Source organism: Oryzomicrobium sp., from assembly GCF_021287045.1.
Lineage (GTDB): Bacteria > Pseudomonadota > Gammaproteobacteria > Burkholderiales > Rhodocyclaceae > Oryzomicrobium.
On record NZ_JAJTBG010000019.1, the window covers coordinates 1 to 53625 of the forward strand.

The following is a 53625-nucleotide window of genomic DNA, read 5'->3' on the forward strand; positions in this document are numbered from 1 at the left end:
GCGAAGGCGGCCGCACCGTCGGCGCCGGCGTCGTCTCCAAGATCATCGAGTAATCTCGGCTTGATCTGACTGAGCCGGCGTACTCCGCCGGCTCAGTTCTTTCCCTGCTCTTTGATTCGCTCTTTAGGAACAATCATGCAAAACCAGAAAATCCGTATCCGCCTCAAGGCTTTCGACTACCGCCTGATCGACCAGTCCGCTCAGGAAATCGTCGAGACCGCCAAGCGGACCGGCGCCGTGGTGCGTGGCCCTGTGCCCCTGCCTACCCGCAAGCAGCGTTTTGACATCCTGCGTTCCCCGCACGTCAACAAGACGTCCCGCGACCAGTTCGAAATCCGGACCCATCAACGCCTGATGGACATCATCGACCCGACCGACAAGACGGTCGATGCGCTGATGAAGCTGGATCTGCCGGCTGGCGTCGACGTGGAAATCAAGCTGCAGTAACAAGAGTTTGCGCTGGCGGATTAATTGCAGTTATAATCCGCAGCTTTTCGGCGGGCGTTTCCTTCGGGATTCGCCCGGTTTGACTTGAATGCTCGCCGGCCAACCGTAGCCGGCGTCAGGAGAAAAACCATGAGTCTAGGCCTTGTCGGGCGCAAGGTCGGCATGACTCGCATCTTTGCCGATGATGGTGCAACCATCCCGGTGACGGTGCTTGATGTGTCGAACAATCGCGTCTCCCAGATCAAGACCCCTGAAACCGACGGCTATGCCGCGGTCCAGGTGACTTTCGGCCAGCGCCGCGCTTCGCGCGTGGTCAAGCCCCTTGCCGGCCACCTGGCCAAGGCTGGGGTTGAGGCTGGTCACGTCCTCAAGGAGTTCGCTGTAACTCCCGCGGACCTCGCCAATCTGAAGCCCGGCGACCAAATCGCCGTGACCCTCTTTGCCGCTGGGCAGCTGGTCGATGTGACCGGTACCACCCAGGGTAAGGGTTTTCAAGGCGCGATCAAGCGTCACAACTTCAGCTCCAACCGCGCATCCCACGGTAACTCCGTGACCACCCGTGCCCCCGGCTCCATCGGTATGGCCCAGGACCCCGGTCGCGTATTCCCGGGCAAGCGGATGGCCGGCCATCTGGGCGCCGTTCAGCGCACCATGCAGAACCTCGAAGTGGTTCGCGTGGATGCCGAGCGCCAGCTGCTGCTGGTCAAGGGCGCTGTGCCGGGCTCCAAGGGTTCGGACGTGATCGTTCGGCCTGCGGTCAAGGCTGGCTCCTAAGCGAGGGCGACAATGGAACTGAAAGTCATCAACGATAAGGGTCAAGAGGCAAGCCGTCTGCAGGCCTCCGACATCCTGTTCGGTCGCGAATACAACGAAGCGCTGATTCACCAGCTGGTCGTGGCCTACCAGGCCAACGCCCGCTCCGGCAATCGCGCCCAGAAGGATCGCGCCAACGTCAAGCACACCACCCGCAAGCCCTGGAAGCAGAAGGGTACCGGTCGCGCTCGCGCCGGTATGTCCTCCAGCCCGCTGTGGCGCGGGGGCGGTAAGATTTTCCCGAACTCCCCGGAAGAAAACTTCAGCCAGAAGGTCAACAAGAAGATGTTCCGCGCCGGTATGGCCGCGATCTTCTCCCAGTTGGCCCGCGAAGATCGTCTGGCCGTGGTGGACGACATTGCTGTCGACGCCCCCAAGACCAAGCTCTTCGTCGAAAAGCTGAAGAACCTCGGTCTGGAGTCCGTGCTGGTGATCACCGATAACCTGGATGAGAATCTCTTCCTGGCTTCGCGCAACCTGTTCAACGTGCTCGTGCTCGAGCCGCAGGAAGCCGATCCGGTGTCCCTGGTGCGTTTCCCCAAGGTCCTGCTCACCAAGAGCGCCGTGGCCAAGTTTGAGGAGATGTGGGGATGAATCAGGAACGTCTGATGCAAGTGCTGCTGGCGCCCCAGATCTCTGAGAAGGCGACCTATGTGGCCGACAAGAACGAGCAGGTGATCTTCCGCGTGGCTTCTGACGCCACCAAGCCGGAGATCAAAGCTGCCGTCGAACTGCTCTTCAAGGTGCAGGTCGAGTCCGTGCAAGTTGCGAACGTCAAAGGCAAGCTCAAGCGCACCCGCCACGGGCTGGGTCGTCGCAAGGGCTGGAAGAAAGCCTTCGTTTGCCTGAAGCCGGGCCAGGAAATCAATTTCGTGGCCGGGGAGTAAGTCATGGCACTGATGAAAGTCAAACCCACGTCCGCCGGTCGCCGCGCGGTCGTCAAGGTGGTGAGCCCCGAGCTGTACAAGGGCCGCCCCGTTGCCTCTCTGCTCGAAAAGCAGGTTCGCGGTTCGGGTCGTAACAACAACGGTCACGTCACCGTTCGCCATAAAGGTGGCGGTCACAAGCAGCAGTACCGCGTGATCGACTTCAAGCGCAACAAGGACGGTATTCCCGCCAAGGTTGAGCGTCTGGAGTACGACCCCAACCGTTCCGCCCACATCGCGCTGCTGTGCTACGCCGACGGCGAGCGCCGCTACATCGTGGCCCCCAAGGGTCTGGTGGTCGGCCAGCAGCTGCTGAGCGGTTCCGAGGCTCCGATCAAGGTTGGTAACACCCTGCCCATCCGCAACATCCCCGTGGGTTCCACCATTCACTGCGTAGAAATGCTGCCCGGCAAGGGTGCCCAGCTGGCTCGCGCCGCCGGTACCTCCGTGCAACTGCTTGCCCGTGAAGGCTCCTACGCCCAGCTGCGCCTGCGCTCCGGTGAAATCCGCCGCGTGCACATCGAGTGCCGCGCCACCATCGGCGAAGTGGGCAACGAGGAAAACAACCTGCGCAAGCTGGGTAAAGCTGGTGCCACCCGCTGGCGTGGTGTCCGTCCGACGGTTCGCGGCGTTGCCATGAACCCGGTGGACCACCCGCACGGTGGCGGCGAAGGCCGCACCGGCGAGGGTCGTGTTCCCGTCAGCCCCTGGGGTACCCCGGCCAAGGGTTACCGCACCCGCAGCAACAAGCGCACGACTTCCATGATCGTGCAGCGTCGTCACAAACGCTAAGAGGTAAAGAATGGCACGTTCTCTCAAGAAAGGCCCGTTCGTCGACGCGCACCTCTGGAAGAAGGTAGAGTCGGCTCGCACGGGTAACGACAAGCGGCCGATCAAGACCTGGTCCCGCCGCTCGACCATCCTGCCCGACTTCATCGGCCTGACCATTGCCGTCCACAACGGCCGGCAACACATCCCGGTGTTCGTCACCGAGAACATGGTTGGTCACAAGCTGGGCGAGTTCGCGCTGACCCGTACCTTCAAGGGTCACACCGCGGGCAAGAAAGCCAAGCGTTAAGGAGTGGATATGGAAACTCGTGCTGTATTGCGCGGCGTCCGCCTCTCGGCCCAGAAGGGTCGCCTCGTGGCTGACCTGATCCGCGGCAAGCGGGTCGACCAGGCGCTCAACGTCCTGGCTTTCTGCCCGAAGAAGGGCGCGGAAATCATGAAGAAGGTCCTCGAATCGGCCATTGCCAATGCTGAGCACAATGATGGTGCCGACATTGACGAGCTGAAGGTGAAGACCGTGTACGTCGAGCAGGCTGCAACGCTCAAGCGCTGGACGGCTCGTGCGAAGGGTCGTGGCAACCGGATTCTCAAGCCGACTTGCCACATTTTCCTGACCGTCGGCAACTGAGGATAGGCTATGGGACAGAAGATTCATCCGACCGGCTTCCGCCTCGCGGTGACCCGCGACTGGTCCTCCCGCTGGTACGCGAATAACCAGAATTTCGCGTCCATGCTGAACGAGGATGCGGAAGTCCGTGAGTATCTGAAAAAGAAGCTTGCCCACGCGTCCGTTGGCCGCGTTGTGATCGAGCGCCCCGCCAAGAACGCCCGTGTGACCGTTTATTCCGCCCGTCCGGGCGTGGTCATCGGCAAGAAGGGCGAGGAGATCGATCAGCTCCGTTCGGGCCTGCAGGGCATTCTCGGTGTGCCGGTGCACGTTTCCATCGAAGAAATCCGCAAGCCGGAAATCGATGCGAAGCTGATCGCCGACTCCATCGCTCAGCAGTTGGAAAAGCGCATCATGTTCCGCCGCGCCATGAAGCGCGCGATGCAGAACGCCATGCGCCTGGGCGCCCAGGGCATCAAGATCATGAGCTCCGGCCGCCTCAACGGTGCTGAAATCGCTCGTACCGAGTGGTATCGCGAAGGTCGTGTGCCCCTGCACACCCTGCGCGCCGACATCGACTACGGTACTTCCGAAGCCCACACCACCTACGGCGTGATCGGTATCAAGGTTTGGGTGTACAAGGGTGAAAACATGGGCCGCAACGAGCAGCCCGCCGCTTCCCCCGAAGGCGAAGAGAAGCGCCCTGCCCGGCGCGGTCGCCCCGGTGACGGCGAAGGCAAGCCCCGTTCCCGTCCGGCCAAGGCCGAGGGTGAGGGTGACGCCAAGGCTCCGGCCAAGCGTGTCAGAAAGGCAGGTGCGTAAATGCTGCAACCCGCACGTCGCAAGTACCGCAAGGAACACAAGGGCCGCAATACCGGCCTGGCGACTCGTGGCGCCAAGGTGTCCTTCGGTGAATTCGGCCTGAAGGCCATCGGTCGCGGTCGTCTGACCGCCCGTCAGATCGAAGCTGCTCGTCGTGCCATGACCCGGCACATCAAGCGCGGCGGCCGCATCTGGATCCGCGTGTTCCCGGACAAGCCCATCTCCAAGAAGCCTGCCGAAGTCCGTATGGGTAACGGTAAGGGTAACCCGGAGTACTGGGTGGCCGAGATCCAGCCGGGCAAGGTCCTCTATGAAATGGATGGCGTCAGCGTCGAGCTGGCCCGCGAAGCCTTCAAGCTCGCCGCGGCCAAGCTCCCCATCGCGACGACCTTCGTGACCCGTCAGTTGGGATAATCATGAAAGCCAATGAACTCAAAGCGAAAAGCGTTGAGGAACTGAACAAGGAGCTCGTCGAGCTCCTCAAGGCTCAGTTCTCCCTTCGTATGCAGAAGGCGACGCAGCAGCTGGCGAACACCAGTCAGATCGGCAAGGTTCGTCGCGACATCGCCCGTGTCCGTACCATTCTTCGTGAAAAGGCGGTGCAGCAATGACCGAGACCACCAGCAGCATTAAGCGGACGCTGATCGGCCGCGTGGTGAGCGACAAGATGGACAAGACGGTCACCGTCCTGGTCGAGCGTCGTGTGAACCACCCGAAGTACGGCAAGGTGATCCAGCTGTCCAAGAAGTACCACGCGCACAACGAGAACAACGAGGCGCAAGCCGGCGATCTGGTCCAGATCGAGGAGTGCCGTCCGCTGTCCCGTACCAAAGCCTGGCGTGTGACCAAGCTGCTTGAAAAGGCAGTTGTGGCCTAACGCTTGCGCGTATCTAGAAGTCCTGCTATATTCGACTTCTTTTCTGCGGTGCCCGGTCTTCCGGGCACCGTTGCATTTGCCTCGACCCCGAGGGGATCGCAAGTCTGGGTGTCTATCTGGCGCCTGCCCCGAAGGGATCTTCCCCATATACGGGATCCAAGACTGACCGCGGTCTTCGCGGGATAAGTTGGAGTTAATCAATGATTCAGATGCAGACGATTCTGGATGTCGCCGACAACACCGGTGCGCGTTCGGTCATGTGTATCAAGGTGTTGGGTGGATCCAAGCGCCGGTATGCCGGCATTGGTGACATCATCAAGGTCAGCATCAAGGATGCTGCTCCCCGTGGTCGTGTGAAAAAGGGTGACGTCTATAACGCCGTCGTCGTTCGCACTGCCAAGGGCGTGCGTCGTCCGGACGGCTCCCTTGTCAAGTTCGACGGCAATGCCGCCGTGCTCCTCAATAACAAGCTGGAGCCCATCGGCACCCGCATCTTCGGACCGGTCACTCGCGAACTGCGTAGCGAGCGGTTCATGAAGATCGTGTCCCTGGCGCCCGAAGTGCTCTAAGGAGGCGCCATGGAAAAGATTCGCAAGGGTGACGAAGTCATCGTTCTGACCGGCAAGGACAAGGGCAAGCGTGGCGCCGTTCTGCGTCGCCTCGACGCCGACCACGTGGTGGTTGAGGGCGTGAATCGTGCCAAGAAGCACGTTCGTCCGAACCCGATCCGCGGCGAAGTCGGTGGCATTGTCGAAAAGGACATGCCCATCCACATTTCCAACGTCGCGCTCTTCAACCCGAAGACCAGCAAGGGTGGCCGTGTCGGCATCAAGAAGCTGGAAGACGGCCGCATGGTGCGCGTGTTCAAGGCGACCGGCGAGGTCGTGGACGCTTAAGGAACAGACATGGCGCGTTTGGCTGATTTTTACAAGACGACCGTCGTTTCCGAGCTGACCAAGCAGTTCGGTTACAAGTCCGTCATGGAAGTGCCCCGCATCACCAAGATCACCCTGAACATGGGTGTGGGTGAGGCTGTGGCCGATAAGAAGGTTCTGGACAACGCCGTTGGCGACATGGTCAAGATCGCCGGTCAGAAGCCGGTGGTGACCAAGGCCCGCACGTCCATCGCTGGCTTCAAGATTCGCGACGGCTACCCCCTGGGTTGCATGGTGACCCTGCGCGGTCCCCGCATGTTCGAGTTCCTGGATCGTCTGGTGACCGTGGCTCTGCCCCGCGTCCGCGACTTCCGTGGTATCTCCGGCAAGGGCTTCGACGGCCGTGGCAACTACAACATGGGTGTGAAAGAGCAGATCATTTTCCCCGAGATCGAGTACGACAAGATCGACGCGCTCCGCGGGATGAACATCAGCATCACCACCACGGCGAAGACCGATGAGGAAGCCCGCGCGCTCCTCGCGGCCTTCAAGTTCCCGTTCAAGAATTGAGGCGATTATGGCGAAGAAAGCCCTGATCAACCGCGAAGACAAGCGTCGCACCCTCGTTGCCAAGTTCGCCAAGAAGCGTGAAGCGCTCCAGGCGATCATCGACAACGCGACCCTGAGCGATGCCGAGCGTTTCGAAGCCCGACTGAAGCTTCAGGCGCTGCCCCGCAACACGAGCCCGGTGCGTCTGGTGAATCGTTGCCAGATGACTGGTCGTCCCCGTGGCGTGTTCCGCAAGTTCGGTCTGTGCCGCAACAAGATCCGTGAGATTGCCTTCAAGGGGGAAATCCCGGGCATGACCAAGGCCAGCTGGTAAGCAGGAGGATTTGTAAATGGCAATGAGCGATCCGATCGCGGACATGCTGACCCGCATCCGCAACGCCCAGATGGCAGAGAAGGCCGAAGTTGAAATGCCTTCCTCCAAGCTGAAAGTGGCGATTGCACAAGTGCTGAAGGACGAAGGCTATATCGACAATTTCGCCGTGCGCGGCGAAGCCGAGAAGCCCGTGCTGCAGATTGGCCTGAAGTACTACGCCGGCCGCCCGGTGATTGAGCGCATCGAGCGCGTCTCCCGCCCCGGTCTGCGCGTCTACAAGGGCTCCCAGGACATTCCCCGCGTCCTGAGCGGCCTGGGCGTGGCCATCGTGTCCACCCCCAAGGGTGTCATGACCGACCGCAAGGCGCGGGCTGCCAAGGTTGGCGGCGAAGTGCTATGCGTCGTGGCGTAAGGAGTCAACATGTCCCGCGTTGGTAAGAATCCGATTACGCTGCCCCAAGGTGTTGAAGTCACCCTGGCCGGCCAGGACGTGACCGTGAAGGGGCCCCTGGGCTCCCTGAAGATTGCGGTCAACCCCGCCGTGCGTGTTGAACAAGAAGGCGGCCAGCTGCTGGTGAAGCCGAACGAAGGCGCCATCAATGCCGGCGCCCTCTCCGGCACCACCCGCGCCCTGGTGAACAACATGGTGACCGGCGTCTCCAAGGGGTTTGAGCGCAAGCTGACCCTGGTGGGCGTGGGCTACCGTGCCCAGGCTCAGGGCGAGACCCTGAACCTCTCCCTGGGGTTCTCTCACCCGGTGGCGCACAAGATGCCGGCTGGCATCAAGGTCGAAACCCCGTCCCAGACGGAAATCGTGATCAAGGGCATCGACAAGCAGGTCGTCGGCCAGGTGGCGGCTGAAGTCCGCGCCTACCGCTCCCCCGAACCCTACAAGGGCAAGGGCGTGCGCTACGCCGACGAAGTGGTCGTGCTCAAGGAAACGAAGAAGAAGTAAGGGCTAATCATGATCGACAAGAAGCAGGCGCGACTGCGCAGGGCCCGCAAAACCCGGGCCAAGATTGCCGAGCTCAAAGCCGTGCGTCTGTCGGTGCATCGCACCAACAGTCACATCTACGCCCAGGTGATCTCCCCTTGCGGTTCCAAGGTTCTGGCCGCGGCTTCGAGCCTCGAGCCCGAAGTCCGCAAGGACCTCTCCCACGGCGGCAGCGTTCAGGCTGCCACCCTGATTGGCAAGCTGATCGCCGAGCGCGCGAAGAAGGCCGGTGTCGAAACCGTTTCCTTCGACCGTTCCGGCTTCAAGTACCACGGCCGCGTCAAGGCCCTGGCCGATGCTGCCCGTGAAAACGGCCTGCAGTTCTAAGGCCCGGTACGAGTAGAGGTTAAAAATGGCTAAACCGCAAAGCAAACGAGTTCAGCAGGCTGACGAGCGTGACGACGGTCTTCGCGAGAAGATGGTCTCCATCAATCGCGTCACCAAGGTCGTCAAGGGCGGTCGGATCATGGGCTTCGCTGCCCTGACCGTGGTCGGCGACGGCGATGGTGGTATCGGCATGGGCAAGGGCAAGTCCCGCGAAGTGCCCGTCGCCGTGCAGAAGGCGATGGAAGAAGCCCGCCGCAAGATGGCCAAGGTGTCTCTGAAGAGCGGCACCCTGCACCACCCGGTCGTCGGCGAGCACGGCGCCTCCAAGGTGCTGATGATGCCCGCTCCCGAAGGTACCGGCATCATCGCCGGCGGCGCCATGCGTGCCGTCTTCGAAGTGATGGGCGTGACCAACATCGTGGCCAAGGCCCACGGCTCCACCAACCCTTACAACATTGTCCGCGCGACGATCAACGGCCTGCTCTCCATGAGCACCCCGTCCGAGATCGCCGCCAAGCGTGGCAAATCCGTTGAAGAGATTCTGGGGTAAGTCATGGCTGACAACAAAATCAAGGTCACGCTCATCAAGAGCCTGATCGGCACCAAGCAGTCGCACCGCGCCACCGTGCGCGGCCTCGGCCTGCGTCGCATCAACCACACGGTTGAAGTGATCGATACCCCGGCCAACCGCGGCATGATCAACAAGGTCGCGTACCTGCTGAAGTACGAGGGTTGATATGGAACTGAATACCATCAAGCCCGCCGTCGGCGCCAAGCATGCTCCCAAGCGTGTCGGCCGCGGTATCGGCTCCGGCCTGGGCAAGACCGCGACTCGCGGTCACAAGGGTCAGAAGTCCCGTGCCGGTGGCTTCCACAAGGTTGGCTTCGAAGGCGGTCAGATGCCGCTGCAGCGTCGCCTGCCCAAGCGTGGCTTCAAGTCCCTGACCAACGCACGCAACGTGGAAATCCGCTTGTCCGACCTTCAGGCTCTGCCGGTTGACGAAATCGACCTGCTGACCTTGAAGCAGTCCGGCCTCGTGGACATCCACGCCCTGTCCGTCAAGGTGATTCTCTCCGGCGCGCTGTCCCGCAAGGTCGTGCTGAAGGGTATCGGCGCCACCAAGGGTGCCAAGGCGGCCATCGAAGCTGCCGGCGGCAGCATTGCCGAGTAACTCGTTACTCGTTTTTATAGGAAAGTCGGACGGTGGCTTCGAACAATCCGCTCATCAAGCAAGGTGGTAAGTTTGCCGATTTGAAGCGGCGGCTGTGGTTCTTGCTCGGCGCGCTGGTGGTCTACCGGATCGGGGCGCACATCCCCGTTCCGGGCATCGACCCCAACGCGCTGTCCGATCTTTTCCGCTCGCAGCAGGGCGGCATCCTGGGCATGTTCAACATGTTCTCCGGGGGCGCCCTGTCGCGCTTTACGATTTTTGCACTGGGGATCATGCCGTACATCTCGGCATCGATCATCATGCAACTGATGAGCGTCGCCAGCCCGCAGCTCGAAGCCCTAAAGAAGGAAGGCGAGGCCGGTCGGCGTAAGATCACCCAGTACACCCGCTACGGCACCGTGCTGCTTGCCCTGTTCCAGGGCCTGGGCATTGCCGTGGCCCTTGAGGCGCAGCCCGGTCTGGTCATCGACCCAGGCTTCATGTTCCGCCTCACTGCCGTGACCACCCTGGTCACCGGTACCATGTTCCTGATGTGGCTCGGCGAGCAGATTACCGAGCGCGGTCTGGGTAACGGCATCTCGATCATCATTTTTGCCGGTATCGCCGCCGGCCTGCCGAATTCGATCGGCGGCCTGCTCGAACTGGTGCGCACCGGTGCCATGCATCCGATCACCGCGATCTTCATCGTGCTGCTGGTCGGTGCCGTGACCGCCTTCGTGGTGTTCGTCGAACGCGGCCAGCGCAAGATCCTGGTGAATTACGCCAAGCGCCAAGTTGGCAACAAGATCTACGGTGGCCAGAGCTCCCACCTGCCGCTCAAGCTCAACATGGCTGGTGTGATTCCGCCGATCTTCGCCTCGTCGATCATCCTCTTCCCGGCCACCGTGGCTGGCTGGTTCGGTTCCGGTGACAAGGCGCGCTGGCTCAAGGATGTGGCCGCTACCCTGAGCCCTGGCCAGCCGCTGTACGTCATGTTGTATGCGGCCGCCATCGTGTTCTTCTGTTTCTTCTACACGGCCCTGGTCTTCAACTCCAAGGAGACCGCCGACAACCTGAAGAAGAGCGGCGCCTTCGTCCCCGGCATTCGCCCCGGTGACCATACCGCCCGCTACATCGACAAGATCCTGATGCGGTTGACCCTGATTGGGGCTGCTTACATCACCCTGGTGTGCCTGCTGCCCGAGTTCCTGATCCTGAAGTGGAACGTGCCGTTCTACTTCGGCGGCACCTCGCTGCTGATCATCGTGGTGGTGACCATGGACTTTATGTCCCAGGTTCAGGCCTTCATCATGTCTCATCAGTATGAGAGTCTGCTCAAGAAGGCTAACTTCAAAGGCGGTCTGGCTGCGAAATAACTGAACAAAAATGGCCAAGGAAGACGTTATCGAAATGCAGGGCGAGGTAGTTGAGAACCTCCCCAACGCAACATTTCGGGTGAAGCTGGAAAACGGGCACATGGTACTCGGTTTCATTTCGGGAAAGATGCGTATGCACTACATCCGCATCCTTCCCGGCGACAAGGTGACGGTTCAGCTCACACCGTACGACTTGTCCAAGGCTCGGATCGTCTTCCGGACCAAATGAGTTGGGAGCGCAAGCTCCCATTGGTAAAGAATCTCTACGCGGTAACTTAGGTGGCAAGCGACTGGCTGCGTCGCAAGTCATCGACGATTAGGAGTTGATCATGAAAGTGCTGGCTTCGGTTAAGCGTATCTGCCGTAACTGCAAAATCATCCGTCGCCACGGCGTGGTTCGGGTGATCTGCAGCGATCCTCGGCATAAGCAGCGCCAGGGCTGATCGCATTTGCGTTGATACGCAAGGCGATTGTGAAATATAATCAGTAGTTTCGCTTTCTAGGGTGAATCCATGGCCCGTATTGCAGGGGTTAACATTCCGGCCCATAAGCATGCTGAGATCGCGCTGACCGCGATTTTTGGCATTGGCCGTACCCGCGCGCAGCAAATCTGCGACGCGGCTGGCGTCAACCGTTCTTCCAAGGTTAAGGATCTGTCCGAGGCCGAGATGGAGCGGCTGCGTGACGAGGTGGGCAAGTTCTCGGTTGAGGGTGATCTCCGCCGTGAAGTGACCATGAGCATCAAGCGCCTGATGGACTTGGGCTGCTACCGTGGCGTGCGCCACCGCCGTGGCCTGCCGTGCCGCGGTCAGCGGACCCGTACCAACGCTCGGACCCGCAAGGGCCCGCGTAAGCCCATCGCTGGCAAGAAATAAGTAGGGACGAATCATGGCCAAAACTGCCGCCAAAGTTCGCAAAAAAGTCAAAAAGAACGTTGCTGAGGGCATCGCCCACATCCACGCCTCTTTCAACAACACCATCATCACCATCACCGACCGCCAGGGCAACGCTCTGTCCTGGGCGACCGCTGGTGGTGCCGGCTTCAAGGGCTCCCGTAAGAGCACCCCGTTCGCTGCCCAGGTCGCTGCCGATGCGGCTGGCCGCGTCGCGGTCGAGTGCGGCGTGAAGAACCTGGAAGTGCGCATCAAGGGCCCCGGCCCTGGCCGCGAATCTTCTGTCCGTGCGCTCAACGCGCTGGGCATGAAGATCACCGCGATCACCGATGTGACTCCGGTTCCGCATAACGGCTGCCGTCCGCCGAAAAAGCGCCGCATCTAACAGGAGTTTGCCGTGGCAAGAAATCTTGATCCGAAGTGCCGTCAGTGCCGCCGCGAAGGTGAAAAGCTTTTCCTCAAGGGCGAAAAGTGCTTCACCGACAAGTGCGCCATCGAGCGTCGTTCCTACGCGCCCGGTCAGCACGGCCAGAAGTCTGGTGCCCGTCTGTCCGACTACGGCGTGCACCTGCGTGAAAAGCAGAAGATCCGCCGCATCTACGGCGTCCTGGAAGGCCAGTTCCGCCGCACCTTCGCGAGCGCCGCTGCTAAAAAGGGCCAGACCGGCGAAAACCTGCTGCAACTGCTCGAATCCCGTCTCGACAACGTGGCCTACCGCATGGGCTTCGGTGCTTCCCGCTCCGAGTCTCGCCAGGTGGTGCGTCACAACGGCGTGCTGGTGAACGGCAAGCGCGTGAACATTCCCTCCTTCATCGTTCGTCCGGGCGACGTCGTGGAACTGGCTGAAAAGACCAAGGGCCACCTGCGCGTCAAGGCTGCGATGGCGGCTGCCGAATCCCGCGGCTTCCCCGAGTGGCTCGAAGTGGACGTCAAGGCTGGCAAGGGCACCTTCAAGGCTCGCCCGCAGCGCAGCGAACTGCCCTCCACCATCAACGAGAGCCTCGTCATCGAACTCTACTCGAAGTAATCCGAGTAGGTTCGACGAGCAGCCAAAGGACAGCCAATGCAAAGCAGTGGACTTCTGAAACCGCGCATCATCGATGTGCAGAACCTCTCGCCGGTCCAGGCGCGGGTGGTCATGGAGCCGTTTGAACGCGGCTACGGCCACACCCTTGGTAACGCGCTGCGCCGCATCCTGCTGTCGTCCATGCCCGGCTATGCTCCCACCGAGGTGAGCATCGACGGCGTGCTGCACGAGTACTCCACCATTGACGGTGTGCAGGAGGATGTCGTGGACATCCTCCTCAACCTCAAGGGTGTGGTGTTCAAGCTGCACCGTGGCGAAGAGGCGGTCCTCACCCTGAAGAAAGAGGGTGAGGGTGTGGTGCGCGCCCGTGATATCGAGATTTCCCACGATGTGGAAATCATCAACCCGGATCACGTGGTCGCCCATATCTCCGCCGGCGGCAAGCTCAACCTGCAGATGAAGGTGCAAAAGGGCCGCGGCTATGTCCCCGGTACCATGCGCCAGTCCCCGGACGGTTCGAAGAGCATCGGCAACCTGGTGCTCGACGCTTCCTTCAGCCCGGTGCGCCGCGTCGCCTACAGCGTCGAGAGCGCCCGTGTGGAACAGCGTACCGACCTGGACAAGCTGGTGATCGACATCGAGACCAACGGTGCCATCGATCCGGAAGAAGCGATCCGCAACGCGGCCCGCATTCTGGTCGAGCAACTGTCGGTGTTCGCTGATCTGGAAGGCACCCCCGCCCCGGTGGAAGCCGCCAAGCCGATGCAGGTGGACCCCATCCTGCTGCGCCCGGTGGACGACCTGGAGCTGACCGTCCGGTCCGCCAACTGCCTCAAGGCCGAGAACATCTACTACATCGGTGATCTCATCCAGCGTACCGAGAACGAGCTGCTCAAGACCCCGAATCTGGGTCGCAAGTCGCTCAACGAGATCAAAGAAGTGCTGGCCGCCCGCGGCCTCACCCTGGGCATGAAGCTCGAGAACTGGCCTCCGGCCGGCCTCGAGAAGGTCTGACCCAGCGCATCGATAAAGGAACTCAACCATGCGTCACCGTAACGGTCTTCGCAAACTGAACCGTACCAGCGCGCACCGCCAGGCGCTGCTGCGCAACCTGACCAACGCCCTGCTGCGTCACGAAGCCATCCGCACCACCCTGCCGAAGGCCAAGGAACTGCGCCGGGTGGTCGAGCCGATCATCACCCTGGGCAAGACCCCGAGCCTGTCCAATCGCCGCCTGGCCTTCAACCGCCTGCGCGACCGCGAGATGGTGGTGAAGGTCTTCGACGAACTGGGCCCCCGCTTCCAGACCCGCCCCGGCGGCTACCTGCGCATCCTGAAGTGCGGCTTCCGCCCCGGCGACAATGCGCCGATGGCCTACGTCGAACTGCTGGACCGCCCCGAAGGCGGCGAAGCCGTGGAAGGCGAAGTGGTCGAGCAGGCCTAAGCCTTCTCTGCCCACAAGCATCAAGAAAAAAGCCAGGCGTTCTGCCTGGCTTTTTTCTTTGCCATTCTGCCTGTTGCACGGCCGCTGCTTACCGCATCGGCGCTCGCAAGCCGCCACGGCGGGTTTCCCCGCCATGGCGGCCCGGCCGTGCCTCAATGCTGAAGGATCTTTGAGAGGAACTGCTGGGCCCGCTCCGAGCGCGGTGTGCCGAAGAACTCCTCCTTGCCGGCATCTTCGACGATCCGTCCCTGGTCCATGAAGATCACCCGGTTTGCCACTTTGCGAGCAAAGCCCATCTCGTGGGTCACGCACATCATGGTCATCCCTTCCTGGGCCAGCTCGACCATGACGTCGAGCACCTCGTTGATCATCTCCGGGTCGAGGGCCGAGGTCGGTTCGTCGAACAACATGCAGATCGGGTCCATGGCCAGGGCCCGGGCGATGGCCACGCGCTGCTGCTGACCGCCGGAGAGCTGGCCGGGATTCTTTTCGGCATGGGCCTTGAGGCCGACCCGTTCGAGAAACTTGAGGCCCTTGGCGCGGGCCTCGTCCTTGGAGCGGCCCAGGACCTTGACCTGGGCGATGGTCAGGTTCTCGGTGATGGTCATGTGCGGGAACAGTTCGAAGTGCTGGAAGACCATCCCCACGTGGGCGCGCAGCTTGGGCAGGTTGGTCTTGGGATCGGCGATGGAGGTGCCGTTGACCACGATGTCGCCCTGCTGGAACGGCTCCAGCCCATTGACGCACTTGATCAGGGTGGACTTGCCCGAGCCGGAGGGGCCGCACACCACCACCACCTCGCCCTTGCGGATCTCGGTCGAACAATCGGTCAGCACCTGGAACTGGCCGTACCACTTGGAAACGTTGCGGATGGAGATCATTGACCGATCCTCTTGTGGAAGCGTTTGACGAATTGGGAAAGGCTGAAGCAGAGCACGAAGTAGACGGCCCCGGCGAACAGCAGCAGCTCGACGATGCGCCCGTCCCGGTCGCCGATCTTCTGGGCGGTGCCGAAGAAGTCGGCCAGACCGATGACGTACACCAGGGAGGTGTCCTGGAACAGGATGATCGCCTGGGTGAGCAGCAGGGGCACCATGTTGCGGAAAGCCTGGGGCAGCACGATCAGCCGCATCGTCTGGCCCGGGGTTAAGCCCAGGGCCAGGCCGGCATTGACCTGCCCCTTGGACACGCTCTGGATGCCGGCGCGGATGATCTCCGAATAGTAGGCTGCCTCGAACAGGGTGAAGGCCACCAGGGCCGAGACGAAGCGGATGTCGGACAGCCCCTCGCCGAAAATGCTCTTCAGCAGCTGCGGCACGATCAGGTAGAACCACAGGATCACCATCACCAGGGGCACCGAGCGGAACAGGTTTACGTAGCCGGCGGCGAGAAAGGCCACCGTCCGGTTGGACGACAGCCGCGCCACGGCCAGTACCGTGCCCCAGAGGATGCCGATGACGATGGCGGTGAGGGTGATCTCCAGGGTCACCGCCATGCCTTTGGCGAGCAGGGGCAGGGCACCGGGGATCGAACTCCAGTCGAAGTCGTAGTTCATTTGCCACCTCCGATGAAGCCCGGCACTTGGACGTTCTTTTCCAGGCGGCGCATCAGGAACATCACCGTGACGTTGATCAGCATGTACAGCAGGGTGACGGCGATGAACGCCTCATAGGGCTGGGCCGTGTAGTCCACCAGCTGCTGGGCCTGGCGCGACAGTTCGATCAGGCCGATGGTGGTGGCCACCGCCGAGTTCTTGAAGATGTTGAGGAACTCGGAGGTGAGGGGCGGGATGACGATGCGGAAGGCCATCGGCAGGATCACGTAGCGGTAGGTCTGGGGCAGGGTGAAGCCCAGGGCCAGGCCGGCGTTCTGCTGCCCCCTGGGCAGGGAGAGGATGCCGGCGCGCACCTGCTCGGCCACCCGGGCCGAGGTGAACAGCCCCAGGCACAGCACCGCCGCCAGGAACTGCTGGGACAGCGGATTCATCTGCTTGAAGGCGTCGCCCCAGCCGAAGGGCAGCAATTCGGGCGCGACGAAGTACCAGACGAACAATTGCACCAGCAGGGGCACGTTGCGGAACAGTTCAACGTGGCAGGTGGCGAGGAAGGACAGGGGCTTGCTCGGCACGGTGCGCAGCACGCCGATCAGCCCGCCGACCAGGAGGGCGATGACCCAGGCCGAGAGGGAGAGGGTGACGGTCCATTGCAGGCCCACCCCCAGCCAGCCCAGGTAGGTGGTCTCGCCGGACGGCACCGTCTGCAGGAAGACCGGCCAGTTCCAGTTGTAACTCATGGGAATCGACTTTCAGGGGATTGAAAGAAAAACGGAAGGGCGCAGGCCCTTCCGTCTCCATGCGCCGTGGTGACGCGCCTCGCGCTTATTCGAAGGGCTTGTCGTTGGGCGCCTTGTAGAGCGCCTTCATGGCGTCGGACAGGGGGAAATTCAGGTTCAGCCCCTTGGGCGGGATCGGGTTGAGGAACCACTTGGCGTAGATCTTCTCCGCCTCGCCCGAGGTCATGGCCTTGGTCAGGGCTGCGTCCACCAGCTTCTTGAACTGAGGGTCGTCCTTGCGCAGCATGCAGCCGTAGGCTTCAAAAGACTGGGGCGTACCCACCACCACCCAGTCGGCCGGGCGCTTGGCCTTGGCCATTTCGCCGTAGAGCAGGGCGTCGTCCATCATGAAGCCGACGGCGCGGCCGGTTTCCAGGGTGAGGAAGGCCTCGCCGTGGTCCTTGGCGCTGATGATGTTCATCTTCATCTGCTTCTCTTCGTTCATCTTGCGCAGCAGACGCTCGGAGGTGGTGCCGGCGGTGGTCACCACGTTCTTGCCGGCCAGGTCGGGGAAGTCCTTGATGCCCGAAGTGTTCTTGGTCATCAGCCGGGTGCCGATGATGAAGATGGTGGTCGAGAAGGACACCTGCTTGGCCCGCTCGCTGTTGTTGGTGGTGGAGCCGCATTCGATGTCCACCGTGCCGTTCTGCACCAGGGTGATGCGGTTGGCCGAGGTCACCGGCATCATCTTGACCTGCAGGTTGGGGGCCTTCAGCTCGGCCTTGACCGCGTCCACCGCCTTCAGCATCAGTTCCTGGGAGTAGCCGATCACCTGCTGCTTGTCGTCGTAGTAGGAGAAGGGGATGGACGATTCCCGGTGCCCCAGGGTGATGGCGTTGGTTTCCTTGATCTTCTTCAGGGTCGGGCCCAGGTCCTGGGGGGCCGCCACGGCCGTGGCCGAAACCGCCAGGGCGGACAGGCCGAATGCGAGGGCGAGGGACGTTGCGATCTTGTTCATCTGGGTTTCCTCTCGTTATTGAATGTTCTTCGACAAATGAGCGGGCAAGGGGCAAAAAGTTGCAGAACCTTCTGCCCTCTCGCCCCGAAACGCGGGCCGGTGCTGCCTGCCATTCTTCCATGATGGCCCAAGGATGCGGCGATTCCAGGAATTCCGGCGATTCTAACCAGTTACGGCGCGCCCGTCGTACCGCGCCGCACCAAACGACGGGCGCTCAGGCGAGGGCCATGGCGCCGTCGGCCTGGCTGCCTTCCTCACGCTGCTGCAAGGCCCACAGCTGGGCGTAGGCCCCGTCGGCGGCGAGCAACTGGGCGTGACTGCCCCGCTCGACGATACGTCCCCCGTCGAGCACCAGGATTTCGTCGGCGTCCATCACGGTGGACAGGCGGTGGGCGATCACCAGGGTGGTGTGGCCCCGGGCCGCGGCGCGCAGGCTTTCGCCGATGGCCTGCTCGGTCTTGCTGTCCAGGGCCGAGGTGGCCTCGTCGAAAATCAGGATGCGCGGCTGCTTCAGCAGCGCTCGGGCAATGGCCACCCGCTGCTTTTCGCCGCCGGAAAGCTTGAGGCCCCGCTCCCCCACCCGGGTTTCGTACTTGTCCGGCAGGCTCTCGATGAACTCATGCAGCTGGGCGGTGCGCGCTGCGGCGACGATCTCCTCCCGGCTGGCCTCGGGCCGGCCGTAGCGCAGGTTGTAGAGCAGGGTGTCGTTGAACAGCACCGTGTCCTGGGGGACGATGCCGATGGCGCCGCGCAGGCTTTCCTGGCGGAAGTCGCGAATGTCCAGGCCGTTGACCCGTACGGCGCCGCCGGTCACATCGTAGAAGCGGAACAGCAGGCGCGACAGGGTGCTCTTGCCGGCGCCGGAATGGCCCACCACCGCTACCTTGTGGCCGGCCGGCACGGTGAACGACACCCCGTGCAGGATCGGCCGCTTGGCGTCGTAGTGGAAGTGCACGTTCTCGAAGCGCACCTCCAGGGGGCCGCTGGGCAGCTCCCGGGCGTCGGGGCGGTCGGCGATCTCCCGGTTCTCGCCGAGCAGCTTGAACATGCGCTCGATGTCGGTCAGGGCGGTGCGGATCTCCCGGTAAACGATGCCGAGGAAGTTGAGCGGCATGTACAGCTGGATCAGGAAGGCATTAACCAGCACTAGGTCGCCCACGGTCATGCGCCCCTCGGCCACGCCGTTGGCGGCGCGCCACATCATGGCGGTCACCCCCAGGGCGATGATCGCCTGCTGGCCCAGGTTGAGGGCCGACAGGGATAGCTGGCTCTTCACCGCAGCGCCCTCCCACTTTTGCAGGGCGCTGTCGTAACGGCTGGCCTCGTACTGCTCGTTGTTGAAGTACTTCACCGTCTCGAAGTTGAGCAGGCTGTCGATGGCCTTGCTGTTGGCGGCCGAGTCCGACTCGTTCACCGCCCGGCGGATGGCGATGCGCCGGTTGGACACCACCACGGTGAACACGATGTAGGCGGCCAGCGACACCAGGGTGATGAGCACGAACCCCACGTCGTATTTGACGAACAGGATGCTCATCACCAGGGCTAGCTCCACCAGGGTGGGCAGGATGCTGTAGAGCAGGTAGCTGATCAGGCTGCCGATGGAGCGGGTGCCCCGCTCGATGTCCCGGGACACGCCGCCGGTCTCCCGCTCCAGGTGGAAGCGCAGCGACAGGGAGTGCAGGTGGCTGAACACCTGCAAGGCGATGGAACGCACCATGCGCTGAGTCACCCGGGTGAACAGCATCTCGCGCAGTTCGGTGAACAGGGCGGTGGAAAAGCGCAGCAGGCCGTACAGCAGCAACAGCAGCACCGGCAGGGCCAGGGCCTGCTGGGGGCCGGACAGGTCGTCGATCATGTGCTTGAAGATGATCGGCGTGCCGACGTTGGCGAACTTGGCGGCGATCAGGCAGGCCATGGCCAGGGCCACCCGGCCCCGGTACTGCCAGACGTAGGGCAGCAGGGTGCGCAGGGTGGCGAGCACGTGCAATTCGGGGGCGGGGCCGGCGGGAGCCGGGTGGGCGGAATGGGAGCGGCGCATGGGGCGATAGGGCTGGAACGGCGGAAAGGGCGGCCGGCACGGGCAAGCTTAAGCAGGCGGCGGACGGCGCAGACGGGCGGTGCCCGGGGAGGGGCGTCAAGCGCAGTATGCCCCGCCCGCCCCGCTTTCGTCTCGCTGCGGCAAGGGCGGCCAACCGAGGGCGGGATGAGGGCAGGGCGGGGGGGCGCGGAGGCACCACACAAGTCCGCGCCAGTTCTCGCTCTTGGCGATGCCCTGCTGAAACTCCGCGCCTGGCGCGGGGTTTGGCGAGGCGGCCGGAAGCATCATCGGCACGGGGCATGACACGGAACGGGCCAGGCAAGGTGAGCCGACGGTGAAAGGACGAGATGGAAGGAATGGGTCCGAGGGGTGGAGTAAAATCGCCCCCATGACCGACCCGCGCTTCATCCACCTCCGTCTCCACAGCGAGTATTCCATCACCGACGGCATCGTCCGCCTCGACGACGCCGTAGCCAAGGCCGCCGGCGACGGTATGCCGGCCCTGGCGCTCACCGACCTGGCCAACGGCTTCGGGCTGGTCAAGTTCTATCTGGCGGCGCGGGGCAAGGGGGTCAAGCCGATCGCCGGCGCGGACGTGTGGATCGCCAACCCCCAGGAGCCGGACCGGCCCAGCCGGCTGCTGCTGCTGGTGCGCAGCCACGCCGGCTACCTGCAACTGTGCGAACTGCTTTCCCGGGCCTACCTGGAGCCGAGCCGGCGCGACCGGGCCGAAGTCCAGCGCGAGTGGTTCGCCGAAATCGGCTGCGACGGGCTGATCGCCCTGTCGTCGGCCCACCTGGGCGACGTGGGCGAATCCCTGTTGGCGGGCAACAGGGACGAAGCGAAGAGGCGTGCCGAGCGCTGGGCCGCGTTGTTCCCGGACGCCTTCTACCTGGAAGTGCAGCGCTACGGCCAGCCCCAGCAGGAGTTGCTGGTTTCGGCTACCGCCGATCTGGCGGCGGAAACCGGACTGCCCCTGGTGGCCACCCACCCGATCCAGTTCCTCTCTCCGGACGATTTCCTCGCCCACGAGGCCCGGGTGTGCATCGCCGAGGGCTACGTGTTGGCCGACACCCGGCGCCCCCGGCCCTATACGGAGCAGCAGTACTTCCTCACCCAGGAGGACATGGCCGAGCGCTTCAAGGACCTGCCCGAGGCCCTGGCCAATACGGTGGAGATCGCCAAGCGCTGCAACCTGTCGCTGACCCTGGGCAAGAACTACCTGCCCCTCTTCCCCACCCCCGAGGGCATGACCCTCGATGACTTCCTGATCGACGAGGCCAAAAAGGGGCTGGAAGAGCGCCTCGCCCACCTCTATCCGGACCCGGAGGAGCGGGAACGGCAGCGGCCGCGCTACGAGGAACGGCTCAAGTTCGAGTGCGACACCATCGTGCAGATGGGCTTCCCCGGCTACTTCCTGATCGTGGCCGACTTCATCCAGTGGGCCAAGAACAACGGTGTGCCGGTGGGCCCGGGCCGGGGTTCCGGCGCAGGCTCCCTGGTGGCCTACTCGCTCAAGATCACCGACCTGGACCCGCTCGCCTACGCCCTGCTGTTCGAGCGCTTCCTCAACCCGGAACGGGTGTCGATGCCCGACTTCGACATCGACTTCTGCCAGGACAACCGCTGGCGGGTGATCGAGTATGTGCGCGGCAAATACGGCGCCGACGCCGTGTCCCAGATCGCCACCTTCGGCACCATGTCGTCGAAGGCGGTGATCCGCGACGTGGGCCGCGTCCTCGACATGCCCTACAACTTCTGCGACCAGCTGTCCAAGCTGATCCCGGTGGAGCAGAACAAGCCCCTGGGGCTCCAGGAGGCCATCGAGGCCGAACCGCAACTGAAGGAGCGGATCGAGCAGGAAGAAGAGGTCAGCGAACTGTTCGCCCTGGCCGGCAAGCTGGAGAACCTGTCGCGCAACGTCGGCATGCACGCCGGCGGCGTGCTGATCGCCCCGGGCAAGCTCACCGACTTCTGCCCCCTCTACTGCCAGCCCGGCGGCGAGTCGGTGGTGTCCCAGTACGACAAGGACGACGTGGAAAAGGTCGGTCTGGTGAAGTTCGACTTCCTGGGCCTGCGCAACTTGACCATTATCGAGCTGGCCCTGGACTACGTGGCCCGGCTCACCGGCACCCGCCCCGACCTGGCGGCCCTGCCCTTCACCGACCCGGCCGCCTACCGCATCCTGAAGGAAGCCAACACCACGGCGATCTTCCAGGTGGAATCGGACGGGATGAAGAAGCTGTTGAAGAAGCTCGGCCCCGACCGCTTCGAAGACATCATCGCCGTGCTCGCCCTGTACCGCCCCGGCCCGCTCGGCTCGGGGATGGTGGACGACTTCATCCTGCGTAAGAAGGGCCAGCAGGCCATCGACTATTTCCACCCGGACCTGGAAGCCAGCCTGTCGCCCACCTACGGCGTCATCGTGTACCAGGAACAGGTGATGCAGATCTCCCAGATCATCGGCGGCTACACCCTGGGCGGCGCCGACATGCTGCGCCGGGCCATGGGCAAGAAGAAGCCCGAAGAAATGGCCAAGCACCGGGAGACCATCGCCGAGGGCGCCAAGAAGAAGGGCTACGACCCGGCCCTGGCCGAACAGTTGTTCGACCTGATGACCAAGTTCGCGGAGTACGGCTTCAACAAGTCGCACACCGCCGCCTACGCGGTGGTCACCTATCACACCGCCTGGCTCAAGGCCCACCACTGCGCCGCCTTCATGGCCGCCACCATGTCCTCGGACATGGACAACACCGACACCGTGAAAATCTTCTACGAAGACACGGTGGCCAACGGCATCACTGTACTGCCGCCGGACGTGAACCATTCCGACTACCGCTTCGTGCCGGTGGACGCCAAGACCATCCGCTACGGCCTGGGCGCGGTGAAGGGCACCGGCCAGCAGGCGGTGGATTGCATCCTCGCCGCCCGGGCGGCGGATGGGCCGTTCACCGACCTGTTCGACTTCTGCCGCCGGGTGGACAAGCGCCTGGTCAACCGCCGCACCATCGAGGCTCTGGTGCGGGCCGGCGCCTTCGATTCGATCGCTCCGGAAGGCGGCGACCGGGCGCTGCTGCTGGCCTCCGTCGGCGTGGCGATGGAGGCCGCCGAGCAGGCCGCCGCCTCGGCCCACCAGGGCGGCCTGTTCGACATGTTCGCCGCCAGCGGCGAGGCCACCGAGCACGCCCCCGACTACGTGCGCCCGGCCGCCCCCTGGGACGAGAAGCAGCGCCTCACCGAAGAGAAGATCGCCCTGGGCTTCTTCTACTCGGGCCACCTGTTCGACTCGGTCAAACACGAGGCCCGCCGCTTCGTCAAAAAATCCCTGTCCCAGCTGGAGCCGGCCCGGGACCTCCAGATGGCCGCCGGCATCGTCGCCGACGTGCGCACGCGCATGAGCCAGCGCGGCAAGATGGCCCTGATACTGCTCGACGACGGCACCAAGCAGGTGGAGGTCACGGTCTTCTCCGAACTGTTCGACGCCAGCCGGAACAAGCTCAAGGTGGATGAACTGCTGATCGTCGAGGGCAAGGTCAGCCGCGACGACTTCCGCGACGGCATCCGCTTCGTCGCCGAGCGGCTGATGACCCTGGCCGACGCCCGCAGCGAATTTGCCCGCTACCTGGCCCTGTCCATGAACGGCCAGGCCGACGCCAAGAAGCTGCGCGCCCTGCTCGCCCCCTACGTGCCCGGCCCCTGCCCGGTGCGGGTGCGCTACCGCAACGACGCCGCCAGCTGCGAGCTGATCCTGGGCGAAACGTCCCGGGTGCGCCTGGAAGAACCCCTGCTCGCCGAGTTCCGCCGCTGGCTGGGGGACGACGGTGTGACGGTGGCCTACGCCGGCGATTGAGTCTGCCGTTTTTGGCGTTTACCCAATTACCAAACCCCGCGCCAGTATTGGCTTTCCGAGGTGCCTGCCTGGAGAGCGAGGACTGGCGCGGAGCTTGAAGCAGCGGCCGTGTAGAACCAAGCTGGGCGCGGGCTTGCCCTATCCCGATGCTTGCGGCCCTGTCCCCGCTTCGACGACCCGGCCGCCCCCGGCTTTTTTTCTGATCCCCTGATCCGCCACCGCCATGACCCTGATCGACCAGACCCTGCTCGACGCCCTGTCCGCCGAAGCCCGCCAGGCTCCCCGGGGGCGCAAGAACCGCAACTTCCACCCGGCGGACGACTTCCCCGCCCACCGGCTGCTCAACGCCATCGAGCCCGGTTCCTACGTCATGCCCCACCGCCACCTGGACGGAGACAAGGCCGAGACCATCGTGGTGGTGCGCGGCGAACTGGGGCTGGTGTTGTTCGACGATGCGGGAGCGGTGGCCGCGACCCATCGCCTGACCCCCGGCGGGGCGGCGGTGGGCGTGGACCTGCCGGCGGGCACCTGGCATTCGGTGCTGGGGCTGGTGCCGGGCACCGTCTTCTTCGAGGCCAAGGCCGGCCCCTACGTGCCGATCCGGCCGGACGAAAAGGCCGCCTGGGCGCCGGCCGAGGGCGACCCCGGTGCGGCCGCCTATCAACAACGCTTGGCCGGGTATTTCGCCTGATCCGGCACGCTGCGCGACCGGGTCGCCGTGTTGCAGCGCGGCAACCGGGAGCGGGGCAATTTGCTACACTCAATCGCAATATCCCGCCGGCAATTCGCGGGGGGCGTGGAAAAAGCGCGAAGAACGCTCCGGCGGGCCGATGCGGCCATTCCGCAACATGAATGGGGCTGCACCGGCAACGACGGGCCGGGCGTGAAAAGGCCCACAGACAGCAGGGATAATAAGGGGGATGATGGCCGGGCCGACCGGCTGGGGGGGCGAGATGAAGACTCGCGAGCCGGGGAAAAAACGGCGGGGAGCGTGGTGATGGCGGAAAACCGCCTTTTCCAGATAGGGGAGTTCGCCAGGCGAACCGCTCCATCCGCTCCCCAGGCGACGACCCTAGCCAGGCCGCCGACCCCAAGACCATAAAAGGAGAACAGCGCCGGTCAGGCTACGCTCAAGCCCTTACGTCATGCTTACGCCATGCGGGCGGCCGGTGCTTACCGCCGCGCACGGACGCTTTCCCAGCCTTGCCGCCGCCCGCTCCACCCGTTCCATTGTTTCGCCCGCACCTCCTCTCCAGGTTTCCATGCGCATCCTCGTAGCAGAAGACGACAAGATCATCGCCGACGGACTGGTCCGTTCCCTCAAGGCCGCCGGCTACGCCGTGGACGTGGCGGCCAACGGGCTGGACGCGGACAACGCCCTGGTGGCCAACACCTACGACCTGGTGATCCTCGACCTGGGCCTGCCCCGGCTGCCCGGCCTGGAAGTGCTCAAGCGTCTGCGCGGCCGCCAGAGCGCCGTGCCGGTCCTGATCCTGACCGCCCTGGACGGCACCACCGACCGGGTCAAGGGCCTGGACCTGGGGGCCGACGACTACATGGGCAAGCCCTTCGACCTGCAAGAGCTGGAAGCCCGGGTGCGCGCCCTGACTCGACGTTCCTCGGGCACCGCGCCGCTCATCCAGTGCGGCGCCCTGAGCTACGACCAGGTGGGCCGGGTGGCCCAGCTGAATGGCACCAGCCTGGACCTGTCGGCCCGGGAGCTGGGCCTGCTGGAAATCCTCCTCTCCCGGGTCGGCCGGCTGGTGTCCAAGGACCAACTGGTGGATCACCTGTGCGGCTGGGGCGAAGAGGTGTCGCACAACGCCATCGAGGTCTACATCCACCGCCTGCGCAAGAAGCTCGAACCGGGCGTGCGCATCGCCACGGTCCGCGGCCTGGGCTACTGCCTTGAAAAACCCCAGGACGACTCCCGCGTCCGCTGAGGCGGACGCCGCGCCGGAGGCGGGGGGCGGCAAGCGGCGCGGCGGGGGCGGTCAGCGCTCCCTGTTCGGCGAGATCCTGGACTGGATGCTGGCGCCGCTCCTGTTCGTCTGGCCGGTGTCGATCGCCATCACCCACTACTTCGCCAACACGGTGGCGGCCTACCCCTACGACCAGTCGCTGCGCGAGCACGTGAACGTGGTCACTCGCCAGATCAAGTTCGTGGACGGCAAGCCGGTGGTGAACCTGCCCCTGTCGGCCCGGGCCATCCTGCGCGCCGACGAGGTGGACAGCGTCTACTTCCATGTCATCACCCGCCAGGGCCAGCGCATCGTCGGCGACCCGGAACTGCCCATGCCCGACGATCCGGCCACCCTGGTCGGGGAGCTGGGCGAAATCCAGTTCCGCGACACCGAAATCGGCGGCCAGGACCTGCGCGTGGCCTACTCGATCATGGGCGACCCGGCGGTGGCCAAGGACCGCTGGCTGATCGTCGAGGTGGGCGAGACCTTGGAAAAGCGTTCCCAGCTGGCCAACAAGATCATCGCCAGCGTCATCCTGCCCCAGTTCGTCATCATTCCCCTGGCGGTGGTGTTGGTCTGGTTCGGCCTGTCCCAGGGGCTGCGGCCCCTCACCTGGCTGCGCGAGCGCATCGAGGCCCGGCCCGAGGACGACCTGTCGCCGATCCCCAACCGCCGGGTGCCGGAAGAGTTGCGCCCCCTGATCGACGCCTTCAACGCCATGATGGAGCGGGTGCAGCGCAACCTGGAGGTGCAGACCCGCTTCATCGCCGATGCCGCCCACCAGCTGCGCACCCCCTTGGCCGGATTGAAGGCCCAGGTGCAGCTGGCCCTGCGCGAGAACGACGCCGAGCAGGTGCGCCACGCTCTGGGGCAGATCGACATCAGCGTGGATCGGGCCTCCCACCTGGTGAACCAGCTGCTGGCCCTGGCCCGGGCCGAAGGGGTGACCGGCGACGCAGACCTGGTGGTGGTGGACCTCAACCAACTGCTCAAGGAGTGCGCCAGCGAGTGGGTGTTCGCCGCCCTGGACAAGCAGATCGACCTGGGCTTCGAGGATGCCGGCGAGCCGGTGGCGGTGCGTGGCTACCCCTTCTGGCTGCGCGAGCTGATCAACAACCTGCTCGACAACGCCCTGCGCTACACCCCGGCCCACGGCCGGGTGACCTGCCGGATGCGGCGCGAGCTGGGGGAGGGCAGCGGCAGCGACCGGGCCGTGCTCGAGGTCGAGGATAACGGTATCGGCATCCGCCCCGAGGAGTGCGAACTGGTGTTCGAGCGCTTCTACCGCAGCGAGGAAGTCACCGGCGGGGTGGTGGACAGCAAGGGCAGCGGCCTGGGCCTGCCCATCGTGCGCGAGATCGCCGCCCTGCACGACGCCACCGCCAGCCTGGTGCCCAATCCCCTGGAAAAGGGTACCGTGGCGGCGGTATCCTTCCCCCTCTACCATCCCCCGGAAGAGCCGGCACCCCCCAGCCCGATCATGGCGGGCCTGGCGTGACGCCGCGACGATAGGTGCAACGCCGGTTTCCCACAGCGGGCCGGCAGTGGGTTGGTGCGGGGCGAGCGCTCCCGGCCGGCCGGTTTTTGCTGCAGTTGCACAGTAAACAATTCGTTGCGCGTAAGTGAAACGTAAGGTTTCCCTCCTAGATTACCGACATTCCTGTCCATCCCGGGCGGGTGTGGCATCGAGAAATCCAAAGGAGGAGTCATATGCGGGACGATCTGGTCGCCAAGATTCAGGCGAATCCCAAGTATCACCAGCTCAAGTCCAAGCGCAACGCGTTTGGCTGGGTGCTCACCGTCATCATGCTGATCGCCTACTACGGCTACGTCGGCGTGATCGCGTTCGATAAGGAACTGTTCGCCCAGCGCGTGGGCGAGGGCGTCACCACCCTCGGCATCCCCGTCGGCTTCGGTCTGATCGTGTTCACCATCGCCATCACCATCTACTACGTGCGGCGGGCGAACGCGGAGTTCGACAGCCTCACCGATGAAATCCTCAAGGAGGTGAAGTAATGAGCCGCCTCACCCAAATCCTCCTTTCCGCCGTCCTGCTCGGCGGCAGCTCCGTGGCCCTGGCCGCGGGCGCCCTGGAAGGCGCGATCGAGAAACAGGCCACCAACTGGCTGGCCATCGGCATGTTCGTCGCCTTCGTGATCGGTACCCTGGGCATCACCTACTGGGCGGCCAAGCGCACCAAGACCACGTCTGACTTCTACACCGCCGGCGGTGGTATCACCGGCTTCCAGAACGGTCTGGCGATCGCCGGCGACTACATGTCCGCGGCCTCGTTCCTGGGTATTTCCGCCGCCGTGTTCGCCAACGGCTACGATGGCCTGATCTACTCGATCGGCTTCCTGGTGGGCTGGCCCATCATCATGTTCCTGATGGCCGAGCGGCTGCGCAACCTGGGCAAGTTCACCTTCGCCGACGTTGCCGCCTACCGCTTCTCCCAGACCCCGATCCGGGCGCTGGCCGCCACCGGGACCCTGGTGACCGTGGCCTTCTACCTGATCGCCCAGATGGTGGGTGCCGGCCAGCTGATCAAGCTGCTGTTCGGCCTCGACTACTCGACCGCGGTGATCATGGTCGGCATCCTGATGATCCTCTACGTCACCTTCGGCGGCATGATCGCCACCACCTGGGTGCAGATCATCAAGGCCGTGCTGCTGCTCTCCGGCGTGACCTTCATGGCCTTCATGGTCCTGGCCCAGTTCGGTTTCTCTCCCGAAGCCCTGTTCGCCAAGGCCGTGCAGATCAAGACCGAGAAGGCGCTGGCCGCCGGCAAGTCCGCCGAAGAGGCCGCCAAGGTGGGCTTCTCCATCATGGCCCCGGGCAACTTCATCAAGGACCCCATCTCCGCCATCTCCTTCGGTATGGCGCTGATGTTCGGTACCGCCGGTCTGCCCCACATCCTGATGCGCTTCTTCACCGTGCCCGATGCCAAGGAAGCCCGTAAGTCCGTGGCCTGGGCCTGCACCTGGATCGGCTACTTCTACATCATCATCTTCTTCATCGGCTTCGGCGCCATCGTGCTCGTGGGTACCAACCCCGACTTCCTGGATGCCAAGGGCGTGCTGAAGGGTGGCGGCAACATGGCGGCGGTCCACCTGGCCAAGGCCGTGGGCGGTGACGTGTTCCTCGGCTTCATCTCCGCCGTGGCCTTCGCCACCATCCTCGCCGTGGTGTCCGGCCTGACCCTGTCCGGCGCCTCCGCCGTGTCCCACGACCTGTACGCCTCGGTGTTCTGCAAGGGCCACGCCCCCGAAGGTTCCGAAATCCGCGTGTCCAAGATCACCACCCTGGTGCTCGGCGTGGTGGCGGTGATTCTCGGTATCGCCTTCGAGAAGCAGAACGTGGCCTTCATGGTTGCCCTGGCCTTCGCCATCGCCGCCTCGGCCAACTTCCCGGTGCTGTTCCTGTCCGTGCTGTGGAAGGGTTGCACCACCCGCGGCGCCTTCATCGGCGGCTTCCTCGGCCTGATCACCGCGGTCGCCCTGACCATCGTCTCCAAGGCTGTGTGGGTGGACGTGTTCGGCAACGCCAAGGAGCTCTTCCCCTACGCTTCGCCGGCCCTGTTCTCCATGACCGTGGGCTTCGTCGGGATCTGGCTGTTCTCGATCCTCGACTCCAGCGCCCAGGCCCAGAAGGAACGGGAGTCCTACGACGCCCAGGAAGTCCGCTCCGAAACCGGCTACGGTGCCGCTGCGGCCTCCGCGCACTAACGACGCACAATTCCGACATCGACTTCGGTCGAACCACTTCAACCCCGGGCTGCGTCCCGGGGTTTTTTTCTTCAGGGACAAGAACATGACGACAACCGCTCCCGGCTCCACCCGAGCCAGCATCCGCACCCTGCTCATGCTGCCGGTGCGCGAAGCCCGGCTGCGCCCGCCCCTGACCGTTCCCGCCAGCCATACGCTGCGCCAGGGGGCGCGGCTGATGGACCAGCAGGGCGTGGCCTTCGTGCTGGTTGCGGCCGAGGACGGCGGCGCCCTGGGCATCGCCACCGGCACCGACCTGCGCCGGGCGGTACTGGCCGGCGACCGTGCACCGGAGACGCCCCTGGCCGAGGTGGCCACCTTCCCGGCCATGGCCGTGGATGGCGAACGCTCCCTGCTCGACGCCCTGCTGCTCTTCAACCGCCACGGGTTCGAACGGTTGCTGGTGGAAGAGGGCGGTCAGCCCCTGGGGGTGCTCGAAGCCGGCGAGATCCTGCGCCACCTGGCCAGCCATGCCGATGCCGTCGGCTTGCAGATCGAAGCGGCAGCCCACGTCCGCGATCTGGCCCCGGCCCACGCCAGCCTGCTGCGGCTGATCGCCGCCCTGGCCGCCGAGCAGGTGCGGGTGGACCACATCGCCCGGGAGGCGAGCCAGCTCACCGGCCAGGTCTTCGCCCGGGTCTTCGACTTACTCGCTCCGCCGGAACTGGCGCGGCAGGTGTGCTTCGTCGCCCTGGGTAGCGAAGGGCGCGGCGAGCAGATATTGCCCACCGACCAGGACAACGCCTTCATCCTGCGCGATGCGTCCTGCCGGGACGAAGCCCTGGCCCTGGGCCGGACCGTCAGCGCCGCATTGCTGGAGCTGGGCTATCCGGAGTGCCCGGGCGACATCATGGTGCGCAACCCGGAGTGGGTGATGACCGTCGAAGAGCTGCGCCACAAGGTTCACGACTGGGTGGCGGCGCCGTCCGAGGCCAACCTGCTTAACCTGGCGATCCTGCTCGACGGCCATGCCCTGGCCGGGGATGCCTCGCTCCTCGACGCAGCCCGGACCCTGATGTTCGACCTGTGCGCCGGCAACGCCACCTTCATGGCCCGCTTCGCCCAGGGAGCGGTGCGCTTTCCCAGTGCCCTGGGCTGGTTCAACCGCCTGGTGGGCGCCCGGGAGGGCGAGCACAAGGGCCGCATCGACCTGAAGAAGGGCGGGGTCTTTCCCCTGGTGCATGGCCTGCGCGCCCTGGCCCTGGAAGAGCGCATCCCGGTCACCGGCAGCCTGGAGCGCCTAGCCGTGCTGCGCGACCGCCGGGTACTGTCCGCCGCCTTCGCCGCCGAACTGGAGGAGGCTTTCCTGGTGCTGACCCGGTTACGCCTGGAGGCTGGCCTGGCCACCGCCGAGGCCGGGGGCGACGACCGCAATCATTTGGATCCCCAGGCCCTCAACCGGCTGGAGGCCGACCTGCTCACCGCCACCTTCCAGAGCGTTGAAAACTTCAAATCGTGGCTGCGCCAGCACTACCGCATGGACGTGCTGGGGCTGTGACGGAACCCGGCCGGGGCGGCGGCGTGGTACCGCTCCAGCCGGTCCCAGGCCTGGGCAACGGGTGCGCGGAAACTCTTTGACAGTCGCGTGACCCTTGCCTATAATGCGGCCTTCTTTGACGGCCAGGTAGCTCAGTTGGTAGAGCAGCGGATTGAAAATCCGCGTGTCGGCGGTTCGATTCCGTCCCTGGCCACCACAAGATTCGATGCAAAAAAGCCAGTCCTCGCGACTGGCTTTTTTGCGTTTACTCTTTTCGTTTCTCCTGTTGCGTCCTGCGGCACGGCCACCGTATCGCTGCGGTAGCCGTGCCACAGGGCTGGTCAGGCCAGATCGAAGCGGTCCGCGTTCATGACCTTGGTCCAGGCGGCGACGAAGTCGCGGACGAACTTCTCCCGGTTGTCGTCCTGGGCATAGACCTCGGCGTAGGCACGCAGCACCGAGTTGGAGCCGAACACCAGGTCGACCCGGGTGGCCGTCCACTTCACGGCGCCACTCTTGCGCTCACGAATTTCGTACAGATTCCGGCCGGCCGGCTTCCAGGTGTAGGCCATGTCGGTCAGATTGACGAAGAAGTCGTTGGTCAGGGCGCCGACCCGGTCGGTGAACACGCCGTGGCGGGTGCCGCCGTGGTTGGTGCCGAGCACGCGCAGGCCGCCGACCAGGACGGTCATCTCGCAGGCGGTCAGCCGCATCAGTTGGGCCCGGTCGAGCAGCATTTCTTCCGGAGTGACCGCGTAATGCTGCTTCTGCCAGTTGCGGAAGCCGTCGGCCAGGGGTTCGAGCACCTCGAAGGACTCGGCGTCGGTCATGGCCGCCGTGGCATCGCCCCGGCCCGGGGCAAACGGCACCGCCACGTCGACGCCCGCCGCCTTGGCGGCCTGCTCGATGCCGACGTTGCCGGCCAGCACGATCACGTCGGCCACGCTGGCGCCGGTCTCGGCGGCGATCTTTTCATACGCTGCCAGGGCCTTGGCCAGCCGGGCCGGTTCGTTGCCTTCCCAGTCCTTTTGCGGGGCCAGGCGGATGCGCGCGCCGTTGGCGCCGCCGCGCTTGTCCGAGCCGCGGAAGGTGCGGGCGCTGTCCCAGGCGGTGGCTACCATTTCGGCGATGGAGAGGCCGCTGGCGGCGATCTTGGCCTTAACTGCCGCCACGTCGTAGTCGCTGCGGCCGGCGGGAACCGGGTCCTGCCAGATCAGGTCTTCCTGGGGCACGTCCGGGCCGATGTAGCGGGCCTTGGGGCCCATGTCCCGGTGGGTCAGCTTGAACCAGGCCCGGGCGAAGACCTCCGAGAAGTAGGCCGGGTCGTCGCGGAAGCGCTCGGCGATCTTGCGGTATTCCGGGTCGAACTTCATCGCCATGTCGGCGTCGGTCATGATCGGCTTGCGGCGGATCGTCGGGTCCTCCACGTCCACCGGCATGTCTTCTTCCTTGATCGCCACGGGCTCCCATTGCCAGGCGCCGGCCGGGGACTTCTGCAGCCACCAGTCGTGGCCGAACAGCATGTTGAAGTAGCCGTTGTCCCAGCGGGTGGGATGGGTGGTCCAGGCGCCTTCGATGCCGCTGGTCACCGTGTCGCGGCCGACGCCCCGGGTGGCGTGGTTCATCCAGCCCAGGCCCTGTTCTTCCAGCTCGGCCCCTTCGGGCGCCGGGCCCAGGTTGGCGGCGCTGCCGTTGCCGTGGGTCTTGCCCACAGTGTGGCCGCCGGCAGTCAGCGCCACGGTCTCTTCATCGTTCATCGCCATGCGGGCGAAGGTGACGCGGATGTCCCGGGCGGTCTTCAGCGGGTCGGGCTTGCCGTCCACGCCCTCGGGGTTTACGTAGATCAGGCCCATCATCACGGCGGCCAACGGGTTTTCCAGGTCGCGCTCGCCGGAATAGCGGCTGCCCTCGCTGCCGGTGGGGGCCAGCCATTCCTTTTCGGAGCCCCAGTAAACATCCTTTTCGGGATGCCAGATGTCTTCCCGGCCAAAGCCGAAACCGAAGGTCTTGAAGCCCATCGACTCGTAGGCCATGTTGCCGGCCAGCACGATCAGATCGGCCCAGCTCAGTTTGTTGCCGTATTTCTTCTTGATCGGCCAGAGCAGGCGGCGGGCCTTGTCCAGGTTGGCGTTGTCCGGCCAGGAGTTGAGCGGGGCGAAGCGCTGGTTGCCCGTACCGGCGCCGCCCCGGCCGTCGGCGATGCGGTAGGAGCCCGCCGCGTGCCAAGCCATGCGGATCATCAGGCCGCCGTAGTGGCCCCAGTCCGCCGGCCACCATTCCTGGCTGTCGGTCATCAACGCCTTCAGGTCTTGCTTGAGCGCGGCCACGTCGAGCTTCTTGACCTCGTCCCGGTAGTTGAAACCGGCGCCCAACGGGTCGGTCTTGGTGTCGTGCTGGTGCAGGATGTCGAGGTTGAGCGCCTTGGGCCACCAAGCAGCGTTCGACGCGCCTGCCGTCGTGTTGCCGCCGTGCACTACAGGACAGCGGCCTGCGTTCGTGAGCGTATTGCCTTCCATATCCCTTCTCCTTCCGTAACGAGGTTGATGGTCGTTTTCCGTCGCCACCGTTGGCTTCGTTTCGAGCGGTGCGGTGCCCGTGTCCGTGCGACCTGGGCGAGGCGTACTTTGCCGCCGATATCGGTCATTGCCTGCTCAGGTTAGCAGAAGAAGGCGGCATGTTCCCCGCATGCGGATTGATGAGCTTGATTGATAAAAGTAATTGAGTTGTTAAGTTTGATTGCAGCTTGTTGTCGCGATTGCGTGTGGGCGGGTTTGTCGCCACTGTTTACGAGGAGTCTCGCCGCACCCCGGAAGGCCCGTGCCTGCTTGCGGCGCCGGGGCCGCTGGGGTAGTATGCGCGCCTCGCATTGGTGAGCCGAGGTACGCGATAGCGCTTCTGGCCTCCGACGGGCTCCAGCCAGCCCAGCTTCCGCTGGGCTTTTTGTTGCAAGCCCTTAGCGACGTGAAGGCTCGAACCGGCGACATCCGGATCGGGCGCGCCGCGGTCGCCCATGTAGCTCAGTGGCAGAGCACTCCCTTGGTAAGGGAGAGGTCGGCAGTTCAATCCTGCCCATGGGCACCATCGACACTTTCGGACACCTGAAACGCCGACCGGCCACGGTCGGCGTTTTGCTTTTGTGGGCCGAAAAGGCGGTGGCGGTGGCGGTGCCGCTACCGGCGGCCGTGCGGGGCTGCTAGCATTCCCGGGTCACTGCCTCCGGGCAGCATGTTTCCACCAAGGACTCCCCATGGACATCGCACGAATTTCCCAAGCCCGCTACACCACCAAGGCCTTCGATCCCGTCAAGACGATTCCCCAGGACAAGATTGAGCAGTTGCGCACCCTGCTGCGCAACAGCCCTTCGTCGGTCAATTCCCAGCCCTGGCACTTCGTCATCGCCAGCACGCCGGAAGGCAAGGCGCGCATCGCCAAGGGTACCCAGGGCGGTTTTGCCTACAATGGCCCGAAAGTGCTCAACGCGTCCCACGTGGTGGTGCTGTGCGGGCGCAAGGCCCTGGACGACGCCCACCTGAGCGCGGTGTTGGCCCAGGAGCAGCGCGACGGCCGCTTCGCCACGCCCGACGCCATGGCCACCCAGGACAAGAGCCGGCGCTTCTACGTCAACCTGCACCAAACCGAGCTGAAGGACGAAGCGACCTGGGTCGAGCGCCAGGTTTATCTGGCCTTGGGCACCCTGCTCCTGGGAGCTGGAGCCCTGGAGATCGACGCCTGCCCAATGGAAGGCTTCGACGCCGCGATCCTGGACGCCGAACTCGGCCTGGCAGAGCAGGGCCTGACCAGCCTGGTGCTGGTGGCCCTGGGCTACCGGGGCGAGGGCGACTTCAATGCCAAGCTGCCCAAGTCGCGCCTGCCCGAGTCGACTCTGTTCACCAGCCTCTGATTGCCGGGACGCCATAAACGACAACGCCCGCCGGTTTCCGGCGGGCGTTTGCATTTTGCGGGGGGCTGTGCCGCCCCGTCTTCCCGAATCAGGAGTGGCTCGGGGGTTCGCCTTTGTGGCGGAAACTGATGCGGGCTTTGGTCAGGTCGTAGGGCGACATTTCCAGGGTGACCCGGTCGCCTTCCAGGATGCGGATGCGGTGCTTGCGCATCTTGCCCGAGACGTAGGCGATCACTTCGACGCCGTTTTCCAGATTGACGCGAAAGCGGGTGTCCGGCAGCACTTCGGCGACGACGCCCTGCATTTCGATGAGTTCTTCCTTGGCCATGGTCTAGCTTCCTGCGTCTCCGGCCGGCCCGGAGGAGAAATAGTGACGTATATAAAAAAAGCCCGGCGAACCGGGCTTTTTTCGTGCAACCAGGTGTTTAGCCTGATTACTCGATCGGGCGAATGTTGGTCGCCTGCAGGCCCTTCGGGCCGGTGGTCACGTCGAAGGTGACCTTTTGGTTCTCGGTCAGGGTCTTGAAGCCCTGGGATTGGATCGCGGAGAAGTGGGCGAAGAGATCCTCACCGCCGTTGTCGGGGGAGATGAAACCAAAGCCTTTAGCGTCGTTGAACCACTTGACGGTACCAGTTGCCATGATGAATAGCTTCCTTGAAGAAGAAATGAAGAGGGGAGGATTCCCCGGAACACGAGATCAAGGAGAACTGCCGGCTAACTGGAGTCGCAGAAATAGGTACTGCAAAACTAGGTGCTGCCGTTGCTACTTGTAAATCCCGAACTTGCGAGTATGGCGTCTTGCCGGAGGATTGGCAAACATTATTTTTCGCGGGGTGCTTTTGGGCACCTGGCCCGGCGGGGCTGAGCCACCCGTCGACCGGAGGGCGTGGGCTCGGCGACGGCCGCCGGGCCGAAGCGGCGGAGGCCCCACCGGGGCGCCCCGGATAGGGTGGGGAGCAAAGTCGTCTTTACGTTGTCTTTATATCGCATCCGGGTCTATTAACAGCATTTTTTCCCGGCCGTCATTAGGTTGTAGACCGTATTGAAAGCTTGGGGGCGCCTTGGTTCTCCGGGGGTTCCCGCTGCGCTTTTCAACCCGTTTGCAAGCATCGAGGTGCGTATGAACGCTTTATATCTGACGGTCGGCCTGGTGGCGCTCGGCTTGGCCGTGTACCTGCTGATCGCGCTGTTCCGTGCGGAGGACTTCTCATGAACGGCCTTTCCCCGTCCGTGCTGGCCGCCGGGCAGCTGATCGTCTATCTGGTCCTGCTGCTGGCGCTGGCCTGGCCCCTGGGCGGCTACATCGCCCGGGTCTTCGACGGCCGCATCCGCTTCGGGGCCGCCCTGGAGGCCCGCATATACCGCCTGTGTGGCATTGATCCGGCCCAGGAGATGGGCTGGAAGCGCTATGCCCTGGCGGTGTTGTTGTTCAACGCCCTGGGCTTTGCCGCCGTGTTCGCCCTGCAACTGCTGCAAGGGGCACTGCCCTTCAACCCGGAGGGGTTCGGCGCCATGACCTGGGATTCGGCCCTCAACACCGCCGTCTCCTTCGTCACCAATACCAACTGGCAGGGCTACAGCGGCGAAAGCACGATGAGCTACCTGACCCAGATGCTCGCCCTGGCGGTGCAGAACTTCTTTTCCGCCGCCACCGGCCTGGCGGTGGTGATGGCCCTGATCCGCGGCCTGGCCCGGCACTCGGCCCAGACCATCGGCAATTTTTGGGTGGACCTGGGGCGCGGCACGGCTTATGTGCTGCTGCCGGTGTCCTTCGTCGTCGCCCTGCTGCTGGCCGGCGGCGGCGTGATCCAGAACCTGGACGGCTACAAGACGGTGCCCTTGGCGGAGCCGGTCACCTTCAGCCAGCCCAAGGTCGATGCGGCCGGCCAGCCGGTGCTCGGCGCCGACGGCAAGCCGGCGATGGAAGAGGCCACCACCCGGGAGCAGCGCCTGCCCATGGGGCCGGTGGCCTCCCAGGAAGCGATCAAGATGGCGGGCACCAACGGCGGCGGCTTCTTCAACGCCAACTCGGCCCACCCCTACGAGAACCCGACGCCCTTCACCAATCTGGTGGAGATGCTGGCCATCTTCCTCATTCCGGCAGCCCTGTGCTTTTCCTTCGGCCAGATGGTGGGCGACCGGCGCCAGGGCTGGACGGTGCTGGCCACCATGACCCTGCTGTTCGTCATCGCCGTGGTCGCCGTCACCGCCGCCGAGAGCCAGACCCCGGGCTACCTGACGGCCCAGGGCGCCACCGCCGTGGGCAATCTGGAAGGCAAGGAGGTGCGCTTCGGCATCAACGCCACCAGCCTGTTCGTCGCCATCACCACCGGCGCCTCCTGCGGCGCGGTCAACGCCATGCACGATTCCCTCACCCCCCTGGGCGGCCTGGTGCCGATGCTGCTGATGCAGCTCGGCGAGGTGGTCTTCGGTGGGGTCGGCACCGGCCTCTACAGCATGCTGGTGTTCGCCATCCTGGCGGTTTTCCTGGCAGGGCTGATGGTGGGGCGCACCCCGGAATACCTGGGCAAGAAGATCGAATCCTGGGAGATGAAGATGATCTCCGTGGCCATCCTGATCACCCCCTTCCTGGTGCTGGCCGGCACCGCGGCGGCGGTGATGACCGAGGCCGGCCGGGCCGGCATCCTCAACCCGGGCGCCCACGGCTTCTCCGAGGTGCTCTACGCCCTGGTCTCGGCGGCCAACAACAACGGCAGCGCCTTCGCCGGCCTGTCCGCCAACACCCCCTTCTGGAACCTGCTCACCGCCGTCGCCATGGCCTTCGGCCGCTTCGGCGTGATCCTGCCGGTGCTGGCGGTGGCCGGCTCCCTGGCGGCCAAGAAGCGCATCCGCGAAGGGGCTGGCACCCTGCCCACCCACGGCACCCTGTTCGTGGTCCTGCTGGGGGCCACGGTACTGATCGTCGGCGCCCTGACCTACCTGCCGTCCCTGGCCCTGGGGCCGATCGTCGAACACCTGATCCTGTTCCCGGCGCACTGAGCCCCTCGGCGCGCCTTCCGGGAGAACCCACATGAAACATTCCGCTCCGCTGCCCCTGTTCGACCGCGCCCTGCTCGGCCCGGCGATCAAGGGCGCCTTCGCCAAGCTGTCGCCCCGGGTGCAGATGAAAAACCCGGTGATGTTCGTGGTCTACGTCGGCAGCATCCTCACTTCCCTGCTGTTTGCCCAGGCCGTCACCGGCGAGGGTGAGGCCCCGGCCGGCTTCATCCTGGCCGTGTCCCTGTGGCTGTGGTTCACCGTGCTCTTCGCCAACTTCGCCGAGAGCCTGGCCGAAGGCCGCAGCCAGGCCCAGGCTGCCGCCCTGAAGGGCCTCAAGAAGACCACCTGGGCGAAGAAGCTGCAAAAGCCCCAGTTCGGCGCCGCCACCTACACCGTGCCCGCCGAAGACCTGCGCCGCGGCGACGTGGTGCTGGTCACCGCCGGCGAATTCGTGCCCGCCGACGGCGAGGTGATCGAGGGTGTGGCCTCGGTGGACGAGTCGGCCATCACCGGTGAATCGGCCCCGGTGATCCGGGAATCCGGCGGCGACTTTTCCGCCGTCACCGGCGGCACCCGGGTGCTGTCCGACTGGTTGGTGGTGCGCGTCACCACCAATCCGGGCGAAGCCTTCCTCGACCGCATGATCGCCATGGTCGAAGGCGCCAAGCGGCAGAAGACCCCCAACGAGATCGCCCTGACCATCCTGCTGGTGGCCCTGACCCTGGTCTTCCTGCTGGCGGTGGCCACCCTGCTGCCCTTCTCCCTGTTCTCGGTGGCGGCCGCCGGCCTGGGCTCGCCAGTGACGGTGACCGTGCTGGTGGCCCTGCTGGTCTGCCTGATCCCCACCACCATCGGCGGCCTGCTCTCGGCCGTGGGGGTGGCCGGCATGAGCCGCATGATGCAGGCCAACGTGATCGCCACCTCGGGCCGGGCGGTGGAAGCTGCCGGCGACGTGGACGTGCTGCTGCTCGATAAGACCGGCACCATCACCCTGGGCAACCGCCAGGCCTCGGCCTTCGTGCCCGCCGAGGGCGTCACCGAGCGGGAGTTGGCGGATGTGGCGCAACTGGCCTCCCTGGCCGACGAGACGCCGGAAGGGCGTTCCATCGTGGTGCTGGCCAAGGAGCGCTTCAACCTGCGCGAGCGGGACCTGCACGCCCTGGAAGCGAGCTTCGTCCCCTTCACCGCCCAGACCCGCATGAGTGGCGTCAACCTGGGCAACCTAGAAAAGCCCCGCCAACTGCGCAAGGGCGCGGCGGACGCCATCCGCCGCCACGTCGAATCCCAGGGCGCCGCTTTCCCCGCTGGGGTGCAGCGCCAGGTGGACGAGGTGGCCCGCAGCGGTGGCACGCCCCTGGTGGTGAGCGACGACGTCAAGGTACTGGGGGTGGTCGCCCTCAAGGACATCGTCAAGGGCGGCATCAAGGAGCGCTTCGCCGAACTGCGCCGCATGGGCATCAAGACGGTGATGATCACCGGCGACAACCGGCTCACCGCCGCCGCCATCGCCGCCGAGGCCGGGGTGGACGACTTCCTCGCCGAAGCCACGCCCGAAGCCAAGCTGGCCCTGATCCGCCAGACCCAGGGCGAGGGCCGCCTGGTGGCCATGACCGGCGACGGCACCAACGACGCCCCGGCCCTGGCCCAGGCGGACGTGGCGGTGGCCATGAACACCGGCACCCAGGCCGCCAAGGAAGCCGGCAACATGGTGGACCTGGACTCCAATCCGACCAAGCTGATCGAGATCGTCGAGATCGGCAAGCAGATGCTGATGACCCGGGGGGCGCTCACCACCTTCTCGGTGGCCAACGACGTGGCCAAGTACTTCGCCATCATCCCGGCGGCCTTCGCCACCACCTATCCCCAACTGGCCACCCTCGACGTGATGCGCCTCAACAGCCCCACCTCGGCCATCCTCTCGGCGGTCATCTTCAACGCCCTGGTCATCGTCGCCCTGATCCCCCTGGCCTTGAAGGGTGTCCACTACCGCGCCCTGGGGGCGGCGGCGCTGCTCAAGCGCAACCTGCTCATCTACGGCGTCGGCGGCCTGATCGTGCCCTTCATCGGCATCAAGCTGATCGACCTGCTGCTCGGCCCCATCCTCAACCTGTTCGCCTAATCCGGAGTCGGCCATGAATTCGCCCACACTCACCCCGGCCGCCGGCGCGGCCCAGACCTCCGCCCCCCGGGAAACCGCCGGCCTATGGCGGCCCGCCCTGTCCCTCTTCGTGCTGCTCTCGGCCCTAACCGGCCTGGCCTATCCCCTGGCGGTCACCGGCATCGCCGCGGTGGCCTTCCCCTACCAGGCCCACGGCAGCCTGATCGCAGCCAAGGACGGCAAGGCTGTGGGTTCGGCCCTGATCGGCCAGCCCTTCTCCTCGCCCCGCTACTTCTGGGGCCGGCCCTCGGCCACCGCGCCCCAGCCGGACAACGCCCTGGCCTCCGGCGGCAGCAACCTGGGGCCCACCAACCCGGCCCAGGTCGAGGCCGTGGCCGCCCGGGTGGCGGCGCTCAAGGCCGCTGATCCGGGCAACAACGCCCCCATTCCCCAAGACCTGGTGACCGCTTCGGGCAGCGGCCTGGACCCGCACATCTCGCCGGAGGCGGCCCTCTACCAGGCCGCCCGGGTGGCCCGGGTCCGGGGTCTCGGTCAGAGCGAGGTGGAGGCCCTGATCGAGCGCCATACCGAAGGGCGCACCTGGGGGCTGCTCGGCGAGCCCCGGGTGAACGTGCTCCAGCTCAACCTGGCCCTCGACGCCCTGCACCGCTGACCCGGCAGGGGCGAAATCCCCCGCCATCCCCGGGCCGCCTCGCGGCGCCGCCGCCCGGCCGCCGCTCCTTGGCCGCCTTGGCCAGGTTGGCCGGCCGGGGGTAACTCAACAAGACTTGATCCTTCATACTCCACCCATGGCCGATCCCTCTGCACGCCCCGACCCCGACGCCCTGCTCGAACAGCTCCAGCAGGCCGATGCCCAGGCCGCCCGGGGCAAGCTCAAGGTCTTCTTCGGCGCCAATGCCGGCGTCGGCAAGACCTACGCCATGCTGGCCACGGCCCGGGCGCTGCGCGAGCAGGGCCAGGATGTGCTGGTGGGGGTGGTGGAAACCCATGGCCGGGGTGAAACCGCCGCCCTGCTCGACGGCTTGCCGGTGCTGCCGCTCCGGGAGCAGGACTACCGGGGCCATCGCCTGCGCGAGTTCGACCTGGACGGCGCCCTGGAGCGCCATCCTGCCCTGATCCTGATGGACGAGTTGGCCCATACCAACGCTCCGGGCTCGCGCCACCAGAAGCGCTGGCAGGACGTGGAGGAATTGCTCGCCGCCGGCATCGACGTGTTCACCACGGTGAACGTGCAGCACCTGGAATCCCTCAACGACGTGGTCGGCGGCATCACCGGGGTGCGGGTGTGGGAGACGGTGCCCGACCGGGTGTTCGACCAGGCCGACGAGGTGGTGCTGGTGGACCTGCCGCCGGACGAACTGCTCAAGCGCTTGCAGGAAGGCAAGGTGTACCTGCCCCGCCAGGCCGAGCGGGCGATCCAGAACTTCTTCCGCAAGGGCAACCTGATTGCCCTGCGCGAACTGGCCCTGCGCCGCACCGCCGACCGGGTGGACGGGGAGATGCGCGCCTGGCGCCGCGACCAGTCGGTGGAAACGGTGTGGCGCACCCGGGATTCCCTGTTGGTGGCGGTGGGCCCTGCCCCGGGGGACGAAAAGGTGGTGCGCACCGCCGCCCGCCTGGCGGCCCGGCTGGAAGTGCCATGGCACGCGGTGTACGTGGAGACGCCGCGCCTGCAACGCCTCGGCGAGCGGGAGCGGGCGCGAATTCTGGCGGTGCTGGCCCTGGCCCAGGAACTGGGCGCCCAGACCGCCACCCTGCCCGGCCAGGACGCCGCCGCGGCCCTGGTGGATTACGCCCGACGCCACAACCTGGCCAAGGTGGTGGTGGGGCGCTCACCCCGGGCGGAACGCTCCGCCCGCCCCTGGGGCTGGCTGGCCGGCCTGCTGCGCCCGCCCATGGCCGGCCGCCTGGCCCGGCGCGGCGACGACCTGGACGTGCTCGAAGTGCCGCGCAGCGACGCCGACCAGCGCATCCGCGGCCGCGGCCCCCTGGACGAGGACGAGGCGGTCGGCGCTGGCCCCCACGGCATGCAGGCCTACCTGCCCTACCTGGCCACCGCCGGGCTGTGCGCCCTGACCACGGCCATCGCCACCCCCCTGCTGCCCTACCTGGACCTGGCCAACATCGTCATGCTGTTCCTGCTCACCGTGCTGGTGGCAGCGATGAAGTTCGGCCGGGGGCCGGCGGTGCTGGCGGCGGTACTGTCGGTGGGGTTCTACGATTTCTTCTGCGTCCCGCCCATCTATTCCTTCGCCGTCACCGACGCCCAGTACCTGCTCACCTTCGCGGTGATGCTGCTGGTGGGGCTGGTCACCGGCCAGCTCACCGCCAACCTGCGCTTCCAGGCGGCGGCTTCGGCCCGACGCGAGCTGCGTTCCCGGGCCCTGTTCGAACTCGCCCGGGAACTGGCCGGGGCCTTCGCCCCCGAGCAGATCATCGAGATCTGCGACCGGGCGGTGCGTGCCTCCTTCGGCGCCTCGGCCCGGCTGCTGTTGCCGGACGCCACCGACCGGTTGGCCCTGGGGGACGACGCCAGCCTGGACCCGGGCATCGCCGAATGGGTGTTCGCCAAGGGCCTGCCGGCGGGCATGGGCACCGATACCCTGCCGTCGGCGCCCCGCCTCTACCTGCCCCTCAAGGCCCCCATGCGCACCCGGGGGGTGCTCGCCCTGGAGCCGCCGCCGGGAAGCGCGCGCCTGCTGCTGATTCCCGAGGAGCGGCGCCAGCTGGAAACCCTGGCGGCCCTGGTGGCCATCGCCCTGGAACGGGTCCATTACATCGCCGTGGCCCAGGACGCCCTGGTCAGCATGGAGTCGGAACGGCTGCGCAACTCCCTGCTGTCGGCCCTGTCCCACGACCTGCGCACCCCGCTCACCTCCCTGGTGGGCACCGCCGAGGCTCTGGCCCTCACCGGCCAGGGCGGCGAAGGGGCGTCCCTCACCCCGCGCCAGCGGGAACTGGCGTCCAGCCTGCGCGACGAGGCCCTGCGCATGAACGCCCTGGTAAACAACCTGCTCGACATGGCCCGGCTCGAATCCGGCCAGGTCCAACTCAACCGCCAGTGGCACGCCGTGGAGGAACTGCTCGGCAGCGCCCTGGCCGCCCGGGAGAACGCCCTGGCCGGGCACCGGGTGGTCACCGATCTGCCGGCGGACCTGCCCTTGGTGGAATGCGACGGCGTGCTGGTCGAGCGGGTGCTGTGCAACCTGCTAGAAAACGGCGCCAAATACACCCCGCCGGGCAGCACCCTGACCGTGAACGCCCAGGTGGTGGATGGCGGGGCGGCGGGGCGGCAACTCCAGGTGGCGGTCAGCGACGACGGTCCCGGGTTGGCGCCGGGGGCCGAGGAGTTGGTGTTCGCCAAGTTCAGCCGCGGTCGCGCCGAATCCAACGTGCCCGGGGTCGGCCTCGGCCTGGCCATCTGCCGGGCCATCGTCGAAGCCCACGGTGGGCGCATCTGGGCGGAAAATAAAACCCTGCCCGCCCCGGAAGGCGGCGAAGAGGCGGTCTCCGGCGGCGCCCGCTTCGTCTTCGCCCTGCCCCTGGGCACGCCGCCGCGCCTCGACGAGAGCGAAGCCGAAACCGAAGCCGGTGCTGGCGTCCCCGCTGCGCTCCTTCCCCCGCCCATGGAATTGCCCTGATGAGTACTCCCGTCGTTCTCCTCGTCGAAGACGAAAAGACCATCCGCCGCTTCGTGCGCACCGCCCTGGAAGAGGGCGGCTGCGAGGTGCACGAGGCCGAGACGGTGCGCCAGGGCCTGATCGACGCCGGCACGCGCAAGCCGGACCTGGTGATCCTCGACCTGGGTCTGCCCGACGGCGATGGGGTGACCCTGATCAAGGAGCTGCGCGCCTGGTCCGCCACCCCGGTGCTGGTGCTGTCGGCGCGCAGCCAGGAGGCGGACAAGGTGGCGGCCCTGGACGCCGGTGCCGACGATTACCTGACCAAGCCCTTCGGCGTGGCCGAGTTGCTTGCCCGCAGCCGGGCCCTGCTGCGCCGCGGCCGCATTGCCGGCGGCGAGCCCCTGGTCTGTTTTGGCGACGTGACCTTGGACCTGGCCGCGCGGCGTGTTACCCGGAGCGGCGACGAGGTGCACCTGACTCCCATCGAATACCGCCTGCTCACCCAACTGGTGGCCCACGCCGGCAAGGTGGTGACCCAGCGCCAGCTGCTGCGCGAAGTGTGGGGGCCGAGCCACGCCGAGGACGGCCACTACCTGCGCATCTACATGGGCAACCTGCGCAAGAAGCTGGAGGCCGATTCGGCCCGGCCGCGCCACTTCCTCACTGAGACCGGGGTGGGCTACCGCTTCCAGCCGGATTGAGCGGCGTCCGGGCGGAGCGCACAGAGTAGCGCCGGGCAGTTTGGCTCGGCGCGCGGCAGGGGCAGGGCCAGCGGCGTGGGATGGGCGATCGCTACGCCCTGCTCTGACCCGTTGGGCCGGGCCGGCGTTGTGCACAAAACGCGTTGCCCCAAACCCTAGGCGGGGCGCGGACTTTCAGAGGGTATGCCTGGAACGCCGCGCCAGTGCTCGCGTTGCGGGGCGCCTAGTTGGAGAGCAAGTATTGATGCGGCTTTCCGCGAGGCTGCCATCGCAGCGGTACGGGCAGTGCCGCGCCGGCGGCGGGGAACGAACAGGGGGCGATCCGGCGGCCTGCGAAAAATGCGATGCCTCAAATCCTAGGCGGGGCGCGGACTTTCAGAGGGTAGGCTTGGAACGCCGCGCCAGTGCTTGCGTTCCGTGGCGCCTAGCTGGAGAGCAAGGATTGACGCGGATTTCCGCGAGGCGGCCATCGCAGCGGCTGGCTGGGAGGCAGGGGGCGAATGAGGAGCGGCGGCGAACTTGGTGGACGCAGTTGCACGAGTGACGTTGCGTCCGGTCTCGGGTGAGTAGGGGGGGGCGGCCTGTCCCGCCCTCCCTGCGTCTGCCGTGTGGCGGCTTCCCGAGGATGGGCCGGTGCCCGGCTCAGATGCGCTCGTAGGTGACGAAGGCGTAGGCGGTGCCGTTGACGCCGGTGTGGGCCTGCCGGTCCGTTTCGCGCCACTGGCCGCGCTCCCAGGCCGGGAAGCGGGCGTCGCCTTCCGGCGCCAGATCCACCTCGGTGAGCACCAGCCGATCCACCAGGTTCTGGGCCAGGGCCTGGCGGTACAGTTCGGCGCCGCCGATCAGGAACACCTCGTCTCCCCCGGGGGCTGCGGCGGCGTGGGCCAGGGCCGCTTCCAGGCTGGTGTGCACCGTGGCGCCGGGGGCGGCGTAGGCGCCGTCCCGGGTCACCACCACGTTTTCCCGGCCGGGCAGGGGCCGGCCCAGGGATTCCCAGGTCTTCCGCCCCATCACCACCGGGTGGCCCAGGGTGGCGGCCTTGAAGTGCTTCAGGTCCTCCGGCAGGTGCCAGGGTAGGGCGTTGTTGCGGCCGATGATGCCGTTGGCGGCGACGGCGGCGATCAGGGTGGTGGTCATGGTCGTGGCGGAAAAGACAGTGGCGGGGCGGCGGTCGGGGCCTCGGGATGCTTAACGGTGGCCGTGGCGCTGGCAGTAGGCCACCAGGCCCCGGGTCGAGGCGTCCAGGTCGTCGGCGGGGGCGCCTTCGAGCACCGGCAGTACCCGGGAGGCGACCCGCTTGCCCAGTTCCACGCCCCATTGGTCGAAGGAGTTGATGCCCCACACCACGCCCTGGACGAACACCTTGTGCTCGTAGAGGGCCACCAGGGCGCCCAGGTGGAAAGCGTCCAGCCGGGGCAGCAGCAGGGTGGTGGAAGGCTGGTTGCCGTGGAACACCTTGAAGGGCAGCAGAGTATGGATTTCGTCTTCCGACAGGCCCTCGGCCTCCAGTTCGTGGCGGGCCTCGGCCTCGTTGCGGCCGAAGGCCAGGGCCGCGCTCTGGGCCAGGCAGTTGGCCAGCAAGGGGGCGTGGTGGCCGGGCAGGGGGTAGTCGCTGGAGGCGGCAGCGATGAAGTCGCAGGGCACTAGCCAGCCGCCCTGGTGCAGCAACTGGAAGAAGGCGTGCTGGCCGTTGACGCCGATTTCGCCCCAGACGATGGGATTGGTGCGGCAGGGCAGGGGCAGCCCTTCCCGGGAGACGGCCTTGCCGTTGCTCTCCATTTCCAGCTGTTGGAGGTAGGCGGGCAGGGAACGCAGGGACTCGTTGTAAGGCAGCACCGCCGAGGTTTCGGCGCCGAGGAAATTGGTGTTCCAGATGCCGAGCAGGGCCATCAGCACTGGCAGGTTGCGTTCCAGGGGCGCCTCGCGGAAATGGGCGTCCATGGCGGCGGCGCCCGAGAGCAGGCGCTCGAAGCCGCCCATGCCGATGGACAGGGCCACCGACAGGCCCACCGCCGACCACAGGGAGTACCGTCCGCCGACCCAATCCCAGAAGGCGAAGACGTTGTCGCCGGGAATGCCGAATTCGGCGGCCCGGGCGGGCTCGGCGGTGACGGCGACGAAGTGCCGGGCCAGGGCCGCCTGGTGGTGGGCGGTATTGCCCACCGCCGAGAGCAGCCATTCCCGGGCGGTCTGAGCGTTGATCAGGGTTTCCTGGGTGGAGAAGGTCTTGCTGGCGACGATGAACAGGGTCGCCCGCGGGTCCAGGGTCTCCAGCAGCGGGGCGAGCTGGGCCCCGTCCAGGTTGGAGACGAAGTGCAGGTGCAGCCCCGGATGCTCGAAGGCGGACAGGGCGCGCACCGCCATCTTCGGCCCCAGGTCCGAGCCGCCGATGCCGATGTTGACCACGTGGCGGATCGCCTCGCCGGTATAACCGCGCCACAGCCCGGCACGCACCCGTTCGGCGAAGTCGCGCATCTGGTCGCGCACCTGGCGTACCTCCGGCATCACGTCGAGGGCGGCGGAAGGGAAGGGCGTCGGGTCCAGGTGGCGCAGGGCCGGGTGCAGCACGGCGCGCTTTTCGCTGGCGTTGATCGTCTCGCCGGCGAACAGCCGGGTCCGCCAGCCTTCAACGTCGGCGGCCTTCGCCAGGTCGGCGAGCAGGGCCATGCCCCGGGCGTCGATGCGCTGCTTGGAAAAATCCACCAGCAGGTCGCCCAGGGAATGGGACATGGCGGAAAAGCGCTCCGGCTCGGCGGCGAAGAAATCGCGCAGATGCCGTCCGTGCAGGGCGTCGCGGTGGGCGGCCAGGGCCTGCCAGGCCGCAGTGTGGGTAATCGGGAGGAGGCAGACGTCCTGAGCGGGCATGGTGGTCGTCAGTGTTGTCGTCGATCGGGGCGGCGGTTACACCGCCACCGGTGCGGGAATGTGGGGGTGTGGATCGTAGCCGTCGAGGCGGATGTCCTCGAAGCGGAAGGCGAACAGATCGCGCACCTCCGGATTGAGGTGCAAGGTCGGCAGGGGCCGGGGCTCCCGGGACAGTTGCAGGCGCGCCTGCTCCAGGTGGTTGGAATAGAGGTGGGCGTCCCCCAGGGTGTGCACGAAATCGCCCACGCCGTAGTCGCACACCTGGGCCACCATGTGGGTGAGCAGGGCGTAGGAAGCGATGTTGAAGGGCACCCCGAGGAAGATGTCGGCGCTGCGCTGGTAGAGCTGGCACGACAGCTTGGGGCGCGGATCGGCAGCCTCCGGGTCGCCCGGGGCGACGTAGAACTGGAACAGGGCGTGGCAGGGGGGCAGGGCCATGCGGTCCACCTCTCCCGGGTTCCAGGCCGACACCAGGTGGCGGCGGGAGTCGGGGTTCTTCTTCAGCGCTTCGACCAACTGGCCGAGCTGGTCCACGGTGCGCCCGTCGGCGGTTTCCCAGCGGCGCCACTGCTTGCCGTAGACCGGGCCCAGTTCGCCGTTCTCGTCGGCCCAGTCGTCCCAGATCGAGACGCCGTTGTCCTTGAGGTAGCGGATGTTGGTGTCGCCCTGGATGAACCACAGCAGTTCGTGGATGATGGAGCGCAGGTGCAGCTTCTTGGTGGTGACCACGGGAAAGCCGTCGGCCAGGTTGAAGCGCATCTGCCAGCCGAACACCGACAGGGTGCCGGTGCCGGTGCGGTCGGTTTTCTTCTGGCCGTGCTCGAGCACGTGGCGCATCAGGTCAAGATAGGGTTTCATGCGGCTGGAATCGGGGCGACACTATAATGGATGGCAGGATTGTACCCTGCCCGGCCATGCCTCCCGAGCCGGGCCCGCCAACAGCCGTTCCGACAGACCACCCCCGGCCCGCCGGGGCGGAGATTTCCATGCCCGAGTTGTCCGCTGCAATTGCCGCCGACCACCCCCTCGCCGATCCGGCGGGGTTGCGCTTGGCCCTCACCGCGGTGGATTCGGGCAATCCCTTCAAGGCCCTGGACGCCCTGGCCGGCTGGCTCGAATCCCTGGCAGACAGCCAGGCGTGGCGCCCCGATGCTTTGTTCGACGTGCTCTGCGCCCTGGACGACGCGGCCCGCCCCCATCTGACCAAGCTGGCCCATGACTATCTGGGCGCTTCCTCCCTGTCCCGGGGCGAGGAACGGCGCCTGGCCTTGCTCAATATAGATTTCCGCGGGCTGCTGGTGGCCCGCTACGAATCCTGCCTGCTACGCCTCGAAACCGGCCGGGCCCAGCCCGGCATGGGCGCCCTGGCCGCCCACCTGCCGGCCCTGGTGGTGCGCCTGCTCAAGGCCCAGGGGGCGGCGATCCGCTGGGCCCGCTACCGCTACGGCGCTATCGGCGGCGACGCCTGGCGCCGTCTCGGCTGGGCCTACGGCATCGCCGAGCGGGAGGATGTGGCGATGCGCGAGGTGCGCCTGGAAGGCGACGGCGGCGCGACCTCGCCCCTGGCCGAGTACCTGCGCATCCTGATCCTGGCGACCTCGGCCACCGACGGGCTGAATCCGGCCGAGGTCGATCTGGCCGACCGGCTGGGGGCCTGGTTCCGGCCCCATTTTCGCTTTGTCCGCGAATCGGGAGCCGATAGTGTTTACTGGGTGGATTTGGCCCAGCCCTTGCCGCCTACCCGCCTGGCCCAGGAGCCGGCGGCGGCGTCGACCCTGCGCTTCTTTTCCCCGGGCGATGCCCTGGCCGCGTTGCAGTCCTTCACCGCCCAGGCCGAGCAGGGGCGCCTGCCGCCGGCCCTGGACCTGGGGCCGGGTAACGGGGTGGAACGGCTGCTGCCGGTGTTGCGCCACTTGGCGATGCATTGGGCGCCGGTGCCGCCCCTGCGCGCCCAGCAGCGCCACCGGGTCCATGCCCGGATGGCCGTGGTGGTGGGGTGGGATGCATGCAGCCAGGTGTTTTCCGGCGCCAGCGACGAGGTGCTCGACCGGGCTGCCAGCTGGGTGGTGGAGGACATCAGCCTGGGGGGCTGCGGCGCCTCGGTATCCGGCTGGGACGATGGATTGCGCGCGGGAAGCCTGGTCGGCATGTTGCCCGAGGAGGGCGGTGCCTGGCTGCTCGGAGTGGTGCGCCGCTTCCGCCGCGAGAGCGACACCGTGGCCAGCGTCGGGGTCCAGACCCTGAGCCGCAACGTCAAGCCCGTGGCCCTGCGGCCCCTGGGGGGGAAACACTATGGCGTGGTGGTGCCCGAACCGGCACTGTGGTTGCGCGACGGCAGCCGGGGCAACGAGGCGCGCTTCGTCGTTCGCGCCGGCGCCTTTGCCGATGGCGAGGCCCTGGAAACCGTCATCCAGGGCGCCCGGGTGGTGCTCGAGCCGGTAGGCCGGGACGAGGCCGGTCGGGGCTACGCGGTGGTCCGCTACCGGGCCCACCGGGCGGCTTGATCCATTTGAGAATCGCTCAAGCCGCCAGGATCGGCGGCGCGGTTACGCGGCCGGCGGTTTTTGCGCCGACTTGGGGCGGAAGGCCTTGACCACCTCGTCCCGGGTCTCGATATAGGGGCCGCCGATCAGGTCGATGCAGTAGGGCACGGCGGCGAAGATGCCGGGCACCACGGGCTTGCCCGATTCGTCTTTCAAGCCTTCCAGGGTTTCCTTGATCGACTTGGGCTGACCGGGCAGGTTGAGGATCAGGCTGCGGCCGCGGATCACCGCCACCTGGCGGGAGAGGATGGCGGTGGGCACGAATTCCAGGCTGATCCGGCGCATCTGTTCGCCGAAACCGGGCATTTCCTTGTCGCCCACGGCCAGGGTGGCCTCGGGGGTCACGTCCCGGGGCGATGGGCCGGTGCCGCCGGTGGTCAGCACCAACTGGCAGCCGGAGCGGTCGGCCAGGTCGATCAGGGCTTCCTCGATTTCCGAGCGCTCGTCGGGAATAAGGCGCACTTCGGTTCCGAAGGGGGTGATCAGGGCCGCGGTCAGCCAGTCGCGCAGGGCCGGAATGCCCTTGTCTTCGTAAACGCCGCTGGACGCTCGGTCGCTGACGGACACCAGGCCGATCTTGAGGGGGGAGTGGTGGTGCTGGGCCATGGCGTGCTCCGGATCAGAGGGGGGCGTCGAGGTCGTCTTGCGCCTCTTCTGCCGGTGGGACGCTCGCTGCCGCCTCCAGTTCCTTGAGTACCTGGAAGAGGGTGCGGAAGGCCTTGGGCGGTTTGTTCAGCTCCCGCTCCTTGAGGGCGTTGCGGCGCAACTGGCGCAGGTACTGGATGTTGGCGCCCGGGTGGGCGGCCAGCACTTCTTCCAGGGCGCGCTCGTTCTCCAGGATCTCGCTGCGCAGGCGCTCCAGGCGGTGCAGCTTGGCATTCTCGACCGCCGAGACGCCGTCGAAGGCGTCGATGGCGGCCTGTAGGGGTTCCGGGTCCGCGTCGCGCATCAGCCGGCCAATGTACTGCAACTGGCGGCGCCGGCCCTCGAAGTCGGTAATGCGCTGGGCTTCGCGCAGCGCGTCGCGCAGGCCGTCGGGCATCTCCACCTTGGCCAGCCGGTCGGCTGGCAGCTCGACCAGGCGCACGCCCAGGGCCTGGAGCGCTTCCACCTCCAGCTTGCGTTTGGTGCGGGAGGCGCGGCGGCGCGGCTCTTCGTAATCGTCGTCCGGGGCATCCAGATCGACGAACAGGGGATTGTCGTGGTGACGGCGGCGGGTGGTCATGAACTGAGGTGGGGCTGGCCGCGGGGCGGCGCCCCGCTGGGTTGGAAAAGTGGACTGCTATGATAGCGACTTTGCCTCACCTGACCGAATTCCTATGGCTGCCAAGCGTTCCTTGCGTTCTCCCGCCCGCCCGGTTTCCCGGGGCGAGGCTTCGTCCCGCTTCTCCCATTCCCTCGACGACCTGAAGACCCTGGCCGCCGATGTGGTGGCGGTGGCCATGAAGGGGGGCGCCAGCGCGGCCGAGGCCGACATTTCCGAGGGCTTCGGCCAGTCGGTGACGGTGCGCTGCGGTGAGGTCGAAACCCTGGAGCACAACCGCGACAAGGGCATCGGTGTCACGGTGTATTGCGGCACCCGCAAGGGCTACGCTTCGACCAGCGACTACTCGCCGGCGGCGATCCGTCAGACCGTGGAGGCGGCGCTGGCCATCGCCCGCTTCACCGCCGAGGACCCTTGTGCCGGCCTGCCCGAAGCCGAGTTGCTGGCGGACGGCCGGGGCGACCCGCAACTCTATTACCCCTGGCGCCTCGACGTGGATGCCGCCGCCGATCTGGCGCGGCGCTGCGAGCAGGCGGCGTTTGCCGTCAGCGGCCAGGTGAAGAATTCCGAGGGGGCCACGGTGTCGGTCCAGGAAGGCCAGTTCGCCAGCGCCAACAGCCTGGGTTTCGTCGGCGGCTACCCGACCTCGCGCCACTACATCGCCTGCTCGGTGATCGCCCAGGACAAGTCGGGCATGCAGCGGGACGACTGGTATTCGACCCACCGGGACCCGGAGGCCTTCCCGGCGCCGGAAGAAATCGGCGACTATGCCGCCCGCCGCGCCCTGGCCCGCCTGGGGGCGCGCAAGGTCAAGACCTGCGAGGTGCCGGTGATCTTCGAAGCGCCCCTTGCCTGCGGGCTGCTCGGCAACTTCACCCACGCGGCTTCCGGCGGCAGCCTGTACCGCAAGTCGTCGTTCCTGCTCGACAAGCTGGGGCACCGGGTCTTCGCCCCGGGCATCCGCATCAGCGAGCGCCCTCATCTGGCCAAGGGGCTGGCCTCCAGCCCGTTCGACAGCGACGGCCTGCCGACCCATGACCGGGAGGTGGTCCAGGACGGCATCCTGTCCGGCTACTTCCTGTCGGTCTATACCGCCCGCAAGCTGGGCCTGGCCCCCACCGGCAATGCAGGGGGCAGCCACAACTTGATCATCCAGCCCGGCCAGCACGATCTGCCGGGGCTGATCCGCCAGATGGGCCGGGGCCTGCTGGTCACCGAGCTGCTTGGCCACGGTGTCAATTACGTGACCGGCGATTATTCCCGCGGTGCGGCCGGCTATTGGGTCGAAAACGGCGAGATCGTCCATCCGGTGGAAGAGATCACCATTGCCGGAAACTTGCGCGAGATGTTCCAGCACATCGTCTCCGTGGGTAGAGATGTGGTCGTCCGGGGTTCGAAACAGAGCGGCTCGATCCTGATCGAGCGGATGACGGTGGCGGGCGCCTAGGCTGGGTTTACGGTGAAACGCGTTACGGATTGATTCATCCGGCGCGTGTCTCCCGCTGGAGATCGTTTATTCATGGGCTTTTCCGCAAAACGAAAGCCGATATAATCGATTGCATGTTTGGCAATTTGCGGCCCGCAAAGCCCGTTTTGCCGGCATGTCCGGAAACGAAACAGTTCCCACCAGGAGGAGACCCACCCATGCAACGTAGAGACTTTCTGAAGAAAGCGACCGTTGGCGCCGCCGCCGGTGCCGCCGCCACCGTGGCAGCACCTGCCATCGCTGACTCCCTGCCCACTATCAAGTGGCGCCTGACGTCGAGCTTCCCGAAGAGCCTCGACACCATCTACGGCGGCGCCGACGTGCTGGCCGACCGGCTGAAGAAGCTTACCGAAGGCAAGTTCACCGTCCAGGTCTTCGCCGCCGGCGAAATCGTTCCGGGCCTCCAGGCCCTGGATGCCGTCCAGCAGGGCACCGTCGAGCTCTGCCACACCTGCTCCTATTACTATGTGGGCAAGGACAAGACCTTCGGCTTCGGCACCTCGGTGCCCTTCGGCCTGACGTCCCGGCAGCAGAACGCCTGGCTTTACTATGGCGGCGGCCAGAAGCTTCTGGACGACTTCTACGCCAACTACAACGTCGTCTCCTTTGCCGGCGGCAACACCGGTGCCCAGATGGGCGGCTGGTTCCGCAAGGAAGTGAACGGCATGGCCGACGTGAAGGGCCTGAAGATCCGCATCGCCGGCCTAGGCGGCGAAGTCTTCTCCCGCCTTGGTGCGATCCCCCAGCAGATCGCCGGCGGCGACATCTATCCGGCCCTGGAAAAGGGCACCATCGATGCGGCGGAGTGGGTCGGTCCCTACGACGACGAAAAGCTCGGCTTCTACAAGGTCGCCAAGAACTATTACTACCCGGGCTGGTGGGAGCCGGGTCCCACGATCCACTTCTTCGTTAACAAGAAGGAATGGGACAAGCTGCCCAAGGTCTACCAGGAAGCCTTCCAGGCGGCTGCCTACGAGGCCAACATCATCATGCAGGCCGAGTACGACCATAAGAACCCGATCGCGCTGGCCAAGCTGATCAGCCAGGGCGTGAAGGTTCGCCGCTACCCCAACGACGTGATGGCCGCCGCCCGCAAGTCGGCATTCGAGCTGTACCACGAAGAGGCGGGCAAGAACCCGGCGTGGAAGAAGATCTTCACCGAATGGGACAAGTACCGCAAAACCCAGCACACCTGGTTCAGCCTCACCGAGGCCAGCCTCGAGCAATTCATGTACGCCAACAATAAGTAACAAGGCGGGGCGGCAGTGCCCGCCCCTCCATACAGAAGTACCTGGACCCGGCGTTGCCGGGTCTTTTTTTATCATGTGGAGGTAAAGGTGTTGACGTCCTGGATTTGGTGCGTATAATTCGCCCTCTCGCTGCTTCGGCGGTGAGGCGGTTCGAAAAAAACGTGTTTTAACTCAATGGGTTGTACGCGTTTTGTGCGAATTGGCAGCAAGTCAAAACGTTTTAAGAAATTTTAAAAAAC

Annotated in this window: 59 protein-coding genes and 2 tRNA genes; 48 read left to right on the forward strand and 13 right to left on the reverse strand. The window is 65.8% G+C overall.

Going from position 1 to position 53625, the window contains the following annotated elements; translation table 11 throughout:
* Nucleotides 1–135 precede the first annotated feature (135 nt).
* From rpsJ to rplQ, 29 genes are all read left to right on the forward strand, one after another.
* The gene (rpsJ, locus tag LWW89_RS16370) at nucleotides 136–447 is read left to right on the forward strand and encodes a 30S ribosomal protein S10 (protein WP_054621719.1); all 312 of its coding nucleotides are present in this window, start codon (nucleotides 136–138) and stop codon (nucleotides 445–447) included.
* Nucleotides 448–576: 129 nt separating this feature from the next.
* Nucleotides 577–1221, forward strand: a complete 645-nt coding sequence (gene rplC / locus LWW89_RS16375; protein ID WP_293266101.1) for a 50S ribosomal protein L3 — start codon at nucleotides 577–579, stop codon at nucleotides 1219–1221.
* Nucleotides 1222–1233: 12 nt separating this feature from the next.
* Nucleotides 1234–1854 carry a 50S ribosomal protein L4 gene (rplD, locus tag LWW89_RS16380; RefSeq protein ID WP_054621717.1) on the forward strand — a complete coding sequence of 207 codons (621 nt, stop codon included), beginning with the start codon at nucleotides 1234–1236 and terminating at the stop codon, nucleotides 1852–1854.
* Nucleotides 1851–2147 carry a 50S ribosomal protein L23 gene (gene rplW / locus LWW89_RS16385; protein ID WP_293266104.1) on the forward strand — a complete coding sequence of 99 codons (297 nt, stop codon included), beginning with the start codon at nucleotides 1851–1853 and terminating at the stop codon, nucleotides 2145–2147. Before rplD ends, rplW begins: the two co-directional genes overlap by 4 nt.
* 3 nt (nucleotides 2148–2150) lie before the next feature.
* A complete protein-coding gene (gene rplB, locus LWW89_RS16390) occupies nucleotides 2151–2978 on the forward strand; it encodes a 50S ribosomal protein L2 (RefSeq protein ID WP_293266106.1) in 828 nt (275 codons plus the stop codon).
* A gap of 10 nt (nucleotides 2979–2988) precedes the next feature.
* Nucleotides 2989–3264 (forward strand): 30S ribosomal protein S19, encoded by a 276-nt coding sequence (gene rpsS, locus LWW89_RS16395; protein WP_293266108.1) that lies wholly within the window; start codon nucleotides 2989–2991, stop codon nucleotides 3262–3264.
* Nucleotides 3265–3273: 9 nt separating this feature from the next.
* Entirely contained in the window at nucleotides 3274–3603 is a 330-nt protein-coding gene (gene rplV, locus LWW89_RS16400) for a 50S ribosomal protein L22 (protein ID WP_054621714.1), read from the forward strand.
* Between the two features lie 9 nt (nucleotides 3604–3612).
* Nucleotides 3613–4404: a 30S ribosomal protein S3 gene (gene rpsC, locus LWW89_RS16405; RefSeq protein ID WP_293266110.1), complete on the forward strand. Its 792-nt coding sequence runs from the start codon at nucleotides 3613–3615 to the stop codon at nucleotides 4402–4404.
* Complete coding sequence (gene rplP / locus LWW89_RS16410) at nucleotides 4405–4818, forward strand: 50S ribosomal protein L16 (protein ID WP_054621712.1); 414 nt, start codon at nucleotides 4405–4407, stop codon at nucleotides 4816–4818.
* 2 nt (nucleotides 4819–4820) lie between these two features.
* Entirely contained in the window at nucleotides 4821–5015 is a 195-nt protein-coding gene (rpmC, locus tag LWW89_RS16415) for a 50S ribosomal protein L29 (protein WP_054621711.1), read from the forward strand.
* A complete protein-coding gene (gene rpsQ, locus LWW89_RS16420) occupies nucleotides 5012–5281 on the forward strand; it encodes a 30S ribosomal protein S17 (protein ID WP_293266114.1) in 270 nt (89 codons plus the stop codon). The genes rpmC and rpsQ overlap by 4 nt, the downstream gene beginning before the upstream one ends.
* A 200-nt stretch (nucleotides 5282–5481) precedes the next feature.
* Entirely contained in the window at nucleotides 5482–5850 is a 369-nt protein-coding gene (gene rplN / locus LWW89_RS16425) for a 50S ribosomal protein L14 (RefSeq protein WP_293266116.1), read from the forward strand.
* 9 nt (nucleotides 5851–5859) lie between these two features.
* Nucleotides 5860–6177, forward strand: a complete 318-nt coding sequence (gene rplX, locus LWW89_RS16430; RefSeq protein WP_293266118.1) for a 50S ribosomal protein L24 — start codon at nucleotides 5860–5862, stop codon at nucleotides 6175–6177.
* Nucleotides 6178–6186: 9 nt separating this feature from the next.
* Nucleotides 6187–6726, forward strand: coding sequence for a 50S ribosomal protein L5 (gene rplE / locus LWW89_RS16435; protein ID WP_293266120.1), 540 nt, complete (start codon nucleotides 6187–6189; stop codon nucleotides 6724–6726).
* 7 nt (nucleotides 6727–6733) lie between these two features.
* Nucleotides 6734–7039 carry a 30S ribosomal protein S14 gene (gene rpsN, locus LWW89_RS16440; protein WP_293266122.1) on the forward strand — a complete coding sequence of 102 codons (306 nt, stop codon included), beginning with the start codon at nucleotides 6734–6736 and terminating at the stop codon, nucleotides 7037–7039.
* A gap of 16 nt (nucleotides 7040–7055) precedes the next feature.
* The gene (rpsH, locus tag LWW89_RS16445; RefSeq protein ID WP_293266124.1) at nucleotides 7056–7451 is read left to right on the forward strand and encodes a 30S ribosomal protein S8; all 396 of its coding nucleotides are present in this window, start codon (nucleotides 7056–7058) and stop codon (nucleotides 7449–7451) included.
* A gap of 9 nt (nucleotides 7452–7460) precedes the next feature.
* Nucleotides 7461–7994 (forward strand): 50S ribosomal protein L6, encoded by a 534-nt coding sequence (gene rplF / locus LWW89_RS16450; protein WP_293266126.1) that lies wholly within the window; start codon nucleotides 7461–7463, stop codon nucleotides 7992–7994.
* Between the two features lie 12 nt (nucleotides 7995–8006).
* Nucleotides 8007–8360, forward strand: a complete 354-nt coding sequence (gene rplR / locus LWW89_RS16455; RefSeq protein WP_293266209.1) for a 50S ribosomal protein L18 — start codon at nucleotides 8007–8009, stop codon at nucleotides 8358–8360.
* Between the two features lie 25 nt (nucleotides 8361–8385).
* A complete protein-coding gene (gene rpsE / locus LWW89_RS16460; RefSeq protein ID WP_293266128.1) occupies nucleotides 8386–8910 on the forward strand; it encodes a 30S ribosomal protein S5 in 525 nt (174 codons plus the stop codon).
* 3 nt (nucleotides 8911–8913) lie between these two features.
* A complete protein-coding gene (gene rpmD, locus LWW89_RS16465; protein WP_293266130.1) occupies nucleotides 8914–9096 on the forward strand; it encodes a 50S ribosomal protein L30 in 183 nt (60 codons plus the stop codon).
* Nucleotide 9097: 1 nt separating this feature from the next.
* Nucleotides 9098–9532, forward strand: coding sequence for a 50S ribosomal protein L15 (gene rplO / locus LWW89_RS16470; RefSeq protein WP_293266132.1), 435 nt, complete (start codon nucleotides 9098–9100; stop codon nucleotides 9530–9532).
* Between the two features lie 32 nt (nucleotides 9533–9564).
* On the forward strand, nucleotides 9565–10887 hold the full coding sequence (secY, locus tag LWW89_RS16475) for a preprotein translocase subunit SecY (RefSeq protein ID WP_293266134.1): 1323 nt from the start codon (nucleotides 9565–9567) through the stop codon (nucleotides 10885–10887).
* Between the two features lie 10 nt (nucleotides 10888–10897).
* Nucleotides 10898–11116 carry a translation initiation factor IF-1 gene (gene infA / locus LWW89_RS16480; protein ID WP_293266136.1) on the forward strand — a complete coding sequence of 73 codons (219 nt, stop codon included), beginning with the start codon at nucleotides 10898–10900 and terminating at the stop codon, nucleotides 11114–11116.
* A gap of 100 nt (nucleotides 11117–11216) precedes the next feature.
* Complete coding sequence (gene rpmJ / locus LWW89_RS16485) at nucleotides 11217–11330, forward strand: 50S ribosomal protein L36 (RefSeq protein ID WP_082397123.1); 114 nt, start codon at nucleotides 11217–11219, stop codon at nucleotides 11328–11330.
* A gap of 69 nt (nucleotides 11331–11399) precedes the next feature.
* Nucleotides 11400–11762 (forward strand): 30S ribosomal protein S13, encoded by a 363-nt coding sequence (rpsM, locus tag LWW89_RS16490; RefSeq protein WP_293266141.1) that lies wholly within the window; start codon nucleotides 11400–11402, stop codon nucleotides 11760–11762.
* Nucleotides 11763–11775: 13 nt separating this feature from the next.
* Nucleotides 11776–12165, forward strand: a complete 390-nt coding sequence (rpsK, locus tag LWW89_RS16495; protein WP_054621696.1) for a 30S ribosomal protein S11 — start codon at nucleotides 11776–11778, stop codon at nucleotides 12163–12165.
* Nucleotides 12166–12177: 12 nt separating this feature from the next.
* Entirely contained in the window at nucleotides 12178–12807 is a 630-nt protein-coding gene (rpsD, locus tag LWW89_RS16500) for a 30S ribosomal protein S4 (RefSeq protein ID WP_293266145.1), read from the forward strand.
* A gap of 36 nt (nucleotides 12808–12843) precedes the next feature.
* On the forward strand, nucleotides 12844–13821 hold the full coding sequence (rpoA, locus tag LWW89_RS16505; RefSeq protein WP_293266147.1) for a DNA-directed RNA polymerase subunit alpha: 978 nt from the start codon (nucleotides 12844–12846) through the stop codon (nucleotides 13819–13821).
* A gap of 28 nt (nucleotides 13822–13849) precedes the next feature.
* Nucleotides 13850–14251, forward strand: coding sequence for a 50S ribosomal protein L17 (gene rplQ / locus LWW89_RS16510; RefSeq protein WP_293266149.1), 402 nt, complete (start codon nucleotides 13850–13852; stop codon nucleotides 14249–14251).
* 152 nt (nucleotides 14252–14403) lie between these two features.
* On the opposite strand, the gene LWW89_RS16515 is transcribed toward rplQ, so the two are convergent.
* From LWW89_RS16515 to LWW89_RS16535, 5 genes are all read right to left on the reverse strand, one after another.
* Nucleotides 14404–15132 carry an amino acid ABC transporter ATP-binding protein gene (locus LWW89_RS16515; RefSeq protein ID WP_293266151.1) on the reverse strand — a complete coding sequence of 243 codons (729 nt, stop codon included), beginning with the start codon at nucleotides 15130–15132 and terminating at the stop codon, nucleotides 14404–14406.
* Complete coding sequence (gene gltK, locus LWW89_RS16520) at nucleotides 15129–15806, reverse strand: glutamate/aspartate ABC transporter permease GltK (protein WP_293266153.1); 678 nt, start codon at nucleotides 15804–15806, stop codon at nucleotides 15129–15131. Before gltK ends, LWW89_RS16515 begins: the two co-directional genes overlap by 4 nt.
* Complete coding sequence (locus LWW89_RS16525; protein ID WP_293266155.1) at nucleotides 15803–16543, reverse strand: amino acid ABC transporter permease; 741 nt, start codon at nucleotides 16541–16543, stop codon at nucleotides 15803–15805. Before LWW89_RS16525 ends, gltK begins: the two co-directional genes overlap by 4 nt.
* 85 nt (nucleotides 16544–16628) lie before the next feature.
* Complete coding sequence (locus LWW89_RS16530; protein ID WP_293266157.1) at nucleotides 16629–17540, reverse strand: glutamate/aspartate ABC transporter substrate-binding protein; 912 nt, start codon at nucleotides 17538–17540, stop codon at nucleotides 16629–16631.
* Nucleotides 17541–17754: 214 nt separating this feature from the next.
* Complete coding sequence (locus tag LWW89_RS16535) at nucleotides 17755–19578, reverse strand: ABC transporter ATP-binding protein/permease (protein ID WP_293266159.1); 1824 nt, start codon at nucleotides 19576–19578, stop codon at nucleotides 17755–17757.
* Nucleotides 19579–19966: 388 nt separating this feature from the next.
* Here LWW89_RS16535 and dnaE point away from each other — a divergent pair, with 388 nt between their 5' ends.
* The 8 genes from dnaE (at nucleotide 19967) to LWW89_RS16575 (ending at nucleotide 30850) form a co-directional block, all read left to right on the forward strand.
* Nucleotides 19967–23428, forward strand: coding sequence for a DNA polymerase III subunit alpha (gene dnaE, locus LWW89_RS16540; RefSeq protein ID WP_293266161.1), 3462 nt, complete (start codon nucleotides 19967–19969; stop codon nucleotides 23426–23428).
* 223 nt (nucleotides 23429–23651) lie between these two features.
* On the forward strand, nucleotides 23652–24119 hold the full coding sequence (locus LWW89_RS16545) for a WbuC family cupin fold metalloprotein (protein WP_293266163.1): 468 nt from the start codon (nucleotides 23652–23654) through the stop codon (nucleotides 24117–24119).
* 571 nt (nucleotides 24120–24690) lie between these two features.
* Nucleotides 24691–25371, forward strand: a complete 681-nt coding sequence (locus LWW89_RS16550; RefSeq protein WP_293266165.1) for a response regulator transcription factor — start codon at nucleotides 24691–24693, stop codon at nucleotides 25369–25371.
* A complete protein-coding gene (locus LWW89_RS16555; protein ID WP_293266167.1) occupies nucleotides 25337–26890 on the forward strand; it encodes a sensor histidine kinase in 1554 nt (517 codons plus the stop codon). Before LWW89_RS16550 ends, LWW89_RS16555 begins: the two co-directional genes overlap by 35 nt.
* Nucleotides 26891–27102: 212 nt before the next feature.
* On the forward strand, nucleotides 27103–27408 hold the full coding sequence (locus LWW89_RS16560) for a DUF485 domain-containing protein (RefSeq protein ID WP_293266169.1): 306 nt from the start codon (nucleotides 27103–27105) through the stop codon (nucleotides 27406–27408).
* The gene (locus LWW89_RS16565) at nucleotides 27408–29117 is read left to right on the forward strand and encodes a cation acetate symporter (protein ID WP_293266171.1); all 1710 of its coding nucleotides are present in this window, start codon (nucleotides 27408–27410) and stop codon (nucleotides 29115–29117) included. The genes LWW89_RS16560 and LWW89_RS16565 overlap by 1 nt, the downstream gene beginning before the upstream one ends.
* 85 nt (nucleotides 29118–29202) lie before the next feature.
* Nucleotides 29203–30654 carry a putative nucleotidyltransferase substrate binding domain-containing protein gene (locus LWW89_RS16570; RefSeq protein WP_293266173.1) on the forward strand — a complete coding sequence of 484 codons (1452 nt, stop codon included), beginning with the start codon at nucleotides 29203–29205 and terminating at the stop codon, nucleotides 30652–30654.
* 120 nt (nucleotides 30655–30774) lie between these two features.
* Nucleotides 30775–30850, forward strand: a tRNA-Phe gene (locus LWW89_RS16575).
* Between the two features lie 124 nt (nucleotides 30851–30974).
* Here LWW89_RS16575 and katG read toward each other — a convergent pair.
* Nucleotides 30975–33149: a catalase/peroxidase HPI gene (gene katG, locus LWW89_RS16580; RefSeq protein WP_293266175.1), complete on the reverse strand. Its 2175-nt coding sequence runs from the start codon at nucleotides 33147–33149 to the stop codon at nucleotides 30975–30977.
* A gap of 490 nt (nucleotides 33150–33639) precedes the next feature.
* Here katG and LWW89_RS16585 point away from each other — a divergent pair.
* Both LWW89_RS16585 and nfsB read left to right on the forward strand, forming a co-directional pair.
* A tRNA-Thr gene (locus LWW89_RS16585) sits at nucleotides 33640–33714 on the forward strand.
* Between the two features lie 166 nt (nucleotides 33715–33880).
* The gene (gene nfsB / locus LWW89_RS16590) at nucleotides 33881–34534 is read left to right on the forward strand and encodes an oxygen-insensitive NAD(P)H nitroreductase (RefSeq protein ID WP_293266177.1); all 654 of its coding nucleotides are present in this window, start codon (nucleotides 33881–33883) and stop codon (nucleotides 34532–34534) included.
* 88 nt (nucleotides 34535–34622) lie between these two features.
* Here the strand turns inward: nfsB and infA (LWW89_RS16595) are convergent, their stop codons facing one another.
* Together infA (LWW89_RS16595) and LWW89_RS16600 are read right to left on the reverse strand one after the other, a co-directional pair.
* Nucleotides 34623–34862, reverse strand: coding sequence for a translation initiation factor IF-1 (infA, locus tag LWW89_RS16595; RefSeq protein WP_293266179.1), 240 nt, complete (start codon nucleotides 34860–34862; stop codon nucleotides 34623–34625).
* 106 nt (nucleotides 34863–34968) lie between these two features.
* The gene (locus LWW89_RS16600; protein ID WP_293266181.1) at nucleotides 34969–35175 is read right to left on the reverse strand and encodes a cold-shock protein; all 207 of its coding nucleotides are present in this window, start codon (nucleotides 35173–35175) and stop codon (nucleotides 34969–34971) included.
* A gap of 480 nt (nucleotides 35176–35655) precedes the next feature.
* Between LWW89_RS16600 and kdpF the strand changes: the two genes are divergently transcribed.
* The 6 genes from kdpF (at nucleotide 35656) to kdpE (ending at nucleotide 43978) form a co-directional block, all read left to right on the forward strand.
* Nucleotides 35656–35748 (forward strand): K(+)-transporting ATPase subunit F, encoded by a 93-nt coding sequence (gene kdpF / locus LWW89_RS16605; RefSeq protein ID WP_293266182.1) that lies wholly within the window; start codon nucleotides 35656–35658, stop codon nucleotides 35746–35748.
* Nucleotides 35745–37535 (forward strand): potassium-transporting ATPase subunit KdpA, encoded by a 1791-nt coding sequence (gene kdpA, locus LWW89_RS16610; RefSeq protein ID WP_293266183.1) that lies wholly within the window; start codon nucleotides 35745–35747, stop codon nucleotides 37533–37535. The genes kdpF and kdpA overlap by 4 nt, the downstream gene beginning before the upstream one ends.
* A gap of 31 nt (nucleotides 37536–37566) precedes the next feature.
* Nucleotides 37567–39654, forward strand: a complete 2088-nt coding sequence (gene kdpB, locus LWW89_RS16615) for a potassium-transporting ATPase subunit KdpB (RefSeq protein ID WP_293266185.1) — start codon at nucleotides 37567–37569, stop codon at nucleotides 39652–39654.
* A gap of 13 nt (nucleotides 39655–39667) precedes the next feature.
* A complete protein-coding gene (gene kdpC / locus LWW89_RS16620) occupies nucleotides 39668–40306 on the forward strand; it encodes a potassium-transporting ATPase subunit KdpC (protein WP_293266187.1) in 639 nt (212 codons plus the stop codon).
* Between the two features lie 136 nt (nucleotides 40307–40442).
* Nucleotides 40443–43295, forward strand: coding sequence for a two-component system sensor histidine kinase KdpD (gene kdpD, locus LWW89_RS16625; RefSeq protein ID WP_293266189.1), 2853 nt, complete (start codon nucleotides 40443–40445; stop codon nucleotides 43293–43295).
* On the forward strand, nucleotides 43295–43978 hold the full coding sequence (gene kdpE, locus LWW89_RS16630) for a two-component system response regulator KdpE (protein WP_293266191.1): 684 nt from the start codon (nucleotides 43295–43297) through the stop codon (nucleotides 43976–43978). The genes kdpD and kdpE overlap by 1 nt, the downstream gene beginning before the upstream one ends.
* A gap of 642 nt (nucleotides 43979–44620) precedes the next feature.
* Here kdpE and LWW89_RS16635 read toward each other — a convergent pair.
* From LWW89_RS16635 to LWW89_RS16645, 3 genes are read right to left on the reverse strand one after another with little or no spacing between them, the layout of a single operon-like run.
* The gene (locus LWW89_RS16635; protein WP_293266193.1) at nucleotides 44621–45115 is read right to left on the reverse strand and encodes a dihydrofolate reductase; all 495 of its coding nucleotides are present in this window, start codon (nucleotides 45113–45115) and stop codon (nucleotides 44621–44623) included.
* A 51-nt stretch (nucleotides 45116–45166) separates the two neighbouring features.
* The gene (gene pgi / locus LWW89_RS16640) at nucleotides 45167–46843 is read right to left on the reverse strand and encodes a glucose-6-phosphate isomerase (RefSeq protein WP_293266195.1); all 1677 of its coding nucleotides are present in this window, start codon (nucleotides 46841–46843) and stop codon (nucleotides 45167–45169) included.
* A gap of 36 nt (nucleotides 46844–46879) precedes the next feature.
* A complete protein-coding gene (locus LWW89_RS16645; RefSeq protein WP_293266197.1) occupies nucleotides 46880–47701 on the reverse strand; it encodes a thymidylate synthase in 822 nt (273 codons plus the stop codon).
* Between the two features lie 128 nt (nucleotides 47702–47829).
* Here LWW89_RS16645 and LWW89_RS16650 point away from each other — a divergent pair, with 128 nt between their 5' ends.
* Nucleotides 47830–49347: a hypothetical protein gene (locus tag LWW89_RS16650; RefSeq protein WP_293266199.1), complete on the forward strand. Its 1518-nt coding sequence runs from the start codon at nucleotides 47830–47832 to the stop codon at nucleotides 49345–49347.
* A 42-nt stretch (nucleotides 49348–49389) separates the two neighbouring features.
* Here LWW89_RS16650 and mog read toward each other — a convergent pair whose 3' ends face one another.
* Together mog and yjgA are read right to left on the reverse strand one after the other, a co-directional pair.
* Nucleotides 49390–49992: a molybdopterin adenylyltransferase gene (gene mog, locus LWW89_RS16655; RefSeq protein WP_293266201.1), complete on the reverse strand. Its 603-nt coding sequence runs from the start codon at nucleotides 49990–49992 to the stop codon at nucleotides 49390–49392.
* Nucleotides 49993–50005: 13 nt separating this feature from the next.
* Entirely contained in the window at nucleotides 50006–50611 is a 606-nt protein-coding gene (gene yjgA / locus LWW89_RS16660) for a ribosome biogenesis factor YjgA (RefSeq protein WP_293266203.1), read from the reverse strand.
* 112 nt (nucleotides 50612–50723) lie between these two features.
* On the opposite strand from yjgA, the gene pmbA reads away from it, so the two are divergent.
* On the forward strand, nucleotides 50724–52097 hold the full coding sequence (gene pmbA, locus LWW89_RS16665) for a metalloprotease PmbA (RefSeq protein ID WP_293266205.1): 1374 nt from the start codon (nucleotides 50724–50726) through the stop codon (nucleotides 52095–52097).
* 197 nt (nucleotides 52098–52294) lie between these two features.
* Nucleotides 52295–53386, forward strand: a complete 1092-nt coding sequence (locus LWW89_RS16670) for a TRAP transporter substrate-binding protein (protein WP_293266207.1) — start codon at nucleotides 52295–52297, stop codon at nucleotides 53384–53386.
* Nucleotides 53387–53625: the final 239 nt, after the last annotated feature.

Bases quoted from the DNA above. Each gene is read 5' to 3' on its own strand.
- rpsJ (WP_054621719.1), top strand. From the start codon at position 136: ATGCAAAACCAGAAAATCCGTATCCGCCTCAAGGCTTTCGACTACCGC.
- rplC (WP_293266101.1), top strand. From the start codon at position 577: ATGAGTCTAGGCCTTGTCGGGCGCAAGGTCGGCATGACTCGCATCTTT.
- rplD (WP_054621717.1), top strand. From the start codon at position 1,234: ATGGAACTGAAAGTCATCAACGATAAGGGTCAAGAGGCAAGCCGTCTG.
- rplW (WP_293266104.1), top strand. From the start codon at position 1,851: ATGAATCAGGAACGTCTGATGCAAGTGCTGCTGGCGCCCCAGATCTCT.
- rplB (WP_293266106.1), top strand. From the start codon at position 2,151: ATGGCACTGATGAAAGTCAAACCCACGTCCGCCGGTCGCCGCGCGGTC.
- rpsS (WP_293266108.1), top strand. From the start codon at position 2,989: ATGGCACGTTCTCTCAAGAAAGGCCCGTTCGTCGACGCGCACCTCTGG.
- rplV (WP_054621714.1), top strand. From the start codon at position 3,274: ATGGAAACTCGTGCTGTATTGCGCGGCGTCCGCCTCTCGGCCCAGAAG.
- rpsC (WP_293266110.1), top strand. From the start codon at position 3,613: ATGGGACAGAAGATTCATCCGACCGGCTTCCGCCTCGCGGTGACCCGC.
- rplP (WP_054621712.1), top strand. From the start codon at position 4,405: ATGCTGCAACCCGCACGTCGCAAGTACCGCAAGGAACACAAGGGCCGC.
- rpmC (WP_054621711.1), top strand. From the start codon at position 4,821: ATGAAAGCCAATGAACTCAAAGCGAAAAGCGTTGAGGAACTGAACAAG.
- rpsQ (WP_293266114.1), top strand. From the start codon at position 5,012: ATGACCGAGACCACCAGCAGCATTAAGCGGACGCTGATCGGCCGCGTG.
- rplN (WP_293266116.1), top strand. From the start codon at position 5,482: ATGATTCAGATGCAGACGATTCTGGATGTCGCCGACAACACCGGTGCG.
- rplX (WP_293266118.1), top strand. From the start codon at position 5,860: ATGGAAAAGATTCGCAAGGGTGACGAAGTCATCGTTCTGACCGGCAAG.
- rplE (WP_293266120.1), top strand. From the start codon at position 6,187: ATGGCGCGTTTGGCTGATTTTTACAAGACGACCGTCGTTTCCGAGCTG.
- rpsN (WP_293266122.1), top strand. From the start codon at position 6,734: ATGGCGAAGAAAGCCCTGATCAACCGCGAAGACAAGCGTCGCACCCTC.
- rpsH (WP_293266124.1), top strand. From the start codon at position 7,056: ATGGCAATGAGCGATCCGATCGCGGACATGCTGACCCGCATCCGCAAC.
- rplF (WP_293266126.1), top strand. From the start codon at position 7,461: ATGTCCCGCGTTGGTAAGAATCCGATTACGCTGCCCCAAGGTGTTGAA.
- rpsE (WP_293266128.1), top strand. From the start codon at position 8,386: ATGGCTAAACCGCAAAGCAAACGAGTTCAGCAGGCTGACGAGCGTGAC.
- rpmD (WP_293266130.1), top strand. From the start codon at position 8,914: ATGGCTGACAACAAAATCAAGGTCACGCTCATCAAGAGCCTGATCGGC.
- rplO (WP_293266132.1), top strand. From the start codon at position 9,098: ATGGAACTGAATACCATCAAGCCCGCCGTCGGCGCCAAGCATGCTCCC.
- infA (WP_293266136.1), top strand. From the start codon at position 10,898: ATGGCCAAGGAAGACGTTATCGAAATGCAGGGCGAGGTAGTTGAGAAC.
- rpmJ (WP_082397123.1), top strand. From the start codon at position 11,217: ATGAAAGTGCTGGCTTCGGTTAAGCGTATCTGCCGTAACTGCAAAATC.
- rpsM (WP_293266141.1), top strand. From the start codon at position 11,400: ATGGCCCGTATTGCAGGGGTTAACATTCCGGCCCATAAGCATGCTGAG.
- rpsK (WP_054621696.1), top strand. From the start codon at position 11,776: ATGGCCAAAACTGCCGCCAAAGTTCGCAAAAAAGTCAAAAAGAACGTT.
- rpoA (WP_293266147.1), top strand. From the start codon at position 12,844: ATGCAAAGCAGTGGACTTCTGAAACCGCGCATCATCGATGTGCAGAAC.
- rplQ (WP_293266149.1), top strand. From the start codon at position 13,850: ATGCGTCACCGTAACGGTCTTCGCAAACTGAACCGTACCAGCGCGCAC.
- LWW89_RS16515 (WP_293266151.1), bottom strand. From the start codon at position 15,132: ATGATCTCCATCCGCAACGTTTCCAAGTGGTACGGCCAGTTCCAGGTG.
- gltK (WP_293266153.1), bottom strand. From the start codon at position 15,806: ATGAACTACGACTTCGACTGGAGTTCGATCCCCGGTGCCCTGCCCCTG.
- LWW89_RS16525 (WP_293266155.1), bottom strand. From the start codon at position 16,543: ATGAGTTACAACTGGAACTGGCCGGTCTTCCTGCAGACGGTGCCGTCC.
- LWW89_RS16530 (WP_293266157.1), bottom strand. From the start codon at position 17,540: ATGAACAAGATCGCAACGTCCCTCGCCCTCGCATTCGGCCTGTCCGCC.
- LWW89_RS16535 (WP_293266159.1), bottom strand. From the start codon at position 19,578: ATGCGCCGCTCCCATTCCGCCCACCCGGCTCCCGCCGGCCCCGCCCCC.
- dnaE (WP_293266161.1), top strand. From the start codon at position 19,967: ATGACCGACCCGCGCTTCATCCACCTCCGTCTCCACAGCGAGTATTCC.
- LWW89_RS16545 (WP_293266163.1), top strand. From the start codon at position 23,652: ATGACCCTGATCGACCAGACCCTGCTCGACGCCCTGTCCGCCGAAGCC.
- LWW89_RS16550 (WP_293266165.1), top strand. From the start codon at position 24,691: ATGCGCATCCTCGTAGCAGAAGACGACAAGATCATCGCCGACGGACTG.
- LWW89_RS16560 (WP_293266169.1), top strand. From the start codon at position 27,103: ATGCGGGACGATCTGGTCGCCAAGATTCAGGCGAATCCCAAGTATCAC.
- LWW89_RS16565 (WP_293266171.1), top strand. From the start codon at position 27,408: ATGAGCCGCCTCACCCAAATCCTCCTTTCCGCCGTCCTGCTCGGCGGC.
- LWW89_RS16570 (WP_293266173.1), top strand. From the start codon at position 29,203: ATGACGACAACCGCTCCCGGCTCCACCCGAGCCAGCATCCGCACCCTG.
- katG (WP_293266175.1), bottom strand. From the start codon at position 33,149: ATGGAAGGCAATACGCTCACGAACGCAGGCCGCTGTCCTGTAGTGCAC.
- nfsB (WP_293266177.1), top strand. From the start codon at position 33,881: ATGGACATCGCACGAATTTCCCAAGCCCGCTACACCACCAAGGCCTTC.
- infA (WP_293266179.1), bottom strand. From the start codon at position 34,862: ATGGCCAAGGAAGAACTCATCGAAATGCAGGGCGTCGTCGCCGAAGTG.
- LWW89_RS16600 (WP_293266181.1), bottom strand. From the start codon at position 35,175: ATGGCAACTGGTACCGTCAAGTGGTTCAACGACGCTAAAGGCTTTGGT.
- kdpF (WP_293266182.1), top strand. From the start codon at position 35,656: ATGAACGCTTTATATCTGACGGTCGGCCTGGTGGCGCTCGGCTTGGCC.
- kdpA (WP_293266183.1), top strand. From the start codon at position 35,745: ATGAACGGCCTTTCCCCGTCCGTGCTGGCCGCCGGGCAGCTGATCGTC.
- kdpB (WP_293266185.1), top strand. From the start codon at position 37,567: ATGAAACATTCCGCTCCGCTGCCCCTGTTCGACCGCGCCCTGCTCGGC.
- kdpC (WP_293266187.1), top strand. From the start codon at position 39,668: ATGAATTCGCCCACACTCACCCCGGCCGCCGGCGCGGCCCAGACCTCC.
- kdpD (WP_293266189.1), top strand. From the start codon at position 40,443: ATGGCCGATCCCTCTGCACGCCCCGACCCCGACGCCCTGCTCGAACAG.
- kdpE (WP_293266191.1), top strand. From the start codon at position 43,295: ATGAGTACTCCCGTCGTTCTCCTCGTCGAAGACGAAAAGACCATCCGC.
- LWW89_RS16635 (WP_293266193.1), bottom strand. From the start codon at position 45,115: ATGACCACCACCCTGATCGCCGCCGTCGCCGCCAACGGCATCATCGGC.
- pgi (WP_293266195.1), bottom strand. From the start codon at position 46,843: ATGCCCGCTCAGGACGTCTGCCTCCTCCCGATTACCCACACTGCGGCC.
- LWW89_RS16645 (WP_293266197.1), bottom strand. From the start codon at position 47,701: ATGAAACCCTATCTTGACCTGATGCGCCACGTGCTCGAGCACGGCCAG.
- LWW89_RS16650 (WP_293266199.1), top strand. From the start codon at position 47,830: ATGCCCGAGTTGTCCGCTGCAATTGCCGCCGACCACCCCCTCGCCGAT.
- mog (WP_293266201.1), bottom strand. From the start codon at position 49,992: ATGGCCCAGCACCACCACTCCCCCCTCAAGATCGGCCTGGTGTCCGTC.
- yjgA (WP_293266203.1), bottom strand. From the start codon at position 50,611: ATGACCACCCGCCGCCGTCACCACGACAATCCCCTGTTCGTCGATCTG.
- LWW89_RS16670 (WP_293266207.1), top strand. From the start codon at position 52,295: ATGCAACGTAGAGACTTTCTGAAGAAAGCGACCGTTGGCGCCGCCGCC.